The organism is Sphingomonas canadensis, assembly GCF_026013525.1.
Taxonomy (GTDB): Bacteria; Pseudomonadota; Alphaproteobacteria; order Sphingomonadales; family Sphingomonadaceae; genus Sphingomonas; species Sphingomonas canadensis.
The window spans coordinates 165,825-221,484 of the sequence record NZ_JAPDRA010000002.1 but is presented as its reverse complement, the minus strand read 5'-3'; the positions used below and the strand labels follow the sequence as shown (position 1 = coordinate 221,484).

Genomic DNA, 55,660 nt, shown 5'->3' with positions numbered 1-55,660 from the left:
GGCGCCGGAAACATCGGTGGCGATGATCTCCGGCGGCGATTGCCCCTTCGATTCGCGCTCGGTGAACATCATCGCCAGGCTCAGCGGCTCCTGCCCAGTCGAACAGCCGGCCGACCACAGCCGCAGCCTGCGCCCCGGCATCTCCGCCTGCATCTCCCAGGCCGCGTCGCCGATGCTCTCCAGCACCGCGGCGTCGCGGAAGAAGCTGGTTTCCTGGTTGAGCAGCGCGTCCACCACCATCTCGGACAGCTCCGGCGTGCGCGACACGACCAGCGCGGCGACCAGTTCGTCGAGGGTCGCAAGCCCGCGCTCGCGGATCAGCGGCTTCAGCGCCGTCTCGATCCGCCAGGCGCGGTTGGCGGCGATCTGCTGGCCGGTGCGTTGCTCCAGCAGCGCCGCGATCATGTTCATCGCGGCGGCCGAGCCCTGGATCGGTGCGCTGCCGGGCATCAGCCTGCCCTCCGCTGGCGCGCGACCAGCCGGCCGATCTCGTCCGGCGGCAGCACCGCGGTGGCATGGCCGGCGTTGGCCACGGTTCCGGGCATGCCCCACACCACGGAGCTTGCCGCGTCCTGCACCAGGATGCGCGCGCCCGCGGCCGACAGCCGCCGCGCGCCCTCGCCGCCGTCGCGGCCCATGCCCGACAGCACGATCCCCAGCGCGCGGGCGCCGAACACATCGGCCACCGACTCGAACATCGGATCGACCGAGGGCATGCAGCCGCTGGCCACCCGCTCCGAAGTCAGCCGGATCGCGGCGCCGTCGCACATGCGCACGACATGAAGGTGCGCGTTGCCGGGCGCCACGATGATCCGGCCCGGGCGGATGCGCATGCAATCGGTCGCGACCTCCGCCGGGCGCCCGCCGAGCACGGCGAGCTGCGCGGCGAAATAGCTCATGAAGCTGGCCGGCAGATGCTGGGTGACCAGGATCGGCACCTGAAAACTCGCCGGGATCGCGCGCAGGAGCTGGGACAGCGCATGGATGCCCCCGGTCGAGGCGCCGATCGCGACGATGTCGAAGTCATAGTCCAGCGCGCGCAGCTTCGGAGCGGCGGCCACCGCGGCGATGGCGGAGGGCGCGGGCGGCGGCGGGGCCGGCTGCTCGATCACGCGCGACAGCCGCTCTTCCAGTATCTCGGCAAAGCGGCCGCCGAAGGCGTTGATCCCGGGCTTCACCAGCGTGTCGGCGGCGCCCAGCGCCAGCGCCTGGATCGTCGTGGCGGCGCCCTCCTCTGCCGAGGAGGAGACGATCACCACCCGCGCGTCGCCGCCCGCCGCCAGCAGGTCGGGCAGCGCCGTCAGGCCGTCGATCCCCGGCATCTCGATATCGAGCAGGATGATCTCAACCTGATGCGCGCGCAGGAATTCGAGCGCCGCGCGCGCATCGCTCACCGCGCCGGCGACCATGAAGCGGTCGGTTGCGTCGATCATGCGGCCGATCACCGATCGCGCGACGACCGAATCGTCGACGATCAGCACGCGGACCGGCATCGGCGGCATCGCCGCCCGCTTCTCCGGAACCTTTTCTGGGGTGCGCGCCGCGCGTGGCATTGCCGCGTGCCTCAGGCGACGCCGACAATCTGCAGCTTGCTTTCCAGCGTCTCGCGATCGAACGGCTTCATGACATATTCGTCGGCGCCCGCCTCGATCGCGGCGCGGATATAGGCCATGCCGTTCTCGGTGGTGCAGAACACCACCTTGGGCCGCTGCGGCAGCCCGGAATCCTTGAGCGCGCGCAGGAAATCCATCCCGCTCATCACCGGCATGTTCCAGTCGAGCAGGATCACGTCGGGCGGGGTGGCAAGGCACGAATCGAGCGCCTCGCGGCCGTCCCCGGCTTCGCGGACCTGGAAGTCCAGCGTCTCCAGGATATGCCGCGCGACCTTGCGGATGACCTTGGAATCATCGACGACGAGGCAAGTCTTCATAGTCCCAAATTCCCCAAAATCCCGGCAATCCCCGCCTGGTTCATGCCCGAAACCCGTAAGCGCCCGGTTAATCGCCTCACGCCGCCTGCGCGGTATGGCCCGGCACCAGGCTGACCAGATCGATCGCCAGCACCGGCTCTCCGTCGCGCTCCACGATGCCGCGGCCGGTCGCGCGCCATGCGGCGTCGAGCGCCACGCCCGCGGAAAGCGGCAGCAGATCGAACGGCGCGACATCCTCCAGCGCATCGACCAGCAGCGCATAGTGATGGCCCTCGATCTGGGTGATCACGGCGCGGCGCGCCACCTGTCCGGCCTGTTCCAGCCCCAGCGCGGCCTGGGTGTCCACTACGGTCACCACGCGGCTGCGCAGCGCCGCCAGCCCGCGGACATGGCCCGCGGCACGGGGCACGGCGGTCACCTCGCCGATATCCACCACCGATTCGACCTGTTCCGAATCGATCGCCACCGTGCGGCCGGCGATCTGGGCGATCAGATAGAGATGGGTCACCGGCTGCCTCCGTTCGCCACGCGCGATTCGATCGCGGCGAGCAGCCCGTCGCGGTCATAGCGGTAGATGCTTTCGTCTGCCTTGCCGGCGGCCGCCTTTCGGCGGCGCAACCGGACGAGCGGGGCCGGCTGTCCTTCGACTCCCTCCGCCTCGGCCGCCGCGAGAACCACGTTCGGCGTCTCGCCCGCCGCAAGCTCCGAAACCACACGATAGCCCGCGCTTTCCAGCAGCGGGCGGACGAACGCGGCCATCCAGCCGTCGCCGTCGCCGGCCAGCAGGCACAGCGGGGCAGGCCCATCCTCCGCCCCCGCGCCATATTCGGCAAAGATCCAGAATGCGTCGAGCAGCTCCACCTGCTCGCCGTCGAGCAGGACGACCCCGCCAACCGGCCCCGGCGCGCGCGCGGGGATCACCTCTTCGGGCAGCACCACGATGTCGAGCGCGTCCTCGATCGCATAGGCGACCTCGCTCTCGCCGTCCTTCAGCCGGAGCAGGCTCACGCGGCCGTCGGGCAGCCGGTCCTGCGCCAGCATCGGCAGGATGCGCCCGTCGATCGCGACGCGCAGCCGGCCCGCGGCATTGCGGATATGGATCGCGTCGATCTGTTCCACGCGATCGACGATCCCCAGCGGCACGGCGCGGCGCACCCCGTCCAGATCGGCGAAGAGCAGCGCGGGAACCCCGGGCACCTCGGTCTCTCCGGCGGCATCCTCGTCGGCCCCGGCGTCGCCCAGGCCGCGGCTGAAATCGAGCCCCGCCACCGCCGCCATGCCCGCCACGTCGAGCATCAGCATCGGCAGCCCCGAATCGGGCAGCGTCTGTCCGGCATAGAGGCCGGTGGACATCACCGCGGGCGACGCCGGCTTGATCACCAGCTCCTCATTGTCCAGCACGGTATCGACGGCCAGCGCATAGCTGCCCTTGCCGATGTTCACGATCGCCAGCATCTGCCCTTCGTCGCGGGCATCGGCGGAAATGCCGAGCAGGCGGCCCAGGCCGATCAGCGGGATGCGCCGGTCGCGCACGGTGGCGATGCGCGCGCCGCCCACCATGTCGATGCGGATCGCGTCGCCGCGTTCGGTCACGATCTCCTCGATCGCCTGGCGCGGGATCGCGAAACGCTGGCCCCCCGCCCCCACCACGATCGCGGAGATGATCGAAAGCGTCAGCGGCACATGGATGGCGATGCGCAGCCCCTTGCCCGGGGCGTTGTCCAGCTCGACGCGCCCGCCGATCTGCTCGATCGAGGCGCGGACCACGTCCATCCCCACGCCGCGGCCGGAAATCTCGGTAACCTCGTCCTTGCTCGAAAGTCCGGGCAGGAACACCAGCGCAAGCCGCGCCTTTTCCGAAAGCGCGCGCAACTCGTTCTCGCTGCCATGGCCCGCCGCGGCGGCCTTGGCGATCAGCCGCTCCACGTCGATGCCGCGGCCATCGTCGGCGATCTCGACGATGATCTGGTTGCCCGATTGGCGCGCGGCGACCACCAGCCGGCCGTTCTCGCGCTTGCCCGCGGTGCGGCGGGCGCCGGGCGCCTCGATGCCGTGGTCGATCGCGTTGCGCACGATATGCACCAGCGGATCGCGCATCACCTCGATCATCTCGCGATCGAGCTCCACGTCGGCGCCCTCGATATGCAGCGTCACCGATTTGCCGAGCCCGGCGGCGGTATCGCGCACCATGCGCGGTAGCGCGCTGAACAGCGCGTCGATCTTCTGCATGCGGGTGCGCGTCACGGTATCGCGCATCTCGCCCACGGTCAGCGACAGCCGCTCCAGCGCCGCCTCGATAGCGGGGTCGATATCCTCCGCGCGCAGGCGCCGGGCCAGCTCGTTGCGGGCCAGCACCATGTCCGACATGCCCGACATCATCCGGTCAAGCAGGTCCACGTTCAGCCGCACGCTGCGCGCGGGCGCACGCTGGGCGACGGCTCCGCCAAGCTGCACCACCTCCTGCGCGCCCTCGGCCAGCGCGGCGATCAACAGGTCGTCGCCGCTGTCGTCCAGCCCGGTGCCCGCGTCGATCGCCTCGACGATCTCGCCGATCCGGTCCACCACCGCCAGCACGCCGTTGACCAGCGCGCGATCGGGCGTGCGGTTGCCGCTGCGCACCTGCGCCAGCACGTCCTCCGCCGCATGGCTCAGCCGCGCGAGCCGCGGCAGATCCAGGAAGCCGCAGCTTCCCTTGACGGTGTGGACGAACCGGAAAATGGCATCCAGCCGCGCGCGATCGTCGGGCTGGGCCTCCCATGCGACGATCTCGCCCGAGAGCGCCTCCAGCGTCTCGCGCGTCTCTGCGATGAATTCCTGAAGCAGATCGTCCATTCAAGCCCCGCGGGTTGCGCGCGAAGAATGGCGCATCGCAGTTAATAGGCCGTTAGTGGGGGCTCCGGGGATTCGTCCCTCATAACGGCCCGCCTGCAATGATTGGCTGGCCAGACAGCAGACGAGCCCCTGCGAAAATGACTCGACCCGAACGGGAAATGACCTCAGATTTCCCCAGCGAGTAACCGTCGCCTCCGGTGCGTCTTCCCATCAAGCTGGACAAGCATGCCAACGGACAACTGGGAATGGACGATCGGCCCGCTGCTGGTTGCCATCATCGCGGGCGCGATCCTGTGGGATCGCAGGCGCGCGCGCCGCGGCCAGAGGCCCGTTGAGCGCAGCCCCCACAGCGCCCCGTATCGCGCCCCTTCATACTGCCGAGAGCTGGACCTTGCGGAAGAGGAGGTACCGGCGCGGCTGCACACGGCCGACCTCGATTCCGAACGCGAGCCCTACCGTATCTATTCCCGCCGTTGGGACCTGGAGCTTGCAGCGGAGGAGGTTCCGGCACGATTGCGCGGTGCCAGCCTGGACTTCGAACGCGGACACGACGACTATGGCGAGAGCCGGTGGCGCGAGGACCAGGCGCTGGCGCGGGAATGGGGCGAGCGCCAGCCCGCCACGGAACTGCTCATCGCGCCGATCCGCGCCGCGCTAGATTCCGCCGGTGTCGCGCCGCACGAACTTTCGGTGACCCTGCTCGTCGATCAGTCGGGCTCGATGGATGGCGTACCTATCGCGGCCGCGGCTGGCGCGCTGGCGGTGCTATCTTCAGCGCTGGCCGAGATCGGCTTGGCGCACGAGATTCTCGGCCATTCGACCGCCGGCTGGTGGGGCGGCTTCCCCTATGTACATTGGAAGGCGCACGGCCGGCCGCCCCGCCCCGGACGCCTCTGCGCACTGCTGCACATCGTGTACAAGGCGATGGACGATGCCGAATGGAGCGCGGAATCGCAGCGCGTCTTCGTGCATCCGGGAATCCGCCGCGAGAATATCGACGGGGAGGCGCTGCAATGGGCGGCCGCGCGGGCGATCCGATCCGCCGCCCCGCACCGGCTGTTGATCGTGATGTCGGACGGCGCCGCGGTGGACGACGCCACGCTGCTGCAGAACGGGCCAAACTATCTGGAACGACATCTGCTCGAGGTGATCGCGGAGACCGCCGCCAGCGGACTCGCGTTGGGAGCGGTCGGCATCAACCATGCCGTCGGCCGCTATTACGACCGGTCAGGACAGGCTGGACCGGAGGCGATCGCCAGCGTCACCGCCGGCCTGATCGCCGGTCTGGTCACCCCGCCTTGAAGCTGGCTCCGAACAGCAGCACCTCAGCATCCGGGGGGCTGACCTGGAGGCTGCCGCCGCCCTGCTCCACCAGCGCGTGGACCAGGAAGGCGGCCGCGGCGCGCGGGGTGATGGGCAGTTCGTCGCGCCCGCCCGCCAGCGCGCTGCGCAGCTCGGGGTCCAGCACGATGCGCGGGCCATCGGCGCGGACCACGATCTCCACCGTGCCGCCCGCAACCTCCGCGCCGATATCGAGCTGACCGCCGCGGATCAGCGCATCGCCCGCGATCAGCGCCAGGTTCAGCAGCACCTTGATCGCCGCCTTGGCCAGCACCGGCTCTTCCACCATCCAGCCGATCCGGATGCGGTGGTTGTCGCCGAACAGCCCCTCGATCGCGGCCTGCGCCTCGCGCGTGTCCACCGTCTCGCCGAAGCCACCCGCCGCGCCGAACGCCAGCCGGAAGAACTTCAGCTTGTTGGCCGAAGCCTTGGCGCTCTCGTTCAGCAGTTCCAGGCAGCGGGCGCGCATCTCCGGGTCATGCTCGTCGGCGAGCAGCTCCAGCCCGTTGTTGAGCGCGCCCACGGGGCTCAACAGGTCATGGCACAGACGCGAACAGAGAAGACTGGCGAAGTCGGTGGGGCTGATATTCAATTTGTTGCTCCCAGCTTTCCACCTCTTTGGCGCAGCATCGAAAATGCTGCAAGCCGGGGATGACCCGGAAGCGGCCCGGCGCCGCCCGGACGCGCATTCTCAGCGTTTTCCGCCCCCCGCGATCGGGCGCGTGTAGAGCGCGCGCATCGCCGCCTCCATCCGCTCGCGGTCCACCTCCAGCACCACGTCCTGCGCCTGTTCGCCCAGCTTGGGGCGATAGGCCTCGGTCCACGACAGCGTGTCGCCATAGCCCGCGGTCATGCTCGTCTCGAAATCGACGTAGAGCGTGTCGCGCTTCGTCACGATGCCGGGTTCGAGCCACACCATCGCGGCCAGCTCGTCCCACATCGGAAAGCCCACCGCGATCGATCTGGCCAGCGCCCCGGTCAGCGGATTGGGCGCGCTGCCCAGCGAATCGAGGAAGCCCCGCGTCCATTGCGTCCCGGTGGAGGGATCGACCGGGATCATCGTGATCCTGCGCCACGGCGCATGCGCCATGATCCGCGCGGCCTCCGGGTCCCAGCGGATGTTGAACTCGCGCCGCGGCGAATTGACGAACTCGCGCGCGAACTGGTCGGCGGACGGGTTGGACAGGTGCTGGCGCGGGTTCAGCGAACCGCCCATATACACCAGCTCCTTGATGTTGCGGGCGAATTCGGGATCGAGGCTCAGCGCCAGCGCGATGTTGGTCATCGGCCCCGTCGCGAACAGCGTCACCTGCCCCGGATATCTGCGCGCCATGCGGATCAGGAACAGCGCGGCGATCTCGTCCGAAGCCTTGATCGACGGGTTGCCATAGGAAAGGTCCGGCACATCGGCCGGATCGGTGACGCCGGGATGTTCCTGGATCGTGTCGCCCGGCCAGTAATCGGTCCACGGCCCCTTGAACACCAGCCGCCCGTACATCCCCTCCCAGCGGATCACCTGCTCGCGGCTGTTGAGCAGCGGATAGACGGCGCCGGGCACCACCGGCACGTTCGGCTTGCCCGTCAGCTCCAGCGTGCGCAGCGCGTGCGCGGTGGCGGTGTCGCGCCACACCGATCCGCTGGTGGTGGTGATGCCCAGCACCTCCACGTCCGGCACCTGGAGCAGCAGCGCGGGAACCCCGTTCAGCCCGATCACATCGTCGTCGATCAACACCAGCCGCCTGGGCGGATCGGCCGGGCGCGCGGCGGCGGGCAGCGAGAGGAACAGCGAATGGAACAGGGCAAGGAACAGCAGGATGCGCGGCATGCGGTGGCTCCGGATGCGGCATCCCCTCCCGGTTTTCGGCCAGCATGGCGGAAGCCCCGCGCCGCCGTCAATCGCCCGCCAGCGTCACCGTCCGCACGATGCCGATCGCCTCCAGGAACGCCGCGTCATGGCTCACCACGATCAGCGCGCCGTCATATCCCGCCAGCCCCGCCTCCACCGCCGCGATCGAATCCAGGTCGAGGTGGTTGGTCGGCTCGTCCAGGATCAGGAGTTGCGGCGGCGCCACGCCCAGCACACCGGCCAGCGACGCGCGCAGCATCTGCCCGCCGCTCAGCGTGCCCGCCACCTGCAGCGCGGCGTCGGCGCGGAAGCCGAAGCGGGCCAGCGCGGCGCGGCACTGGTTCTCGGTCGCGCCCGGGTTCAGCCGCGCGAAATTGTCGCGGATCGCCGCGGCGGGATCGAGCAGCGCCGCGCGCTGATCCAGCATCGCCATCGGCACGTTCAGCGTCACGCTGCCCCGCCACGGCGCCAGCGTGCCCGCGATCAGCGCCAGCAGCGTCGTCTTTCCCGATCCGTTCGGCCCGGCGATCGCCACCCGTTCCGGCCCTGTGACGTCGAGCGAGAGGTCCCGGATCACCGGCCGGCCGGGGGCATATCCCGCGTCCACCCCGTCGATCCGCAGCACGCGCCGCCCCGGCGCCAGCCCGGAGGGGGGCAGATCCACCGCGATCGCGCGCAGCCGCTCGATCCGCGCACGCGCCGCCGCGGCCTGCTCCGCCGCCTCCTCGCGCTGGCGCCCGGCCAGCCGGGCGTTGGCGCCGCCGGTCTCCTCCGCCCGGCGCTTCATCGCGCCCAGCAGGATCCTGGGCGCCCCGCCCTGCGCCGCCTTGCGCTTGCCCGCGCCGTCCTTGCGCGCCTTGCGCTCGGCGGCCTGCCGGGCGGCGCGCGCGGCATCGGCCGCACGCTTCTCCGCATCGGCCAGGTCATGCTCGGCCGCCGCCAGCTCCACGTCCTTGCGCGCGCGATAGGCGCTCCAGCCGCCGCCGTAGCGCGCCGCGCCCAGCCCGCTCAGCTCGACGATCGCGTCCATCGCCTCCAGCAGCTCGCGGTCGTGGCTCACCACCACCGCCCCCGCGCGCCATCCGGCGATCAGCGCATGCACGGCGTCCCGCCCCGCCCGGTCCAGGTTGTTGGTCGGCTCGTCGAGCAGCAACCATTCGGGCTCCGCGAACGCCGCCCCGGCCAGCGCCGCGCGCGTCCGCTGCCCGCCAGAGAGCGCGGCGAGCGGCGTATCCGGCCCGGCATCCAGCCCCACCCGCCCCAGTGCCGATGCGATGCGCTCCTCCAGCGTCCAGTCCGCCCCGGCCAGCGCCTCGGCGTCCGCCTGCCCCGCCTCCGCGCGCCGCAGCAGCGCCAGCCCTTCGCGCGCGCCGAACAGGTCCGCCACCGTCTCGCCATCGCCTACCCGCAGCGACTGGCGGACCAGCGCGATCCGGCCCGGCGCCGCGATGCCGCCCGCGCGCGGCGCGATCTCGCCCGCGATCAGGCGCAGCAGGCTGGTCTTGCCCGTGCCGTTGCGGCCGATCAGCCCGGTGCGCTCGCGCCCCAGGCTCAGGTCCAGATTTTCGAAAAGGCGGCGCCCGTCAGGCGCGGAATAGCTTAGGCTGGCGATCGTGATGGCGGACATGCGCGGGTTCCCTGGCGGCATAGCGGTTCGGCGATGCGGTCAGCGGGAAATCCATTGCCCTGTCCTTTGCGAAACGGTCCGCGCGATCTAGGCGCGCAGCCCCGGCGCCGCAAGCGCGCGCGTTCCGCCGATCCCCTCTCCCCCGCGATCCGGCGGATATGCTAGGCCCTGCGCGATCCTAAGGGAGAGGAACCCATGCACCGCCGCCTGCTGTCCACCGCCGCCATTCTGCTGCTCGTTCCGACAACGCTGCCATATGCCGCCGCGCAGCAAGCGGCTCCCGCGTCCGCGCCGGTCCGGATCGCCAAGGCGCGCATCGACGCGGCGCTCGCCGCGATGGTGGCGGACGGGCGCGCGGCCGGCGTATCGGCGCTGATCTGGAAGGACGGGCGCGAAGCCTATTTCGGCACCGCCGGCGACGCCGATCGCGAGGCGAAGCGCCCGATGGCGCGCGACACGCTGGTCCAGATCTTCTCGATGACCAAGCCGGTGACCGGCGTCGCGCTGATGCAGCTCTGGGAACAGGGCCGGTTCGGGCTCGACGATCCGCTGTCGGAATATCTCCCCGAATTCGCAACGATGATGGTGCAGGACGGGGTGGACGCATCCGGCAGCCCGCGCTGGCGCCCCGCCAGCCGCCCGATCCTGATCCGCGACGTGATGCGCCATACCGCGGGCTTCGCCTATGGCGCAGGGCCGAGTCTTGCCGAGACCGCCTTCGCCGAGGCCAAGCCGCTCGACCTGGGGCACGACCTTACCGAGTTCGGCCATCGCCTCGCCCGCGTGCCGCTGGTCTACGATCCCGGCACCCGCTGGCATTACAGCGCGGCGGTGGACGTGCAGGCGCTGCTGGTCGAACGGCTTTCGGGAATGCGGTTCGAGGAATATGTCCGCCGGCACATCCTGGATCCGCTCGGCATGCGCGAAACCGGCTGGACCCAGCCCGCCGATCGCCTCCCCCGCCTCGCCGCCGCCTATCGCAAGGAGCCGGGCGGCGCGCTGGTGCGCAAGACCGATGCGGATATCCGCGCCTTCAACTTCGATCCCGCGCGCAAGCTGACGATGGGCGGCGCGGGCCTCGCCTCAACGCTCGACGATTACATGCGCTTCGCCCGCATGCTGCTGGGCGGCGGCAGCCTCGACGGCGTGCGCATCCTCAAACCCTCGACCCTGCGGCTGATGACCACCGGCCAGCTCGATCCGCGCGTCACCGAGCGGCAGTGGCTGCCCGGCAAGGGCAACGGCGGCTTCGGCCTCGACTTCTTCGTGCGCACCGGCCAGCCGAAGGACGCGGAGGAAAACCGCGGCGCGGTGGGCGAGTTCTTCTGGGACGGCGCCTGGTCCACGCTGTTCTGGGTCGATCCGGCGAACCGGCTGGCGGCGGTGTTCTTCGTCCAGTCCGATCCCTTTGACGGCACGATGCACCGCGATTTCCGCAAGGCGATCTATGGCGCGGACTATCTGGGTCCGGAGGGGGATTAGGCGCTCAATCCAACAGCAGCTCCATCGCCACCGGCTCGAACCGGCCGTGCTCGCCGCCGTGCCCCGCGCGCCACAGCGTCGCCTGGCCGCCGCCCGCGATCAGCCACAGCCGCCCGTCGGGCGCGGCCATCTGCGCGTCGGTGGCACTGGGCCAGGGATCGCCGCTGGGGTGCGAATGCCAGAATCCGGCGATGCGCGGCCCGCCGCCGCGCTCCGCACGCAACGCCGTGAACAGCGCGCCGGGATCGATCTCGAAGCGGGTCTCGGGATCGGCAGCGGCGTTGGCGGTCAGGCTCCAGCCGGTGATCGCCTGCGCGTCGCCGAACAGCAGCCCGCATGCTTCCCGCGGCGCGGCCTCCGCCGCGGCGAGCTGGATTGCCTCAGCAACACACCTTGAAATCCTACACCGCATTCCCACCTGTGTACGACAATGAACCGGGGGGTTTCCATCATCGAGGCAAGGATCGCGACGGACGCCGATGGCTGGCGGCTCGATCGCGCGCTTGCCGATGCGGTGCCCACCCTGTCGCGTGAACGGCTGAAGGTGCTGATCGCCTCCGGCCATGTCAGCGGTCCGGAAGGGCCGGTGCGCGACGCCAAGCGCAAGGCCGCGGCCGGCGCGCTGTTCCAGGTCGCGGTGCCCGAGCCGGAGCCCGCGCACAACGAGGCGCAGGAAATCCCGCTCAACGTGGTGTTCGAGGACGAGCATCTGATCGTGATCGACAAACCCGCCGGGCTGGTGGTGCATCCCGCCGCGGGCAACCTGGACGGCACGCTGGTCAACGCGCTGCTCCATCATTGCCGGGGCAGCCTGTCAGGCATCGGCGGGGTGGCGCGGCCGGGGATCGTCCACCGGATCGACAAGGACACCTCCGGCCTGATGGTCGCCGCCAAGACCGATCGGGCGCATGTCGGGCTGGCGAAGCAGTTCAAGGCGCATACGATCGACCGGCGCTACCGGGCGGTGGTGGGCGGCCTGCCGAAGGCCGGCAACGGCACGGTGGAGGCGCCGCTCGCCCGTTCACCGGCCAATCGCAAGAAGATGGCGATCGTGCCGGGGGGCAAGCGCGCATGTACACATTGGCGTCTGCTTGTTCCGCTTCGCGATTCCGCGCTGTTGGAATGCCGGTTGGAAACGGGGCGCACGCATCAGGTGCGCGTCCACATGGCGTCGATCGGCCATTCGCTGCTCGGCGACCCGGTCTACGGCAGCCCGCGCAAGGCGCATCGTGAACTTCTGGAAACCCTGAATTTCCGGCGCCAGGCCTTGCACGCAGCCCATCTGGGGTTCATTCATCCGATCCAAAGCAACGCTTTGGCGTTTGAAAGCGAATTGCCTGCGGACATGCAGGAACTGATCAATAGACTCAACGTATAGATTTGGGCCGCGCCGTTGCTCGCCTATATAGGGGGAGCGGCGCCGCCCGCGTGAAAGGGAGAATAGATCATGGCTAGCGGAAGCAACGTCCCAGCGACGATCCCCGCACTCGGCGGAGAGGCGAGCCTCAACCGCTATCTGGCCGAGATCAAGAAGTTTCCGATCCTGGCGCCCGAGCAGGAATATATGCTCGCCAAGCGTTTCCAGGAGCATGGCGATCCGGAGGCGGCGGCCCAGCTCGTCACCTCGCACCTGCGCCTCGTCGCGAAGATCGCGATGGGCTATCGCGGCTATGGCCTGCCGATCAGCGAGCTGATCAGCGAGGGCAACATCGGCCTGATGCAGGGCGTGAAGAAGTTCGAGCCCGACCGGGGTTTCCGCCTGGCCACCTATGCCATGTGGTGGATCCGCGCGTCGATCCAGGAATTCATCCTGCGTTCGTGGAGCCTGGTGAAGATGGGCACCACCGCTGCGCAGAAGAAGCTGTTCTTCAACCTGCGCCGCATGAAGGCCAAGCTCGATGCGTTCGAGGACGGCGACCTGCGGCCCGAGGACGTGGCCAAGATCGCGACCGACCTGGGCGTCACCGAGGAGGAAGTCACCTCGATGAACCGCCGCATGGCGATGGGGGGCGATACCTCGCTCAACGTGCCGCTGCGCGAGGACGGCGAGGGCCAGTGGCAGGATTGGCTGCAGGACGAAGGCCCGCTGCAGGACGAGGCCGTGGCCGAGGCGCAGGAGGCGGACGTCCGCCACGCGATGCTGGTCGAGGCGATGGACGACCTCAACGAGCGCGAGCGCCACATCCTCACCGAACGGCGCCTGACCGACGATCCCAAGACGCTTGAGGAACTGAGCCAGGTCTATGGCGTCAGCCGCGAGCGCGTCCGCCAGATCGAGGTTCGCGCGTTCGAGAAGCTGCAGAAGGCGATGATGCGCATCGCCGGGGAAAAGCGCCTCCTGTCCCACGCCTGACGGCTGGTTCGTTCGGGGACGCGCGGGACAGCGCGGCGGCGATGCGCGCTTGCCGCGCGCCGCCCGGTGCTGCACTGCACCAGTCGCGATGAACCACGGGCGCGAAGACGAGAATCGGGGTCCGGAAGCGCCGGACGAGACGCCGGAGGCCGCGCTGCCCTCCGCGCCCGCTCCGCTTTCCGCGATACCGGCTCCCGAAGCCGCGGAACACGCGCCCGAAACCGCGGAGCGCCCGCCCGAATCCGCGGAGCGCGCGGACGCCGAGCCGCCCGATATAGCCGACGGGACCGACGCGGCAGCGCCCATCCCGCCCGTCAGCTTCCCGCTGGCCGAGCCGCCCCCCGATGACGATAGCGGCGCGCGCATCGGCCCGCCCCCTTCGCCGCCGGTCCAGCTATCCGCGCCCGAAGGCTGGCCATCCGCAATGGCGCCGATGCCGATCGGCCGCCTGCCCGCCGATCCCCCGGCACCGCCACCGCGCCCGCCACACCGTGCGGCGGAGGTGCCCGCCGCACCGCTCGCGCCTCCCCCGCCCCTGCCGAAGCGCAAGCGCCGCCCGCTGGCGCTGCGCATCCTGTTCTGGATCCTCAAGGCGATCCTGGCCTTCATCGTCGGATCGGTGCTGTGGGTCGCGATCTATCGCTTCGTGCCCCCGCCCTACACGCTGACGATGGCGGGCGACGCCATCCAGGGCCGCAAGGTAGTGCGCGACTGGATGCCGCTGGACCGGATGGACCCCGACATGGCCCGCGCGGCCATCGCGTCCGAAGACGGCAATTTCTGCACGCACCACGGGTTCGATTTCGACGCGATCCGCAAGGCGATCGAGAGCAACCTGAAGGGCAAGCGCCTGCGCGGCGGATCGACGATCAGCCAGCAGACCGCCAAGAACGTGTTCCTGTGGCAGGGCGGCGGCCTGTTCCGGAAGGGGCTGGAGGCCTGGTTCACGGTGCTGATCGAGACGATCTGGGGCAAGCGGCGGATCATGGAAGTCTATCTGAACGTCGCGGAGACGGGGATCGGCACCTATGGCGCCAACGCCGGGGCGATCCGCTATTTCCGGCACGACGCATCGAAGCTGTCGGTGCCGGAGGCCGCGCGGATCGCCGCGGTGCTGCCATCGCCCAAGCGCCGCGCGGGCGTCGAGCCCAAGGGCTTCACCCGCCGTTACGGCAACACGATCGCCGCGCGCATCCCGGTGGTGCAGCAATCGGGCTTCGACGCCTGCGTCCGGTGAGCCGGGGGCTCCGGCCCGCGCCCCGGCGGATGCCGCGGAGATCAATCTTCAGGCGCCGGATACCCTAGCGGGCGGAGTTCGACACCGCGTCGCCAGCCTTCTCCGCGGCTTCGCCCACCTTCTCGGCGCCGCGCTCCACGCTTTTGGCGGCGGCGGTGATCGCGTCGGTGCGAGCGGCCTCGTCGCGCTTGTTCTCGATCAGCAGGAAGGCGGCGACCGCGATGCCGAACAGCACCACAACCGCCGCCAAAAACAGCGTCCCGCCGCCGCCGCGGCGCTCGATAATCGTCGTATGGGTCTCGCCGCCCTCGCGGGGCGCCCGATATGGATCACGCATCGGAATCTCCGTTCGTCACCCCGCAAAAACGGGGAAGCGGCGGGCGAGGTTCCGCCCGCGGCTCAGAACGGCAGCTTGAAGCCCGGCGGCAGGGGAATGCCCGCGGTCATCTTGCTCATCGAATCCTGGGCGGCGGCATCCGCCTTGGCCCGCGCATCGTTGAACGCGGCGGCCAGCAGGTCCTCCAGCATCCCCTTCTCCGCGGGGTTGAGCAGCGAATCATCGATGTTCATGCCGATGATCCGGCCCTTGGCGGTGGCGCGGACCTTCACCAGCCCGCCGCCGGAAACGCCCTCCACCTCGACGCTGTCCAGGTTCGCCTGCGCCTTCTGCAGCTCGGCCTGGACGTTCTGCGCCATGGCCATGATGTCTTCGAGGCTCTTCATGCAACGTTGCTCCGTGTTCTCGTCCAGCCGCTAAGTTCGGCATCGGGAAAGGCTTCCATCGCGGCCGCCACCATCGGCGACCGCAGCACCGCATCGCGCTCCGCCGCCGCCTGCGCCTCGATCGTCTCGCGCACGCTGGGAGCGCCCGCGGCTTCGGAGAGCGCGATCTTCCACGCCCTGCCGGTCAGTTCCTTGAGCGCCGACGCAAGCTCCTGCGCGAACTCGCGCGGCATCGGCCGCACGGTCCCCGCCTCGATCTCCGGCGGAGCGAAGCGGATCGGGCGCAGATAGTCGTGGACCTGCTGCGCGAGCTGGAAACGCCCCTTGTCCTGCAGGAGTTGCGCAAGCTCCGCCATGTCGCGCGGCCCCGCGGGCGCCGGTGCGGGAGCGGGGCCACCCGCGCCGCCGCCGGCCGGCGCCTGGAACGCGCCGCTCGCGATCTGCCGCGCCAGTTCGCCCGGATCGGGAAGCTGCGATGCGTGGATCACGCGCAGCAGCGCCATCTCTGCCGCCTCGATCGGCAGTACGGCGCGCGCCACCTCGTCATGCCCCTTCAGCAGCAACTGCCACAGCCGGTGCAGTGCCGGGAAGGAGAGCGCCGCCGCCCAGCGTTCCAGCGCCTGCACCTCCTCCACCGCCTGCCCGGCCGCGGGGGTTGTGCCCAGCTTGGTCAGCGTCACACCATGCACCGTTTCCAGCAGCGTGCGCAGCACCGCCTGCGGATCGACGCCCAGATCATATTGCCCGCGCAGCGACGCCAGCGCGGCGGGCGCGTCGCCCTCGACGAGCAGGCCGAACAGATCGCGGATCGCACCGCGATCGGAAAGGCCCAGCATCGCGCGGACGGCAGCGGCGGCCACCGCCCCGCCCTCCATCCCGGCATGGGCGATCGCCTGGTCCAGGATCGAAAGCCCGTCGCGCGCCGATCCCTCGGCTGCGCGCGCGATCAGCGCCAGCGCCTCCGGCTCCACCTCCGCCCCTTCCGCCTCGCACACCATGGAGAAATGCTGGGCGAGCAGCTCCGCCGGGATGCGGCGCAGGTCGAACCGCTGGCAGCGCGACAGCACGGTCACCGGCACCTTCGCCACCTCGGTGGTGGCGAACAGGAACTTCACATGCGCAGGCGGCTCCTCCAGCGTCTTCAGAAGGCCGTTGAACGCGGCCTTCGAGAGCATGTGGACCTCGTCGATGATGTAGATCTTGTAGCGCGCCGAGACCGCGGCGTAGCGCGACGCCTCGATGATCTCGCGGATGTCGTCGATGCCGGTATGGCTGGCGGCGTCCATCTCGATCACGTCGATATGGCGCCCCTCGGCGATGGCGCGGCACGGCTCGCACGCGCCGCACGGATCGATCGTCGGCCCGCCCTGCCCGTCCGGACCGATGCAATTCAGCGCCTTGGCGATCAGCCGCGCGGTGGAGGTCTTGCCCACCCCGCGCACCCCGGTGAGCAGGAAGGCATGCGCCAGCCGGTCGCGCTTGATCGCGTTGCCCAGCGTGGTGACCATCGCATCCTGGCCGATCAGCTCGCTGAACGTCTGCGGCCGGTATTTGCGCGCGAGCACGCGATAGGCGCCCTTGGCACCCTGGGGCTGCGGCGGTTCGTCCAGGCCAAGGAGGGAATCGGTCATTGCCCAACCCTTAGAGCGATTCCGGCGCGGGTGGTATCACCCGACAGGCCGGAAATCGCAGCGGCCGATCGGAACGGCGCGAAGCCTGACATGACGGCCGGCGATATGGGGAAGGTGGGAGCCGGAACGACCCGCAACGAAATCGTTGTGGCTGCTTCCTTCCGGATCTGACCAGGTTGGCGACGGCTACGTCCGCCCGACTCCCGCGGCGCATATGGGGGATGGCGGGCGCCCAGACAAGAGCGATCGCGCCGCGCACCGTCCCGCGGGCGGGCGCCGCCGCGGGGCCGGTATCAGTGGACGCCGGCCTGGGCGGAATGCGCGACAATGATCGCGGCGGTGAACATGAAGCTGAGGATGCCGATCGCCAGCGGCGACGATCGCGTGCGAAGCAGCAGGGACATTGCCTTTCTCCCGGCATCGCGGCGGGTCTGCCGCTCGACAAGCGCCCAGATGCCAGCGCCCAGCGCGGCAAGGAATTCGTGGATAGTCACGAGGGGGAACCTCCTGAGGCGCCGCCGGCGGCAAGCGCGATGCGATCGGGGTCAAGGTCCTGCATGCGCCAGGCGAGATCGGCGCCATCGCCGCGGCGGCGCGTGCCCGCCGAGGCGGTGCGGCCGCGCCCAACCTCCGCCTGCATCAGCGTGACGAAGCGGCGCAGCACATCCTCCGCCACCAGCGCCATGCGCAGCCGCGCGTCGGCATGGGCGGTGGGCCAGGCGCAGGCGATCTGGTGCGCCACCACGAGCTGATCCAGGATATCCGGCCGCTTGCCGCGATAGGCGCGCGGCAGGTGGCGCCCGTCGAACGAACGCGCGTTGCGGAAGAACAGCCGCCCGCGCTCCACCAGCACGGACGTGTCGACCATCAGTTGCGCCAGCCGCGCACGCTCCTCGGCGGCGGTCAGGCGCATGCGGGGGCTGCCGCAGATCAGGCGGAGCGTCTGGAGCGCCGAGATGCCCTCGTTCGCCCAGTTGTGGACGTCGTCGCGCCGCAGCTCGGACCGGCGCCAGCTAAGCCAGGTGGCGATCAGCGCGACGGCGGTGACGAGCGCCGAAACGGCGCCCGCTATCGCTTCGATATGATCGACGATCCAGTTGATCATGCCCGTCCCCACGCGAATCGGGCATATCAGCTAGCGGCCCTGCATGTCGCGGTGCTCGGAGGGCATGCGCACGGTCAAACCGTCCAGTTCCGGCACTAGCTGGATCTGGCAGGCCAGCCGGCTGGTGCGCGTGGCACCCATGGCGAGGTCGAGCATGTCTTCCTCCTCCTCGCTCGCGGGGGGCAGCCGCGCGAAATCCTCCGCCGCGACGATGACGTGGCAAGTCGAGCAGGCCATCTGCCCCTCGCACGTGCCCTCCAGCGGCTGGCCGGCGTTCTGCGCCACGTCGAGCAGGTTCGCGCCGGGCGCGGCCTCCACCTCGCGGGTGGTCACGCCGTCGGCGGCGACGAAGCGGACGCGGATCATGCCGCCACCCGCTGCGCGCGCGCCGCGCCGTCGATCCGGTCGAGTGCCGCCATCAATTCCTCCTCGCTGGTGTAGCGGCCGAAGCCGATTCGGATGCTGGCCCGCGCGTCGGCGTCGGTCAGCCCGATAGCCTTCAGCACATGGCTGGGCCGCCCCGAGCCGCTGGCACAGGCCGATCCCGCCGAAAAGGCCAGATCGCGCAGTTCCGACATCAGCCGCGCCGCGTCCAGCCCGGCGGTGCGCAGGTTGAGATTGCCGTGATAGCGTTCCTCGCGCGATCCGTTGAGCGTCCAGCCAGCACTCGCCATCCGCTGGAAGCCCGCGCGGAATAGCTGGGTGACGTGCGCATGATCCGCCCCGAACCGCGCCCGGGCCAGCCGCGCCGCCGCGCCGAACCCCGCGCACAGCGCCGGACTCAACGTGCCCGATCGCCCGCCGGGCTCCTGCCCGCCGCCATGCAGCAGCGGTTCCAGCGTCACCCCGTCGCGAATCCACAGCGCGCCCACGCCCTTCGGCCCGTGGATCTTATGCGCGGAGACGGCGACCAGATCGCATTCCGCCGGAATCCGCTCGCGGCCATACCCTTGCACCGCGTCGCACAGGAACAGCGCCCCCGCCTCATGCGCCAGCGCGGCGAGCTGGGCGACGGGCTGGACGGTGCCGATCTCGTTGTTGACCAGCATCGCCGCCACCAGCCCCGTGCCGGGCCGGATCGCGGCGCGGGCGGCGGGGAAATCGACCAGCCCGTCGGGGTTGACGGGCAGCACCGTCACGTCCCGCCCCTTGCGCGCCTCGGCCGCTACCGTGTCGAGCACCGCGGCATGTTCGGTGGCTAGCGTGACGATGGGGCCGGAGCTGCCCTGGATCGCCCAGTTGAGCGCCTCGGTCGCGCCGCCGGTGAAGCTGAGCGTGCCGCCGCCGGGCATCAACTCCGCCACCGCCTCGCGCGCCGCCTCCACCGCCGCCTTGGCCGCGCGGCCGGGCGCGTGGGCGGAATGCGGGTTTGCGAAACTGTCCCTGAGCCACGGCAGCATCGCCTCCAGCGCCTCGGGCGCGAGCGGGGTGGTGGCCTGATAGTCGAGATAGGTCATGCGGCGCCTTCCATGATCGACGCGCGCGCATCAAGGAAGGCCTCGAGATCGCTCGGCGTGGTCGACCAGCCAATGCTGATGCGGATCGCCTTTGCGGCCTCTCCGGCGGGCACCCCAAAGGCCGCGAGCGCGCGGCTGGGCTTCAGCGTGCCCGAGGAACATGCGCTCCCGGCGGACACCGCGAAGCCCATCGCATCGAACCGGATAAGCTGCGCCGCCGCTGGCATCGGCATCGTCGCCGCGAAGATATGCGAGCACAGCATTCCACCCCCCAGGTGCTCGCCATGCGCAAATAGCGCATTCCTGAAGTCTAGGCGCTGCTCGGCCGATGTTCCCCAGCTCTCCACCCCGCCGGCCTCGAGCGCAGCGGCGAAACCGAGCGCACTGGGCAGGTTTTCCGTTCCGCGCCGGTAACCGAACTCATGCCCGCCGGCCGGCTCCAACGTCGCGAGATCGCGAACCAGCAGCGCTCCGATGCCGGGCGGACCGCCAAGCTTGTGCGCCGATACGACGATCAGGTCCGCATCGGGAAGCGGCATCTTCCCGGCCGACTGCGAGGCATCGCAAAGCATCAGCCCGCCCACTTCGCGCACCGTGCGGGTCTCGTCGAAAAGCAGGATATTGCCCGTTTCGGAGTTGACCGACTGGATCGCGACCAGCGGCACGCCGTCTCCGCGCGCCAGCCAATCGGCCAGAAACCCGGCATCGGGCGCCCAATCGTCGATCGGCAACACATCGGCGCCGGGAGCCGCGGCGAATACCGCGTCATGCTCGACCGCCGAGACTAGCCGCCGCGCGGCCTTGCTGCGGTTGAGCGCGATCCAGATCGCCTCGCTCGCGCCCGAGGTGAAGATCAGCTCGCCGTCCCAGCCCAGCGCGGCCTTTATCCGCGCCCGCGCATCCTCCAGCGCCGCGCGCGCCGCCCGTCCCTCGGCATGCGGCGAGCTGGGGTTCGCCCAGCGGCGCATCCCCTGCTCCACCGCCGCGATCGCCTCGGGCCGCATGGGCGTGGTTGCGGCGTGATCCAGATAGATGCGGCTCAAGTGTCGTTCCAATTGCGCGAAATCGCTCTGTGCCTATATAGCGCCCAACTCCACGTGCTCCACCGCGCGCATCCAAATTGAACAGGTTCCAGATGCCCGAAGTCATCTTTCCCGGTCCCGAAGGCCGCCTCGAAGGCCGTTTCGCCCCCGCTCCGCGCCCCCGGGCGCCCGTGGCGATGATCCTCCATCCGCACCCGAACGCGGGCGGCACGATGAACAACCGCATCGTGCAAGAGCTGTACAAGACCTTCCAGCGCCGCGGATTCGCGACGCTGCGCTTCAACTTCCGCGGCGTGGGCAAGAGCCAGGGCGTGTTCGACAACGGCATCGGCGAACTTTCCGACGCCGCGAGCGCGCTCGATTGGGTGCAGAGCTTCCACCCGGAAGCCTCGACCACCTGGATCGCGGGCTACAGCTTCGGCGCGTGGATCGGCATGCAGCTCCTGATGCGCCGCCCGGAAATCCGCGGCTTCATCTCGGTCGCGCCGCCGGCGAACATGTACGACTTCACCTTCCTGGCGCCCTGCCCCAGCAGCGGCATCATCATCCAGGGCGACAATGACGAGGTCGTGACCCCCGGCGCCACGCAGAAGCTGGTCGACAAGCTGCGCACGCAGAAGCACATCACCATCCACCACGACACCATCCCGGGCGCGAACCACTTCTTCGAGCACGAGATGCCGCAGTTGATGGGCAGCGTGGACAAGTATCTGGACATGCGTCTGGACCCGAACTCGCCGATCCGCTGAGGCGAGGGAGCCGCGCCGCCCGCGCATCGGCGGGCGGCAGCCCCCCGTCAAACCACCCAGATCGCGATGTTGCCCGCCACCACGGCGGAGCAGACCAGCATCAATAGGCCCTTCTGCCGGTCGCCGCGGCGGAGCATGCGATAGCCGCCCCAGGCAAGCAGGATCGCCCCCGCCGTCGCCAGGCTGAGCAGCATCGATGCGGTCTGGCTGATCGGCTGATTCACGGGCACGCTCCCTCGATTGCCCGGTCCGCCTGCCCCATCGGGCGCGGCGCCGTCAATCGATCCGCGACCATGTCTGCGAGCGGCAACCGAGTCCGCCGAGCAGGCACCCCTTGCCCACCAGGGTCCGGTCATCGATCCGCGTCACGGTGCCCGAAAAGGTCTTGCCGATATCGGGCACATAGACGCGGCCGCGCCACACGTCCTTGCCGGCCGGGCGGAAATCCTGGAACAATTGCACGCCGACCAGCGGATCGGTGCCGCCGCGCCGCGCGTCGGCCTTGGCCTTCTCATTAGCCCAGACCACGGTGCCGCAGGTCGCATCGCCGCAGCGATGGACCTTCACATGCACGCTGTTCTGCGGGTTTCGCCAGGTGCCGAGCGACCCCTGGCCGGAGGATTGTCCGCCCGCCGGCCCCGCCGCCAGCAGCGCGGCGATCGCGAGAAGAGCGCCGCGCACCGCGCTCAGCGCTTCAGCTTGCTCGCGCCGCCCGCCAGGATCGCCGCGCTGGCCTCCGCCGCGCCGCGATAGGCTTCCTGGTGCGTTACGCTCCAATAGACCAGCTTTTCCAGCGGGATGGGCTCCCCGGAAACCGCGCAGCGCACATGGCTGCCGCGCCTTAGTACGTCGAATTGCGGGGTGCGGTAGCGAAGCACCGCCAGTCCGGACGAGTCGAGCATGGAAAACCGGTAGCAGATCAGCCCGCGGAATTCAGCACCGCTGCATAGGCTTCCGGATCGACATTCCCGCCGGAGAGAATCACCAGCGTCCCCGGCTTCACCGCCACCTTGCGCGCCAGCAGCGCGGCGAGCGCGGCGGCACCACCCGGCTCCACCACCAGCCGCAGCACGCGCGCGGCCCAGCGTTGCGCCTCGCGCACCTCCGCCTCGCTCACGGCCAGGCCAATCGCGCCGCGCCGCGCGAGCACCTCGAAGGTGAGCGGCGACACCCGCGGCGTCATCAGCGCGTCGCAGGCGGTGGGGGGCGCGTCCTCCGCCACACCCTCGATCCAGCCGGCCTCCAGGCTGCGGCGCATATCGTCCCAGCCCTCCGGCTCGACGACGGTGATCTCCGATTCGGGCAACGCGAGCGCGAGGCCCGCGGCCAGCCCGCCGCCGCCACAGGGCGCGATCACCAGATCGGGATCGGGCAGCTTCATCTCCACCATCTGGCTCATCGCCTCGATGCCGGCGCTGCCCTGGCCCTCGATCACCCAGGCGTCGTCGAAGCTGGGCACCAGGGTGGCGCCGCGGGCATGCGCCAGGTGGGCCGCGATCTTCTCGCGATTCTCGGTCCGGCGGTCATAGGTGACCACCTCCGCGCCCAGCGCCAGCGTGGCGTCGCGCTTCACCCGCGGCGCGTCTTCCGGCATCACGATCACCGCCGGCATGCCCAGCCGCCGCGCCGCCCAGGCCACGCCCTGCGCATGATTCCCGGAGGAAAAGGCGACCACGCCGCGCGCCCGCTGGCCGGGGTCCAGCGCGGTCAGCCGGTGCCATGCGCCGCGCACCTTGAACGCGCCGATCGGCTGCAGCGTCTCCGCCTTGAACGCCACCTGGCGCCCGTGAATTTCCGCTGTCAGCAGAGGGGTTTGCGGCAGAATTGCTGCGATCTTGGCAGCAGCATCGCGGACGCCCGCCCGCGTCGGCTGTCGCACGATAGTCACGATCCACCCCCCACGTGAAATTCCCGATCCATAACCGCTTTACATGCGGACTCACCGCTCTTATGTGCGCCTTCCGCTGCCCCATGGGACTTCCAACCGCAAGGCAGCTTTTGTCACCGTATGCCGAAAGGCAATTGGAGGTCCCTTGAATTGCACAAGCATCATAGCGCGCTGGGGCTAGCTATCGCCCATCGACCGGTCCAGCCGGTCACGCTCATCCGTCCGCACGCCGCATCGCGTGCCGCCCGCTTCTTTGTGGAGAAGTTTCCGGGCCGCTCGATGTATGCCGTGAAGGCGAACCCCTCGCCCGAACTGATTCGGGTGCTGTGGGAAAGCGGCATCACGCATTTCGACGTCGCCTCGATCGCGGAGGTGCGGCTCGTGGCGCGCACGCTGCCCGAAGCGACGCTGTGCTTCATGCATCCGGTGAAGGCCGAAGAGGCGATCGCCGAGGCCTATTTCACCCATGGCGTGCGCGTGTTCAGCCTCGATTCGCTCGAGGAGCTGGACAAGATCATGCGCGCGACCAACGGCGCCGCCGATCTGACGCTGTGCGTGCGCATCCGCGTTTCGTCCGACCTGTCGAAGCTCAGCCTCGCGTCGAAGTTCGGCGCCGGCCCGGGCGAGACCAAGGCACTGTTGATCGCCGCGCGGCAGGCCGCGGACGCGCTCGGCATCTGCTTCCACGTCGGCAGCCAGGCGATGTCGCCGGACGCCTATGCCCAGGCGATGGAGCGCGTGCGCACCGCGATCGTCGAGGCGGGCGTGACCGTGGACGTGGTGGACGTGGGCGGTGGCTTCCCGTCGAGCTATCCCGGCATGGAGCCCCCGCCGCTGGAGCGCTATTTCGCGACCATCCACCGCGCGTTCGAGAGCCTGCCCGTCAGCTACTCGTCGGAACTGTGGTGCGAGCCGGGCCGTGCGCTGTGCGCCGAATACAGCTCGCTGATCGTCCGCGTCGAGCGCCGCCGCGGCGACGAGCTGTACATCAACGACGGCGCCTATGGCGCGCTGTTCGACGCCGCGCACATCGGCTGGCGCTTCCCCGTCCGCCTGCTGCGCGAGCCGGAGAGCCATGCCAAGCCGGTCGAGTACAGCTTCTACGGCCCGACCTGCGATGATCTGGACCATATGGCCGGCCCGTTCGAGCTGCCCGCGGACGTGCGCGCGGGCGACTATATCGAGATCGGCATGCTGGGCGCCTATGGCAGCGCGATGCGGACCGCCTTCAACGGCTTCGGATCGGGCGAAACCATCGAGGTCGCGGACGAGCCGATGACGAGCCTGTACGAATCGGCTCCGGAACGCGAACTGCCGGCGAACGTCGTCACGCTTTGATCTGATGCGCCCTTCCCGCTCCCCTCCCGCCTGCGGGAGGGGTTGGGGGAGGGCGTGTCACACGATATACGCGCCGCCCAGCTAACCCATTACAGCCCCTCCCATCGGGTGGGTTCCCCGGGTCAGCCATGCCCCCGGCATGGCTGAGAAATGTCCGGGGGACATTTCGACCCGAGTTACCCACCCGATCCTCCCCGCAAACGGGAGGGGGACAACGGAGCCGAAGATGACCGACAGCCTGACCAAGACCGCGGCGGCCAATCCGCCGATCAACGACACCCGCAAGGCGGAGCTGCTCTCCACCGAGGTCGAGCATATCGACATCACCAAGTTCGACGCGCGCCCGATCGTCGAGGCGATGCGCAAGATGAGCTTCACCAGCCGCGACCTGGGCCGCGCCACCGACATCTACAACCAGATGCTGGCCGATCCGGAATGCACCATCTTCCTGGTCATCGCGGGCTCGACGTCCGCGGGCGGCTGCATGGACCTCTATGCGGAGCTGCTGCGCAACAACATGATCGACGGCGTGGTCGCCACCGGTGCGACGATCGTCGACATGGATTTCTTCGAAGGGCTTGGCCACAAGCATTATCAGGCGCTTGAGATCCCCGACGACGATACGCTGCGCTCGCTCTACATCGACCGCATCTACGACACCTATATCGACGAGGAGGATCTCCAGAACGTCGATCACACGATCTTCGAGATCGCCGAGACGCTGGAGCCGCGCCCCTATTCGAGCCGCGAGTTCATCCGCGCGATGGGCAAGTATCTGGTCGAGAACGGCAAGAAGGAGAACAGCCTGGTCAAGCTCGCCTATGAGCATGACGTGCCGATCTTCTGCCCCGCCTTTACCGACAGCTCGGCCGGCTTCGGGCTGGTGAAGCATCAGGTGGACGCGATGAAGGCCGGCCGGCCCTACATGACGATCGATTCGGTCGCGGATTTCCGCGAGCTGACCGACATCAAGATCGCGGCGGGCACCACCGGCCTACTGATGATCGGCGGCGGCGTGCCCAAGAACTTCATCCAGGACACGGTCGTCTGCGCCGAGATCCTGGGCCATGAGGACGTCGCCGTTCACAAATATGCGGTGCAGATCACCGTGGCCGACGTGCGCGACGGCGCCTGTTCGTCCTCGACGCTGCAGGAGGCCGCGAGCTGGGGCAAGGTGAACACCGGCATCGAGCAGATGGTGTTCGCCGAGGCGGGCAGCGTGATGCCGCTGCTGGCGTCGGACGCCTATCACCGCGGCCATTGGAAGACCCGCGCCAAGCGCGCCTGGGGCAAGCTGTTCGCCTGATCGCGTCGCGCGGGGCTCCACGCCGGAGCCCCGCGCCTCCGCTCCGGCGCCAATAATAGGTTGCATTAACGAACCCAGTTCGTCAGTTTCGGAACCGGAACGGACGAAGGGGAGAGGATATGCACAGCCCGATACTGGCGCCGGTCGTGGCGCTCGTCGTCTGGTCGCTGGTGATGCTGCTGTGGCTGCTCGCGGTGCGGCTGCCGGCACTGAAGAAGGCCGGAATCGACATCGGCAAGGCGCGCGGCGGCCGCCCCGGCCTGCTCGATACCGTGCTGGACGAGAAGGACCAGTGGCCCGCCCACAACTATATCCACCTGATGGAACAGCCGACGCTGTTCTATGCCATCGCCATCACGCTGGCCGTGCTGGGCCAGGGCGGCGGGTATAGCCTGTGGCTCGCCTGGGCCTATGTCGGCCTTCGCGTGCTGCACAGCATCGTGCAGGCGACCTTCAACAAGATATCGATCCGCTTCCTGCTGTTCGTGCTCTCCACCGGAGCGCTGATCGGGCTGGCCGCGCAAGGCGTCCGCGCGCTGATGGTGGCCGGGCTGCTCTGGTAGCGGGCTGCGGAGGGGCGAACGGTGGAAGCTTGCGGCGAGCGGAGCCGCCGGGCGCGGCGCCGCAGTCAGCCGAACAGCCGCGCCAGGCTGCGTTCGAGCATCAGCAACTGCCATAGCGTGCGGCCGTGCTCGGCGCGGCCGGCGCGATGGTCTTCCGCCAGCTTCGCGATCGCCGCGGTGTCGAACCAGCCCGTGCCCGTCAGCACCGGCGACCGGCCCAGCGCCTCCGCCTCGCCCGCCAGCGCCTTGCGGAACCAGGCGCTCACGGGCGTCACGAACCCCATCTTGGGCCGGTACAGCACCTCGCGCGGCAGATAGGGCTCCATCGCCTTCTTAAGGATCCACTTGCCCTGCCCGCCGCGGATGCGCAGCGAGGGCGGCAGCGTGGCGGCGAACTCGACCAGCTTATAGTCGAGCAGCGGCTCGCGCGCTTCCAGGCTGACCGCCATGCTGGTGCGATCGACCTTGTTGAGGATGTCGCCGGGCAGCCAGTGCTGCAGATCGGCATATTGCGCGCGGTCCAGCGCGTCGCGCGCCGGGGCCTGGCGCATCGTATCGGTATAGCGCCGCTCCGCGCGATGGCCGTCGAGCGCGCGGACGGCATCGGCGCTGTAGAGCCGCATCCGCTGCTCCGGCGTGGTGACGCCCACCGCCTTGGGATAGGCGAACTCGCCGCCCTCCGCGAGCGCGAGCAGCGTCGTCTTCGCGCGGAACGGGCGCGGCGCCCAGTCCGCCTTTGGATAGAGCCGCCCCAGCGTGCCGAACACCGCGCCGCGCAGCCCCTGGGGCAGCAGCCCGCGCACCCGCTCCTCGGCGGCGAAGAACTTGTAGCGGCGGTATCCCGCGAACGCCTCGTCCGCGCCGTCTCCGGAGAGCGCGACGGTCACATGCTCGCGCGCCAGCTCGCACACGCGATAGGTGGCCAGCGCCGAGGCATCGGCGAAGGGCTCGTCAAAGGCGCCCACCAGCGTGTCGATCAGCGCGAAATCGTCCGGCGCCACGGTGCGTTCGCGATGTTCGGTGGCGAAGCGCTGGGCGATCAGCCGCGCATAGCTGGTCTCGTCATGGTCCGCCTCGTCGAAGCCGATCGAGCAGGTCTTGACGGCGTTCTTGCTCGTCTCCGCCATCATCGCGACCACCGCGGAACTGTCCACCCCGCCTGACAGGAAGGCGCCGAGCGGCACGTCCGCGATCATTCGCGACGCGACGGCAGCGCGCATCCGCGCGACCAGCTCCGCCTCCAGGTCGCGCAGCTTGCCCGTGGCGCGGCGGGAGAAGTCCGCATCCCACCAGCGCACCGGCTGCGGCACCGGCTTGCCGCGCTCGATCAGCAGGAAATGGGCGGCGGGAAGCTTCTTCACGCCCGCCACCAGCGATGCGTCGTCGGGGACATAGCCCAGGCCCAGGAAATCCTCGACCGCGCGGAAATCGGCCGCGCGGCGGAACAGCGGATGCGCGAGCAACCCCTTCAGCTCCGACGCGAAGGTTACCGCGCCGTCCGACAGCTCCGCATAATGGAGCGGCTTCACCCCGAAGCGGTCGCGCGCCAGGAACAGGCTGCGCCGCTCCGCGTCATACAGCGCGAAGGCGAACATGCCGTTCAGCCGCGACAGCATCGACGGCCCCCAGGCGCGCCAGCCGTGGAGCAGCACCTCGGTATCGCTGTTCGAGCGGAACTGCGCGCCCATCGCCTCCAGCTCGGCGCGGACTTCCTGGAAATTGTAGATCTCGCCGTTGTAGCTGACCGCGAGCTGCTCGTCGGGCGTCAGCATCGGCTGGGCGCCGGCTTCGGTCAGGTCGATGATCGCCAGACGGCGGTGGCCCAGCCCCACGCCCTGCGCGGTCCACACGCCCGCCGCGTCCGGCCCGCGATGCGCCTGCGCGTCCGCCATCGCGGCGACGCGCGCCGGATCGACGGGCTTTGGCGAGCGGGGATAGTAGATTCCGGCGATGCCGCACATGCTTCGGCGTTACCCTTCACCCGTCGCTTCGTCATCCCCGCGCGGCGGGGTTTCCGCTCATAATTCTCGCGCGAAGACGTCCGGCTGCCGGCGCAGGAGCGCCGCGCCCTTCAGCGCGTCCCCGCCATCCGGTCGGCCAGCGCATCCGCGGGGCCGGCGGCGCGCAGGAAATCCGCGATCGCCGCGCGGCCGCCCGCATCGCTCTCCGCCGACAGCAGCAGCGCCACGGCGCGCTGGTCGCCGCCCAGCAGGCGCGCCTTCAGCGTCTCCAGCTTCACGCGCCGCTCGCTCGCGGTGGTGACGCCGCCGATGCGGTACCAGGTCGCCACCTCGCGCTCGACGCGGCCGGGGCCGATCATGCGCAGCGCGCCGCCGCCGTCCAGCGCGGGAAGATCCTCGATCCGCACCCAGCGATCATTCTCACGGATCGCGCCGATGCCGAAGCCCACCAGCTCCTTGCCCTCATGCTGATTGGCATAGATCGCCACCGCGACATCCACCGCCCTGCCCTGCGCATCGGCATAGCGGCCGATCAGGAAATGGTCGGCGCCAGGATAGTTGGGGGTCCAGGGCGCACGGACGCTGAGCGCCACGCGGCTCCAGCCCGGCACCTGCGGCAGCTCCACCTGCCGCGGAACCGGTGCGGCGCGCGCGGACACCAGGCTGCTCCAGCCCAGGAACAGGCTGGCCACCGTCAGCACCAGCAGCGCCGCGACCGGCGCTTCCAGCCGCCGCCCGGCGTCGCGCTGGAGCGCGGCGGGATCGAACCAGGCCGCGTCCGGATCGCGATCGAACCAGCGCCAGCCGATCGCCAGCACCGCCGCCATCACCAGCGCGAAGAACAGCCAGCCATAGACGATATGGTCCATGCCGGTGGCCTGCTCCACCGATGTCCACCAGGCCGCATAGATCGTCCCGAAGGCGCGCAGCCCGTTGGCGATAACCGGCACCACCAGCGCCACGCCCATGAAAGCCGCGCGGCGCCGCCAGGAGACGAAGCAGACGTTCGCCGCCAGCGTGCCGAACGCCAGCATCGCGATGAAGAACTTGGCGCCCGAACAGGCCTCGGCGATCTCGAAAAAGCCGTTGGGCGTGGTGATCAGCACCCCGTCCACGCTCGCGGGCACGCCGAACAGGTGGAGCAGCGGCATCGTCATCGCGACGGTGATCTGCTGCAACGGCCCTTCGAACCCGTCGCCGAAGGGCACCAGGAACAGCATATAGGCGAGCGGAAACAGCAGCGCCTGCGCCACGTTGCGGCCCAGCAGCGTCACCACAGCGCCCTGAAGCATCACGATCAGCCCGGCATGGCGCAGCAGCGCGACGCCGCCCGCATCGCCCAGCAGCCACGAAAGTCCGCCCGCGCCGGCGATCGCCAGGCCAGGCCACCAGCCCGCCGGAGCCACCTGCGCCAGCTCGTGCCGGCGCTGCCACACCAGCCAGCCGATCACCGGCGCGATGAACAGGCAATGGCCGAAGGTAGTGTTGGTCCAATAGATGCGGGCAAGGTCGATCGCGTCGCCGCGGAACATCAGCAGCAGCACCGCCCAGGCGCCTGCCAGCAACGCCGCATGCCGCCGCCAGCGCGCGTCGAACGCAGGCGCCGGGCGCGCGAAGGCGCCGGGCGGGATCGCGATCGTCACGCGGCCGACCGGCGGGGCGGCTTCAGCCCCAGCAGCCCGTCGAGCGGCGCGAGCCGCGCCTCCCAGCTATAGCGTTGCTGCACCTGCCGGCGCGCCGCTGCGCCCAGCTCCGCCGCCTTCACACGATCGGACAACAGCTCGTTCACCGCCTCCGCGATCTCGCCCACCGTCGATCCGACGCGGATCGTTCCGCCATGGTCGATGCCGGTCGCGGCGGCCTCGGATGCGACCACCGGCCGCGCCATCGCCATGCCCTCCAGCACCTTGTTCTGGATGCCGCGCGCCAGCTTGAGCGGCGCGACCACCACCGCGGCGGCGGCCAGCCAGCCGCGCACGTCGGCCACCTCGCCGGTGACCGTCACGCCCGGATGCTTGCCCAGCGCCTTCACCGCATCGGTCGGATTGCGGCCCACGATGGCGAAGCGGGCGTCGGGGTGGGCCAGGCGGATATGCGGCAGGATCGTCTCGACGAACCAGGTCACGCCCTCGATGTTCGGGCGATAGTCCATCTGGCCGGTGAAGACGATCAGCGATCCCATTACATCGACCCGCTTGAAGCTCGCCTGCGGATCGAACTGCTCGGTATCGATGCCGTTTTCCACCACATGGACGCGCTCCGATCCGGTGCGCTCGCGGAAGAGCTGGGCCTCCGCCTCGCTGACGAACAGGCTGGCGTCGGCGCGGGCCGCAACGGCGCGCTCATGCTGCTGGAGCAGCCGCGCCTCGCGGCCGAGCATCCAGCCCACCGGCCCGCGCGCGCTGCGCGCATAGGCGGCGAACTTGGCCGAATCCATGTCGACGAAGTCCATGATCACCTTCTGGCGCGTGCGCTGCGGCACATATTGCGCCATCTGGCTGGAGAAGACGAAGATCGTGTCGATCGCATGCCGCGCCAGCAGATTGTCCACCTCGGCGCGGAGCTGCGAATTGTCGAACGCGGTCAGCGACACCGGCTTGTGCAGCATCAGCGCCTGCATCCCCGCCACCGCCTGCCCCTTGGAGCGCCAGACGATCGCGCGGTTGCCGGTGTATCGCGCCAGCCCGCCCTTGCGCTTCAGGTCCTTCTCGTCGTCGGCGAAGGCGATCAGATGCACGCGCTTGCGCTGCGAGAGATACTTCAGGATGTGGAAGCCGCGGATCTTGTCCCCCCGATCGGGCGGATAGGGGATGCGATGCGCCAGGAACAGGATGTCGCCCATCAGCCCAGGCCCTTCGCGATCCAGGGGCCGGCGCGGTTGGCGAGCCACAGCGGCATCCGCTTCCACAGCGCGACCTGCAGCCGGTATTTGGGGTTGAGCGGATTCGCGTCGCGCGGGCTGGCGCCCTCCTGCGTGCGATCGAAATAGGTCAGCGGCTTCGGCTCGAAGCCCCAGTTCTTCTTGAACGCCGCGGGGCCGGTGCCGACCTTCGAGCGGCCGAAATCGAAACGCGAGCAGCCGCGTTCGCGGGCATGGTGCATCAGCTCAAAATACATCCGGTCGTTGGCGCGTAGCGCCCGCGCCGCGGCCGTTCCGCCACCCCAATAGGGATAGACGGTCCCGTTCCAGTAAAGGCTGAGTACGCTCGACACCGCAACTCCACGATGGCGCACTATAAGCACGTCCGCGGATTTGCCAAACTCCCGCAAAACCTCGGAAAACAGCGTGCGCGGGAACACCGGCGTGCCCAGGTTGCGGACCGATTCAGCATAGACGGCATAATGGGCCGCAACATCCTCCGGCGCGCAGCCGGTGGCGATGTCCAGATCGAAGGTCAGCGATCGCCGCACCTCGGCGCGCTGCTTGCGCGGGATCGCCAGCAGCTCGGCCTCGTCGTCCACCGCGATCGGGCGGACGAAGCTCAGGTAGCGGCTCGAATCGCTGGTCCATTCCGGCCCCGGTAGCGGCCCGCCACGCAGCTCCAGCGCGGGCACGCCCAGCCGCCCGGCAAGCTCCCATGCGGCCTGCGCCAGCGGCGCCACCGCCGCCGTTCCTTCGGCCAGGATGCCGCCGCCCACGCCGAAACCGGCGGAAACCAGCGCCTTGCCGAACAGCGGCGAACGGCATTCGGTGAGCGGCAGCACGCCGGCGATCTCGCCATTGGCGCGCTCGGCGACCAGATAGTGGCTGCGCTGGCCGCAGCCGCGCGCCACGGCCGCGCTCCAGGCGGGCAGGTGGAAGGGGGTGCCGCCCGGGCAATCGTGGACGAACGCGCCGATGCGTGCGCGATCGATCGCCTCCTCAAGCACGGCGACGCGGATCGCGAGCGGCTGGCGGAGCAGCGGGGCGTTCATGCGGCGATCCTTCCCTCGGGCCGTTCGGCGGCGGCGCGCGCGATCGCGTCCATCCGTCCCCAGCGATGCGCGGCGAGCAGCGTGCGCAGCTTGCCCGCCATCGCGCCCAGCCGCGCATAATGGCGCAGGCGCGACTTGAGCGGGGCATTATGGACCCGCGGCTGCCCCGGGTCGATTTCCCAGGGGTGGAAATAGAAGACCGCCGGCTCGCCAATCCGGTTCTCGGCCTCGATCGCCGCACTGGTCACCGATCCGGGCAGCAGGCGGAAGAAGCCGCCCCCGGCGGTAACCTTCTTGCCCAGCACATGCGCCAGCGTCACCGGAATCTCCACGAAGGGCGAACCGGGCACGGGGCGGAAGGCGTGGCGGGGCGCCTCCGCCCAGCCGTAATGATCATGGTGCAGCGGCGCGACGCTCGACGAATAGGCGTATCCCGCCTCGGCCAGCACCGGATGCGCCCAGGGCGTGCGCCGGTCGATCGAGAAGCTCGGCGCGCGATATCCCGCGACCTTCGTGCCCGATGCGTCCTCCAGCGCCGCGCGTGCGCGGGCGATGTCGGCGCGGAACTGCTCCGGCCCCATGGTGAAGACGCGCTGATGGTCCCAGCCGTGGCTCGCGACCTCATGCCCGGCCTCTGCGATGCGGCGGATCAGCGCCGGATAGCGTTCCGCCACCCAGCCGAGCGCGAAGAAGGTCGCCTGGACCCCCGCCTCGTCGAGCAGCGCGAGCACGGCATCGGTGTTGCGTTCCACGCGATGTTCGAGCGAATCCCATTCCTCGCGCGCGATCACCGTTTCGAACGCGCCGACCTGGAACCAGTCCTCGACATCGACGGTGAAGGCGTTGACGACCATCGGCGCGCGGCTCAGGCGGCGTTGCCGCGGAGCGCCGCGATATCCGGCCGCTTGCCGGATTCGCCCGCCTCGACCCAATCGACCAGCAGCGTCAGCACGCGGCGCAGCGCCTCGTCCTGGGTCTTCAGATGCGTCTCCAGCTCGGCGATCCGCCGGTTGAGCGCCACCTCGTCCACCGTGGCGGCAGGCGCGGGCGCAGGCGACGGCGCGGGCGTACCCAGCGGGCGGGGCTCTCCGGCATGTACCGGCGCGGGCGAACCGATCGCGCGCGGCAGCACGTCGTTCAGCTCCAGCGGCTCCTCCGCCGGGGCGGGCGCGACCGGCTGGGGCGCGGCGCGCGGGCGCAGCGTGCTTTCGGGCGTGTCGCCGTCCAGATCGGCGATCACGTTCGCCACCTCTTCACCGCCGAAGGTCTCGATACCCTCCACCGCGCCGAACAGCAGCACGCGGCTGGCGAGCTGGTTCAGCCGCCGCGGCGACCCGCCCGACCAGCGATACATCATCGCCACCGCGTCGTTGGTGAAGCGCGGCTTGCCCCGCCAGCCCACGCAGGAGAGGCGATGGATCAGATAGGGTTCCACCTCGTCGGCATCCATCGGCGCCAGATGGTGCATGGCGATCACGCGCTGGCGCAACTGCTCCAGCCGCGGGTCCTGCAGCGTCAGCCGGAACTCGGGCTGGCCGAGCAGGAAGATCTGGAGCAGCGGATAGCCGCCGGCCTGGAAGTTGGAGAGCATGCGCAGCTCTTCCAGCGTCTCGAACGGCAGCGCCTGCGCCTCGTCCACCACCAGCAGCGTGCGCCGCCCGCTACGCGCGACGGCGTGGAGCCCGCGCTCGATCGCGGCGAGCATGCTCGCCTTGGATGCGTTGCCCGCGTCGATATCCAGCCCCGCCGCCACCAGCCGCAACAGATCCTGCGGGCTGAGCTGGGTGGAGACGATCTTGATGACGTTGAGCTGCTCGGGGTCGATCTGGCTGAGCAGGTGACCCATCAGCGTGGTCTTGCCCGCGCCCGGATCGCCGGTGATCACGACGAAGCCCTCGCCCTGGCTCAGGCCATAGCCGAGGTACGCCATCGCCTTGCGGTGCGTGGCGGTATCGAACCAGAACCTGGGGTCGGGGGTCAGTTGGAACGGCCGGCCCTGCAACCCATAATGGTCGTCGTACATCACTCGGCCCCCTAGAAGCCGTACCTGAGGCCCAGCAACGCCTGGGCGGCGGTGATCGAATTCCCGGTCTCGTCTTCCGAGCCGTAAACCCCCACCGCCGCGGTGCCGCTGAGCTTGCCGAAGCGGTGCGAGTACATCGCATTCGCACCCCAACCGTAAAGGCCGCGTGCACCCGGCAGGTCCGAATTCGAATAATTTCCGAAAACGCTGCCGCTGATCGCCGCATTCCGCCCCAGCTCGCGCGAGGCGAAGGCCTGGATGTAATAGCTTTCGTCGAACGATCCGTTGACGTTGACCCCGGTGCCGAAGCCCGTGGCGGGCGCGATATAGTTGCGGCGCTGATATCCGCCGCCCAGGCCCATGCGGATCGGCCCGCGCGCCAGCACCACCACGCCCGTCGCGCCGCGCGCACGATAGTTGGCGGTGGCGGTGGAGGCCAGGATGCCGTTCATGCAGCTTCCCGCCGCGCCGCCCGTGGTGCCGAAGATGCAGCCGCTATACTGATTGCCGAACGGATCGACGGTGGTCACGAAATCGGTCGGCAGCGCCGCCAGCCCGCCGTTGATCTGGCGGCCGAAGCTCTCGACCGAGTCATAGACGCCGATCTGGATGCCGCTCTGCGGGCCGATCTGATAGCTGAACGAGCCGGTATAGCTCATCGAGTCATAGCGCTGGCCGACCCGCGCCTCCAGGAAGGTGCGGCGGCTGGGGCGCCAGATCACGCCCGCATCCCAGAAGATGCCGTCGAAATCATAGGCGATGCGCGGCGCCGATGCGGGATCGGTCACCATCCGTCCGGCCGCGTCGCGCACCGGGGCGCCCGTGCCGTCGAGCAGCGGATCGCGCTGGGTGATCTCGATCTTCTCATATCCCACGCCGCCCGCGAGCGCGAACCCGCGGCCGACCGGCAGCACCACGTCGCCGCGCGCGTATTTGCCGTCGTATTTCTGGTCGAGCTGCCCCGCGTCCTCGCGCGTCCAGCTCGCGCTGGCGGTGATGCCGACGGGCAGCACCGTGCCCGATTTCACGCCGGTGCTCAGCGTCGCGACATGCACCTTCGAATCGTCATAGACGTCGAGCGGCGGCTGCCCCGGCACCGTGCTGGGGATGTCGGGCGCCTCCGCCTTGGTATAGCCGAAGCGATAGGCGCCGTTGACGAAGACCGGGCCGACGTTGGTCGCCAGGTTCGGGCCGATATAGGCCGAATAGACCTGGCTGGTGTTCGATACGTTGCCCGCCCCGGTGGCCGGAACGGGGCCGCGCGAATCGGAACGCGCGCGCGCCGCCATGCCCCCCGCCTCGATGCTCAGGTCCGGGGTCACCCGGCCGCGCACGCGGGCGATGCCGCTGTGGATATCCTGGTCCGCGACGTTCTTCTGATAGTCGAAGCGATGCTCGTACTTGTACGAGACCTGCACCTCCACGCGCCGCGTCTGGATCGATGCGTCGATCCCCGCCGCGACCGTGGTATAGGTCAGCACGTCGCCCCCGTTCAGGTCCGCGGTGGCCACCTGGCCGACCTCGATATAGGGCGTGATGTCGTTGCGGCGCTCCTGCGCCTGGGCCGGGGCGGCGATGCCGCAGCCCAGGACCAGCGCAGCCGCCGATGTGGTGACGAACAGCCGGGTCACTTCCCCGCCTCCCCATAATAGCTTCCGAAGCGCCGGCCCCCCGGCTGGAACGAAACCCCGTTGAGCAGAAGCTGGATATGCTCGCAGGCATCCAGCATCGCGGTCGCCTCGCGCAGGTCGCTCTCGGTGGTCTTGTCGGCGCGGACGACGAGCATCACCTGCCCGGCGTGCAGCGCCAGCACCGAAGCCGGCGAGGCGGCCAGCGCGGGCGGCGAATCGAAGATCACGATGCGGCGCGGATTGGCCGCCGCCAGCCCGTCCAGGATCGCGCGCGCGCGGTCGCTGGCCAGCAGTTCGGTGTCGCTCGCGGTGCGCGTGCCCGCGGGCAGCAGCGATAGCTGCGGGATATCGGTGTCGATGATGCAATCCTCGACATGCGCCACCGCGCCGGAGAGCGCATCGAGCAGCCCCGGCCCGGCCGGAATGCCCAGCCGCTGGAGCACGTCGGGCTTGGCGAAATCGGCGTCGACCAGCAGGATTTCGACGTCCTTCTCGGCCGCCATCGAAAGCGCGAGGTTGATCGCGCAGAAGGTCTTGCCCTCGTCCGGCTGCGCCGAGCAGACCAGGATCATGCGCGAACGCATCGCATCCTCGCCCGCCACCGCGCGCGCGGTGAGCAGCAACTGGCGCTTCACCAGCCGGAATTCCTCGGCCAGCGTGGTCACATGGCTGCCGGGGACGATCATCCCCTGTTGCGCCAGCAACGTGCGGTCCACCGGGGCAATGCGGCGGCCGGGGCGCGGCGCGGGCGCCTCGGGCACCGGCGGAACCTCGGGCACCGCCAGCACCTCGGGCGCCACCGGAGCGGCGGGCGCGAAGGCGGGGCCGTCCAGCGGATGGCCGCGGCGCAGGCGCGGAAGCTCCAGCCCGTCGAGCGGATAGGCGGGCGCGGCGGGCGCCATGCGCGGCTGCGCGGGCTCCGCCGGGATCTGCTGCTGAGGCTGCTGCGGGACCTGGGGCGCGCCGTAATGGAACTGCGCGGCTGCGCGCTCCAGCAGCGTGCCCTTGTACCGGCGCGGGGTCTGGTCGTTCATCGGATCAGGCCCCCAATCCGCGCTGGATGAAATCGACGCCCACCAGCCCCACCCAGGCAAAGCCGAGCGCGGCGACGCCGCCCGCGAACAGCACGAGCCGCCTGCGCCGCATCGCGCGCTGGGCGGAGGAGATCACCTCGCCGATCGATCCGATCACGGGCATGCCGCTGGCGCGCTCAAGCCGCCGCGCGGTGGAGAAGGTCGTCTGGAGCCGGCCGAGCATGAACGCGGCGCCCAGCCCGGCGAACAGGCCGGCCATCAGCACGCCGGTGAGCAGCAGCGGCCGGTTCGGCGCGGCCGGCGCGCGCGGCTGGGTCGGCGGATCGATAACGCTGAACTTCGCCCCCTCGGTGCTCGACTGCACCTGGCTCTTCAGCTTCACCTGCTCGCGATCGGCGAGCAGCTTGTCATACTGGTCCTTCAGCACCTGATAATCGCGGTCGATCGTCGCCATCTCGGCCGCCTGGGCCGGATTGTCGGTCATCGCCGCCTGGATCTTGGCCAGATCGGCGTCGATCGCGGACTTGCGCTGGATCAGCGCCGCGACCTGCGCCTGCTTGTCCGCGCGCATCGACTGGAGGCTGAGGTACAGCGGGTTGCTGGCGCTGCCGCCGCCGGAGATCGGCTCGTTGCGCGCCGCAGCCTGGGCGGCGGCAAGCTGGCCCTTCAGCGCCACCATGTCGGGGTGGCTGTCGGTCCAGCCGCGTGCCCGCGCCTCGGCGATCTGGCCCTGGATCGCGCCCAGACGGGCGCGCGCCGGGCCGGCGGTTCCGGCCGCTCCGGCCACGTTCGCGGGGGTTCCCGCCATCTGGGCGTTGACGGTGCTGAGCGCGCTCTGCGCGGCGGCGAGATCGGATTCGACCTGGGCGAGCTGGGTGCGCGCCGCGCTCATCCGGTCGGCAAGCGATCCGGTGCCGGGCAGGTTGCCCAGGTAGCGCGTCTGGAAATCGGCCTTCTTGGCCTCCGCCTCCTGCAACTCCTTCTGCCGCGCGGCGATCTGATCGTCCAGGAAGCGCAGCGACTGGCCGGTCTCGTCGCGCGTCTCGGCCAGGTTGCCCTCGACGAACACGTCGATCAGCTTCTGGTTGATCTGCTTGGCCAGCTTGCCGTTGCCGGCGGTGACCGCAATCTCGAACAGATTGTCCTGCTGGGCCGTGAGCTTGATCATGCCCTGGAGCGAGGCGATCCGGTCCGCGACGTCGCGATCGGTGGCGACGGTGCGGGCGATGTCGGTGCCGCGCACCACCTTTTCCAGGTTCACCGCGGAGGTGAAGGTCTGGCGGACGCGATCGATCTCCTTCTGCTGATCGGCCGCCGCGGCGCCATTCTGCATCGGCAGCAGCTCGCGGAACTGGATCGAGACGCGCGAGCGCGACTCATATTTGTTCGGCATCTGCGACACGACGAGCCAGCCCGCGAGGCACACCGCCCAGGCGACGGCCAGCGCTATCCAGCGCCGCATCCATACGGCGTGGATCGCTGCCCGGATTTCGTCGTAGAGGCTCCCCATCCCGCGCGGCCCCTTTAGAACATGCTCTCGGGGATGATGATCACATCGCCCGGCTCCAGCTTCACGTTCGCGCTGGTATCGCCCTTCTTGAGCAGGTCGGAGAGGCGCAGCTTATATTCGCGCTGGCGGCCGGTCTGCTTGTCGACACGCACCAGCCGCGATCCGTTGCCCGAGGCGAACTCGGAAAGCCCGCCCACCGCGATCATCGCGTCCAGCACGGTCATGTTGGCGCGATAGGGGATCGAGGCCGGCTTCTCGGTCGCGCCGACGACGCGGATCTGCTGGCTGTAGGTGCCGGAGAAATTCTTGACGATCACCGAGACGATCGGGTCCTTGATATACTCGCTCAGCGCGTATTTCAGGTCGTCCGCGAGCATCGCCGGGGTCTTGCCGACGGCGGGCATGTCGTTGATCAGCGGGGTGGTGATGCGGCCGTCCGGGCGCACCTGCACCTCGGCCGAAAGCTCGGGGTTGCGCCATACGAAGACCTGGAGCTGGTCCATCGGGCCGATGACATATTCCTCGCCCGGCCCTTCGCGGCTGGCGACGAAGGTGGCGGGGGGCAGTTGCTGCCCGCTTCCGCCGCCCATGCAGCCGGAAAGCAGCAGCGCCGCCGCAACCGGCGCCCAAATCCCCAAGCGAATACCCTGAAAACGCATGCTCGAGCCTCCCTCCTGGCGCGGGTGGAGGCGCAGCCGACGTCTCGGATGCATGCCCGCGCAGGATCGGGGACCAGCTATGGGGTGAAGAGGTTAAGATGGAGTTAGGAGTTTATGGCGCCCGCCAGAAGTTCCATTGCGGGACCATGTCCCAGAAACGCGGAGGGGCTCGCGCTGGGGCCATAGGCGCCGGAAGCGAAGATCGCGATAACGTCACCCGCCTCCGCGCGCGGCAGCGCGACGCGGTCCGCCAGCCGGTCCAGCGGGGTGCAGAGCGGGCCGACCACCGTCACCACCTCCTCGGCCGCATCGGCCATGCGGCCGGCCACCGCCACCGGATAGTTGCGCCGCACGACCATCCCGAAATTGCCCGTCGCCGCCAGGTGATGGTGCAGCCCGCCGTCGGTGACCAGGAAGACCTCGCCCGCGCTCTCCTTGCGGTCCACCACGCGCACCAGATAGACGCCCGCCTCGCCCACGATCCAGCGGCCCAGCTCGATCGCGAAGCGGCTGCCCGCCAGCTCGGGCGGAAGCGCCGCCAGCCGCTGGCCCAGCGCCATGCCCACGCCCTCCACATTCACGGGCAGGTCGCCGGCGAAATAGGGGATGCCGAAGCCGCCGCCCAGGTTGACGAGCGGCGGCACCGCCCCCGCCTCCCCCGCCAGCCGTGCGGCGAGCGTCACCGTCGCCGCCTGCGTCTCGGTGATCGCGCCCGAATCGAGCGCCTGCGATCCCGCGAAGATGTGGAAGCCGCGCCAGTCCGCCCCCGCCGCGACGATCTGACGCACCAGCGCGGGCACGCGCGCGGCGTCGATGCCGAAGGGGGACGCGCGCCCGCCCATCTTCATCCCCGATCCCCGCAGCTCGAAATCCGGGTTCACCCGCACCGCCAGCCGCGGGCGGATGCCGGTGCGATCGCCGATCGCCAGCGCGCGCCGGGCCTCGCCCTCCGATTCCAGGTTGACGGTCGCGCCCGCGCGGATCGCCGCCTCCAGCTCGCCGTCGCGCTTGCCGGGGCCTGCGAAGCTGATGCGGTCCGCGGGCATCGCCGCCAGCGCCTTCTCCAGCTCGCCGCCCGACGCGACGTCGAACCCGCCGACCAGCGGCGCCACCGCCGCCAGCAGCGCGGGCAGCGGATTGGCCTTGATCGCGTAATGGATGTCCACGATCTCCGGCATCGCCGCGCGCAGCCGCGCCAGCCGCGCCGCGATCATCCCGAAATCATAGAGATACAGCGGCGTCCCGCCCGCCTGCGCGATCCATGCGCCGAACGGGCGGCCCGCCACGGTCAGCTCCGGCGCCCCGGCGAATTCGGGCGGGATCGGGCCGGATGCCTTTGCGCCGTTCACTGTCCTTCTCCCACACTGTTCAGGCCGGCGCGCAGCGCGGTGCGGTCCAGCTTGCCGTTCGCATTGTGCGGCATCGCCGCGCGCCACTCGTAACGGGCGGGCTGCATGAAGCTGGGCAGGTCGCGCCGCAGCCGGTCGCGCAGCGCGGCCTCGGCCGCCGCCGCATCGCCCTTGGCGCGTGCGATGACCACGATCGCCTGCCCCAGCCGCGCGTCGGGCACGCCGAACGCCGCCGCCTCCGCCACCACGCCGCAGGCCAGCACCGCCTCCTCGATCTCGGTCGGGCTGATGCGGTTGCCGGCCGACTTGATCATCTCGTCGTCGCGGCCGACGAAGCGCAGCAGCCCATCGGCATCCGCCACCACCGTATCGCCGGACCACACCGCCATGCCCCCGCTTTCGGCGAAGTCTGGCGCGGGGCGGAACCGCTGCGCCGTCCGCTCCGGATCGCGCCAATAGCCCTGCGCCACCAGCGGCCCGGCATGGACCAGCTCGCCCGGCTCGCCCGGCGCGGCGGGGCCGCCGCCGGGGCGCACCACCATCACCTCGGCAAAGGGGATCGCGCGGCCGATCGAATCCGGGTGCGCGTCGACCAGCGCGGGATCGAGATAGGTCGATCGGAACGCCTCCGTCAGCCCGTACATCGGATAGAGGTCCGCCGCCGGGAACCGTTCGCGCAGGCCCGTCACCATGCGCGGGGTGAGCGCGCCGCCCGAATTGGTCAGCCGCCGCAGCCGGGCCGCCGTCTCCGCCGGCCACTCCGCCTCCAGCAGTTGCACCCACAGCGGCGGCACCCCCGCCAGGCTGGTCGCGCCGAACCGCTCGACCGCCTTCACCACGTCGCGCGCGGTCAGATAGTCGAGCGGGACCACGCATCCGCCCGCGTGCCAGGTGGATAGGAGCTGGTTCTGCCCATAATCGAAGCTGAGCGGCAGCACGCCCAGCACGCGATCCGCGGGCGTCAGCTTCAGATAATGCGCCACGCTGGCGGCGCCCAGCCACAGGTTGGCGTGGCTCAGCATCACGCCCTTGGGCCGCCCGGTGGAGCCGGAGGTATAGAGGATCGCCGCCAGCGCCGCCGGATCGGCCGAGGACGGCGGCAGCGCATCCGCCCCGCGCGCCTCCTCCTCGGTCGCCACGCGGCAATCTGCGGGGACGTCTCCGGGCTGGAGCGCGGCGATGCGCGCCGCCTGGGTGAGCAGCAGCCGCGCGCCGCTGTCGGCCAGGATATGCGCCACCTGCGCATGCTTCAGCACCGGGTTCACCGGTACATGCACCAACCCCGCGCGCGGCGCCGCCAGCGGCATCAGGCAGGCGGTGCGCGTCTTGGGCAGCCAGCTCGCCACCCGATCGCCCGGCGCGAACCCCTGGCCCGCCAGCCAGTGCGCCAGCGTGCCCACCGCCGCCTCCAGCCCCGCATAGTCCAGCGTGCCCGCGCGATCCTCCAGCGCGGGCGCCGCCGCGCCGCCGCGCAGGGGCAGCGTGTCGATGGGATAGGGTCTCGGATCGGGGGGCACGGCGCCAGCATAGTCTTGGCAGCGCCCCCGCCAAGTCTTACGGGAACCAAAAAACGGTTCAGGGGGCCTCAATTGCAGTCCAAGGGAACAGCCGGGATCGACAAGGCGGTACGCGCGGTGATGGCCGACGTGCTGGGCCTGGATGCGGCGCGCGTCGCCGCCTTCACCGATGATACGCCGCTGTTCGGCGCGCTGCCCGAGCTCGATTCGCTCGCGGTCGCCGGGCTGCTGACCGAGCTTGAGGACCGGCTGGGCATCCTGATCGAGGATGACGAGGTGGACGGCGAGATGCTGGAGACCTTCGGTTCGCTGAAGCGCTTCGCCGCGGAAAAGGCGGGCACGTGATATCGGGCTACGACTGGCCCGGCGGGCGCGAGGCGATGCTTCGCTTCGGTCCGTCCGAAGGTCCGGTCGTGGTGGCCGCGCTGCCGCTGTTCGAGGAAGCGAACCGTACCCGCGCCTTCGCCGTCACGCTGCTGCGCCTGCTGGCCGGGCACGGCATCGGCGGCGCGCTGCCCGATCTTCCCGGCACAAACGAGAGCCTGGTGCCGACCGAAGAGGCGACGCTCGGCCGGATGCGCGAGGCCTTTGCCTCCGCCACCCTCGCCTTCGAATGGGAAGGCCGGAGCTGCTATGTCGCAGCGATCCGCAGCGGCGCGCTGATCGACGCCCGCGCGGAGCCCGACGGCCGCTGGTATCTGTCGCCCCAGCCCGGGCCGGACCTGCTGCGCGAGCTGACGCGCATCGCCCAGGCCGGCGCGCGCGAGGGCGGCACGGCCTTCGATCCCGCCGCGCTGACCGACGCCGCCGGTCCGGTCGAGATCGCGGGCAACCGCATCGCCCCCGCGCTACTGCGCGAGCTGGCCGCCGCCCAGCCCGCCGATGGCCCCCGCGTGCGCACCGTGCGGCTGGAGACCGACGCACGGCCCGCCGACCGGAAGATCGACGCCAGCCCGCTGTGGCGCCGTGCGGAGCCGGACAATGATCCCGCGCTTGCCGCGCTGCTCGCCGCCGACATCGCCGATTGGGTGCGCGCATGCGAAGGATGATCGCTTTCGCCTGCGCCGGCGAGACGCTGTTCGGCACGCTCGACGAAGGCGCGGGCCAATCCGGGCTGCTGATCATATCCGGCGGCAACGAGATTCGCAGCGGATCGCATCGCGGCATGGCGCGGCTCGCGCAACAGACCGCGGCTGAGCTGGGCGTACCCGTGTTCCGCTATGACCGGCGCGGCGTGGGCGATTCGACCGGCGCCAACCAGGGGTTCGAACACAGCGCGCAGGATATCGCCGCCGCCGCTGCCACCTTCGCGGCGGAGGTGCCTGGCATGCGCCGCATCGTCGCCTTCGGAAACTGCGACGCCGCCACCGCGCTGGCGCTGTTCCATGGCGCGGCTGGCATCGACGCGCTGCTGATCGCCAATCCCTGGACGATCGAGCAATCCGCCGCGAGCGACCTGCCCCACGCCGCCGCCATCCGCGCGCGCTATGCCGAGCGGCTGAAGGACCCCCGCGAATGGCTGCGGCTGCTGCGCGGCGGCGTGAACATCGGCAAGGTGCTGAAGGGCATCGGCAAGGTGATCGGCAGCCGCACGGGTCCTGCCGCCGCCGCATCGCCCGATAGCCTGGCCGCGCGGCTGGGCGCGGCGCTGGGATCGGCGCAGGTGCCGGTGACGCTGCTGATCGCGCGGCGCGACAATACCGCCATCGCCTTCATGGACGCATGGAAGGGCGAGGCCTTCGCCGCCGCCCGCACCGCGATCACCCCCGTCGAGCGCGACACCGCCAGCCACAGCTTCGCCGGTCCGGGCGACGAGGCGTGGCTGTTCGATCGGGTGAAGGACGCGCTGGGCGGATAGGACGACTCAGGCGTGGTTGCGCATCGCGCGGCAAAGCTGAATGGCGATCCTCGCCAGATTGAGCGCCGTGTTCCGTAGATGCGTGACGGGGGCGTTGGCCCCCCTCCCCCCTGGCGCGGGAGTACAGGGGGTTTACTCCGCCGCTTCGTGCGCCTTCGTCTCGAAATCCGCTTCGGCCAGGAAGCGCTCGGCGTCGAGCGCGGCCATGCAGCCGGTGCCTGCCGCGGTCACCGCCTGGCGATAGGTCTTGTCCATCACGTCGCCGCAGGCGAACACGCCCGGCACGCTGGTGCGCGTGCTGCCCGGCTCGACCTTGATATAGCTGTCGTCGTCGAGCGAGACATGGCCGCGGAACAGCTCGGTCGCCGGATGGTGGCCGATCGCCACGAAGCCGCCGTCGACCTCGATCGTCGAAAGTTCGCCCGTCTGGGTATCCTCCAGTTCGATGCCGACCAGCCCCGCGGTGCCGCCGCCGTCGATGAAGCGGTTGACCTGCTTGTTCCACAGCACCTTGATCCGTTCGTTGGCGAACAGGCGCTGCTGCAGGATCTTCTCCGCGCGGAAGCTGTCGCGGCGGTGGATCAGCGTCACGTCATGGCTGTGGTTGGTGAGGTACAGCGCCTCTTCCACCGCGGTGTTGCCGCCGCCGATCACCGCCACCTTCTTGCCGCGATAGAAGAAGCCGTCGCAGGTGGCGCAGGCGCTCACGCCCTTGCCCTTCAGCAGATCTTCGGAATCAAGGCCCAGCCACTTGGCCTGCGCGCCCGTGGCGATCACCAGCACGTCGCCCAGATACACGGTGCCGCTGTCGCCGGTCAGGCGGAACGGGCGCTGGGTCAGGTCCACCTGGGTGATCGTGTCCCACATCATCTGCGCGCCGACATGCTCGGCCTGGGCCTGCATCTCCTCCATCAGCCACGGACCCTGGATCACCTCGCGGAAGCCGGGGTAGTTCTCCACATCGGTGGTGGTGGTGAGCTGGCCGCCCGGCTGGATGCCCTGGACGACGATCGGCGCCAGCCCGGCGCGCGCGCCATAGATGGCGGCGGTGAGGCCCGCGGGGCCGGAGCCCAGGATCAGCATGCGCGTGGAGTGGGTGGCGGTCATTCTCGTCCGTTTCCGAAGTTGCGTCGGGCGCTTCTAGGGGGAGCGCCCCGTTCGGCGCAACATAGGTTGCGCGCGCAATCGGACAACGGCGAAAGCCAGACAGCTTTACTGGCGGGCGCGATAGCCCCGCTTGCGATCAGCGCGCGGCGAACACCGCCACGGCAAGGATGCCCCAGAACGCGATCGACACCGCCAGCGCGATCAACAGCCCGCTGCCGGGCGGCAGGCGACCCTCGCGGTCATGCGAGGCCAATCCAGAAGGCAGGTGGTTGAGCGACTTCATACTCCCCTCCCCAACAGACTCGTTCTCTACGCCCAGCTTCTAAAACAACTGCTGAACGCGCGTCTGTTCGGGAAACCCTCGCTCCGGGTTATCCCGTAGGTTCGGTCAGCACCCCCTCGATCGAATAGCGGCCGATCGCGATCACCTGGCCGCCCGGCGCATCCTCCGCATCGACGCGGACGAAGGCCAGGTCGAGCGCGGTGGAGCCGATGCAGTTCTCGTCGCGCAGCCGCCGCACGACATCGGTGACCGGCAGCTCCAGCCGCACCTTGCCGTCCACCGCATTGTGCATGGCGGCGGCGATCTGGAACGGGCCGATCGTGCCGATCAGGCGGCTGTCGTCCTGCACCGGCCCCATGCCGGGCAGGTTGGCATAGATGCGGAAGAAATAGCCGCCCTCTGCGCCCGCGGCTGTCAGCGAGACGTCGTTCAGCACCAGCACGAGCTGGTCGGGGCCGGGAGGACCGTCCTGCGCGCCATGGCCGCTGTGGCCGGGCCGCATGCCGGATCCGCCCTCCATATTGTCGCCCATCGCCTCTGGAGGGGGCGGCGGCGGAGCGGCGGCGGGCGGCGGAGGCGCCGCCGCGGCAGGCGCGCGCGGGGCGCCGCGCCGCGTCCGCTTGCGTGGAGCCGGAGCGGGTGCGCCGACGATCGGCGCCTCCTCCACCACCGGCATCTCCACCGCGAAGGTGGCGCTGGCCAGCACCGGATCGGACCCCAGCGCGATGCTGCCGTCGGGCATCACCTGCGGCGGCGGCGGAGCGGCCGCTACCGGAGCGGGCGGCGCGGCGGCGGGACGCGGCGCCCTGCTGCGGGTCGCCTTGCGCGGCGGGCGCCTTCCGCTGCCGCCCTCGGCGTCGCCCGCGGTCACGGGCGGCGGAGCGCCCACCACAGGCGCCTCGTCCGCCGGGGCCGCCATCTCGACCGGCGGCGCCTGGGAAGGCAGCACCAGATCCTCGTAGCGATAGCCCAGCCGTTCGCACGCGATCGTATCCGCCTTGGCCAGGTCCATCGTCCCGGTATAGGCGAAGCGCCCCGCCCAATAGGACGCGCTCTCGGGCGGCATCGCCCCCGCATGGCCCGATGCCAGCCACGCCGCCCACAGCCGGTCCACATTGGCGTGGTGCAGCCAGAACACGATGTCCTGCGGCGATTGCATCGTCGCCATCCGGCCGCCAACCAGATTGTGGATGTTGTTATGGGGCGAAGCCTCGATCCGCGATTCGAAGCTGTTGCCCACACCGCGCTCGAACTTGCCCAGGCCCGGATCATAGGCGGTGAAGCCCAGCGCGGGGGCGATGGTGCTGCCCTTGCGCGGCTCCCACAGCGGATTGGTCGCCGCGTCGCCGCGGGTCACCTCCTCGGGCACGCGCGGATCGCGGTAATAGTCCCAATAGGGCAGCCGGAAATTGCCGTTGCCGGTCAGTTCGGCCAGCTTGCGCTCGAACAGCGCCAGATAGCCGCGGTGCCAGGCGAGGAAATAGGGCTTGCCGTGCGGGCAGTGGGTGGCGTGGATATTGGCCCAGAACAGCCAGGAATCGGCGCTCTCGATATTGGGCTCGCGCTTCAGCCGGGCGATGGCTTTCACGAAAGGGGCGAACATCGGCCCCTTGGCGAAGCGATTCCACGGCTCGCGCGGGCGCACGCCCGGCAATTCGGGCACCGCCCGTGCAAAGGCCGCGCCGCTGCCCATCAGCGCCAGCACCGCGAGCACGCCCCGCCGGTCGATCATCCTTCCCCCCAATCCCGATTCGCCCCGCGCGATCATAACGCGCCCGTGCCCGCGTGAAATCCGTTCCACGCGCCGGATGGCGGGCTATAGTCCCGCAATGGCAATAGGGGGGACTGAGAGGATGATCCGGTATCTGCTGGCGATGCTGATGGCGCTGGCCTGCGCGATCCCCGCGGCGGCGCAGCCTCCGGCGCCCTCCCCGCCCCCAGCCCCGGTGCGCGTCGCGATCGAGACCGACGCGGGCACCATCGTCGCGGAAATCTTCGTCGCCCAGGCGCCGGTCTCCGCTGGCAACTTCCTGCGCTATGTCGATTCGGGGCGGCTCAACGGGATGAGCTTCTATCGCGCCGTGCAGGTCGAGCATCGCTGGGGCTTCGTCCAGTTCGGCGTGCGCGCCAATCCGAAGAAGGTGTTTCCCCCGATCCGCCACGAACCCACCAGCGAGACCGGCCTTTCGCACCTGAACGGCACGCTATCCACCGCGCGGCTGGCCCCCGGCACCGCGCAGGGCGATTTCACCATCATGGTCGGCGACCAGCTCTATATGGACGCCGATCCCGCGCGCGCCGAGGAGAAGGAGGGCTATGCCGCCTTCGGCCGCGTCGTGGAGGGGATGGAGGTGGTCCACGCGATCCTGGACGGCCCGAAGAGCCCCACCGGCTATTTCAAGAACGAGGAACTGATCACGCCGGTGAAGATCATCCGCGCGCGGCGCCTGCCCTGACGGGCGAGGCCCGTTTCCGGGCGATGAGGTGGTAGCGGAGGAGGGACTTGAACCCCCGACACGCGGATTATGATTCCGCTGCTCTAACCAGCTGAGCTACTCCGCCCCGGCACCCGGCCTTACGGCGAGCGCGCGACATAGGTAAGTGCCGCGCACCGGTCAAGCCAATTGGATCAGCCGAACATGTGGCGCGACAGCGGCTCCCAAGGCCCGCCGCGATACCACCATGCCGCCAGCCCCGCGATCGCCAGCGGGCGCGGCTCGAAGGTCGCCGCAAGCTCGGTCCGGGTCGCGATCGCCGTCATGCGCGGCACGTTGTTCTGGATGGTGACGTGCGGCGCCCATCCGGCGCTGTCGGTAGGGCCCAACAGCCCGGCCAGCGCCTCCGCCAGCCGCGCGCGGATCGCCAGCAGGCCCGGCGATTCGATGCGGATGGCGACGCCGTCGTTCAGGTCCATCAGCCCGCTCAGCCGCGCCTGCGGCGGCTTCACCCCCCGCGTCTCGCCCGCCAGCCGGCGCTTGACCTCGGCGGCGGCGGAGGGCGGCAGGTGGCTGAACATCGTGCAATGCGCGGGCACCACATTGTGCGCGGCCGGATAATAGCGGCGGCGCAGCGCATCCAGCCGGGCGAAATCCTCGCTGCCGAACAGCGCGGTGACGATCAGCGGGGCGGGCCGTTCCGGCTCCACCCGCGTCAGATCTCCACCTGGCTGCCCAGCTCCACGACGCGGTTGGTGGGCAGCTTGAAGAACTCCATCGCGCTTTCCGCGTTGCGCAGCATCCAGGCGAACAGCTTCTCGCGCCAGATCATCATCCCCGGCCGCGACGAGGGCAGCAGCGTCTGCCGCGCCAGGAAGAAGCTGGTGTCCATCATCCGGAACTCGGCGCCGCAATCGTTCACCTGCTTCAGCGCGGCGGGCACGTCGGCTTCCTGCATGAAGCCGTATTTCAGCACCATGCGGTGGAAGCCCTTGCCCAGATCCTCGATCTGCATCCGCTTCTCGTCGGGCACGAAGGGCGAATCGCTGATCTTCACGGTCAGCAGGATCACGCGCTCGTGCAGCACCTTGTTGTGCTTCAGATTGTGGAGCAGCGCGTGCGGCACGCCTTCGGGCGTGGAGGTCATGAACACCGCGGTGCCGGGCACGCGCGTCGCCGAATTGGCGGCCGAATCGATGAAGATCTTGATCGGCATCGCGCTCTCGCGCAGCCGCTGGAGCATCAGCTTGCGGCCCTTCGACCAGGTGGTCAGCAGGGTGAAGACGATGAAGCCCACCAGCAGCGGGAACCAGCCGCCGTCCGGAACCTTGGTCAGGTTCGCGGCGAAATAGGCCAGGTCCACGGTGAAGAACAGCGCCAGCAGCGGCAGCGCGTACCGCTTCTGCCACTTCCACAACGAGAACAGCACCACCGCGAGCAGGCAGTTGTCGATGAACATCGCGCCGGTGACGGCGATGCCATAGGCCGCGGTCAGGTTCGAGCTGGTCTGGAAGGTCAGCACGAGCAGGATCACCATGACCATCAGCGCCCAGTTGACGATCGGGATATAGATCTGCCCCGCCGTCGCCGCGCTGGTATGCTCGATGCGCAGGCGCGGGATGAAGCCGAGCTGGATCGCCTGCTGCGTCACCGAGAATGCGCCGGAGATCACCGCCTGGCTGGCGATGATCGCCGCCATCGTCGCCACGCCCACCAGCGGAAGCTGAAGCGCCTCGGGCGCCAGATTGTAGAAGGGGCTCTTCAGCGCCGCCGCGTCGCGCATCAGCAGCGCGCCTTGCCCCATATAGTTGCACATCAGCGCCGGCAGGACGAACCACAGCCACGACACGCGGATCGGCTTGCGGCCGAAATGCCCCATGTCGGCATAGAGCGCCTCAGCACCCGTAACCGCCAGAACGACCGAGCCGAGCGCCAGGAAGGCAGCCAGCGGATCGTCTGCGAAGAAGGCCACGGCATAGAGCGGATCGAGCGCCCACAGCACCTCGGGCGTCTTGATGAAGCTCAGCACCCCCAGCGTCGCGATGACGAGGAAGTAGAGCATCATGATCGGGCCGAACAGCGCGCCCACGCGCGACGTGCCGGTCCGCTGGATCGAGAACAGCAGCACAAGGATCGCCACAGCGAACGGTACGATCAGCCCCGACAGGTTCGGTGCCGCCACCGCGATGCCTTCCACCGCCGACAGCACGGACACCGCCGGTGTGATCATCGAATCGCCATAGAAGAGCGCGGTGGCGAACACGCCCAGCAGCACGATGCCCGCCGTCCAGCGCTTCTCCGATCCGCTGCCGGAGATCAGCGCGAGCAGCGCCAGGCTGCCGCCCTCGCCCTTGTTGTCGGCGCGCATGATGACGACGACATATTTCAGCGTCACCACCGCCATCATCGACCAGAACATCAGGCTGATCACGCCCATGATGTGGAGCTGGTCCAGCGTCAGCGGGTGATGACCGGCGAAGGTCTCGCGGAACGCATAGAGCGGGCTGGTGCCGATATCGCCGAAGACGATGCCGATCGCGCCGAGCGCGAGCTTCCAGGTCGCGTCCTGCGCATGGCCGTGGCCGGCGTGCGAATCGTCCTGCGCGTGGTCCTGCGCCACGCCCTGCGGGCTATCTGTCACGGGAGAGGCTGTCGTGCCGGGAGTTCAAGAGGATGGGTCATGCGAGACCAGCTTAGCCCTCGTAAATGTGGCGCGCCGTTAGCACGTGCAACATGCCGCCGCAATGGGCGCTCTTCCTATGGCGCGGCACCGCGCAGCCCAGCGCGTCAGCGCAGCCCGGCGAAGATCGCATCGCCCTCGCTGCGGGTCGGCACGGATCGCAGGACGAAGCTGGAGTTGATCGTCACCACCCCCGGCAGCCGCCCGAGCTGCTCGCGGTGCAGCCGCTCGTAATCGTCCAGATCCCGGCACAGGATCTTCAGCCGGTAATCCTGCCCGCCCGAAACCAGCGCGCATTCCACCACCCCGTCGATCTGCTCCACCGCGCGCTCGAACAGCGCCAGATCCTCCTCGGCCTGGGTGCCCAGCGTGATATCGACAAGCGCCGTCACCCGGTATCCCAGCCGCCGCAGCCCCAGCCGCGCCGAATAGCCGCGGATATGCCCGCTCGCCTCCAGCGCCTGGATGCGCCGCGTGCAGGCCGATTGCGAAAGCCCCACCTCGCCCGCGATCTGGCTTACCGGCGCGCGCGCATCGGCCACCAGCCGCCGGAGGATCGCTGCGTCAATTCTGTCCATTGCGCATGAATATCTCATAATTCCTAGATATGATATGGATATATGCGCGATTGCCCCGGTCTGCGCGGCAACTTGCAGAGACTCGCACCCCAGCCCCAGTGTATGGCCACTGCCACGAAGCATTTGGGGAGACAGGCAATGCGCGTCGGCGTTCCGAAGGAGATCAAGAACCACGAATATCGCGTCGGGCTCACTCCGGCGTCGGTGGCGGAGCTGACCGCCGCGGGCCATTCGGTACTGATCGAGACCAACGCCGGCATCGGCATCGACTTCACCGATGCGGATTATGTCGCGGCCGGCGCCACCATCGCCCCAAGCGCGGCGGCGGTGTTCGCGGGCGCCGACATGATCGTGAAGGTGAAGGAGCCCCAGCCGCAGGAGATCGCTCTGCTGGAGCCGCGCCACACGCTGTTCACCTATCTCCACCTGGCGGCCGACAAGGCGCAGGCCGAGGGGCTGATGAAGTCCGGCGCGACCTGCATCGCCTATGAAACCGTCACCTCCGACGCGCGCAGCCTGCCGCTGCTTAAGCCGATGAGCGAGGTCGCGGGCCGCATGTCGATCCAGGTCGGCGCGCACTATCTTGAGAAGGAACAGGGTGGCCGCGGCGTGCTGCTGGGCGGCGTGCCCGGCGTGGCTCCGGCGCGAGTCGCGATCCTGGGCGGCGGCGTGGCGGGCATCAACGCCGCGCAGATCGCGGTCGGCCAGCGCGCCGACGTGACCATCTATGACATCAACAACGATCGCCTGGCCGAGCTGGATCTCCATTTCGGCAGCCAGATCAAGACCGCCTATGCCAGCAAGGCCGCCGTCGCGGCCGCCGTGGCGCGTGCGCATCTGGTGATCGGCGCGGTGCTGGTGCCCGGCGCGGCCGCGCCCAAGCTGGTCACGCGCGAGATGCTGAAGACGATGAAGCGCGGATCGGTGCTGGTCGATATCGCGATCGATCAGGGCGGCTGCTTCGAGACGAGCCACGCCACCACCCATGCCGATCCGGTCTATGAGGTGGATGGCATCATCCATTATTGCGTGGCGAACATGCCCGGCGCGGTGGCGCGCACCTCGGCCTTCGCGCTCAACAATGCCACCCTGCCCTTCGTGCTGAAGCTGGCGAACAAGGGCGCCGAAGCCGCGATGCGCGCCGATCGCCACCTGGCGGCGGGGCTGAACGTCTCGGCCGGCAAGATCCGCCACGCCGCGGTGGCCGAGGCGCTGGAACTGCCGTTCGAGGCCTGGAACTGATCGATTCCCCCGGCGCGGGCCGGGGGAAACCCCTTCAGGGCGCGGCCTGGCCGTTCGCGGGTTCGGGAGCGGCCGGCTCGGGCGGCCCGGCCGGGGCACCCTGCCCCGCGCCGGCCGCCAGCACCTCGTCCAGCCGCGCGAGCTGGGCTTCCAGCAGCGAACGGTAGCTCGCGTCGGCGGGCGACAGCGCCACCGCGCGTTCCCACAACGGGCGCGCGGCGGCGAACTGCCCCGATTTCACCTGAGCCAGCCCCATGAAGAAGGGCGGCCCGGGGTGATCCGGCGCCAGTTCCATCGCCCGGCGGAAGGCATAGGCCGAGGCGGGCGACACCATTCCGCCGTCATGCTCGGCCAGCGTCACGCCCAGCCAGGTCCACAGCCCGGCGTTCTTGGGCTCTTTCTGCACCGCGCCCAGCATCGCCCGCACGGCCGAATCGCGCGCGCCGATCCGCGTCATCGCATCCGCCATGCCGAAATAGCTGTAGGCGGTGTTGTAGCGGCCGAACATCGTCTCGCGGATCTCGATCAGCCCGGGGTCGATCTCGCCCTTGCGCTCGACCGCCGCCACCGGATGCCCCGGCTGATCCGGGCTCCCCTGCCAGGCATAGCCGGCCGCGCCCAGCGTCAGCGCGGTGGCCGGGATCGTCCACAACCGCCGCGGAAAGCCGCCGAACCACAGCCCGGCGAACGCCAGCACCGCCAGCCCCAACAGCATCGCCCAGCCCATCAGGCCTCCTCCCCCTCGATCGTGGGGTCGCTCTTGCCGAAGCTGCGCCGCGCGATCAGCAGCCCGGCGGCGATCAGCAGCAGCGGCAGCAGCCACAAGGGCGCCGTCAGCCAACTGAACGGCGGATCATAGGTCACATAGTCGCCATAGCGTTCGACCAGCCATTTGCGCACCTCGGCGGGCTGCTGGCCCTCTGCGATCTTCTCGCGCACCAGCGCGCGCATGTCGCCGGCCATCTCCGCGTCCGAATCGGCGATCGACTGGCCCTGGCACACCAGGCAGCGCAGCGTCTCCATCAGCTTGCGCGCCTCGGCCTCCTTCGCCGGGTCCTTGAGCTGGGAATAGGCCAGCTCCGCCGGGGGCAGCGCCGAATCGGCGAGCACCGGCACCGCGATCATCGCCAGCAGCGCGGCGATCAGGTGGCGCAGCCTCATCGCGCCGCCTCCGCCAGCGCGGCGAGGATCTCCGGCACATCTTCCTCGCGGATATCGCCGATGTGCTGCTTCACGATCCGGCCCTTGCCGTCGATCACGAAGGTTTCGGGCACGCCCGACGATCCGAGCGCGAGCTGCGCGGCGCTGCGCGGATCGTCGCCGATACGGGCATAGGGGTCGCCATAGCGGCTCAGGAACGCCTCCACCGCCTCCGGCTTGTCGCGCACCGCCACCGCGTCGATCTCGACGCCAGCCGCCTTCAGCTTCATCAGTTGCGGCGCCTCGGCGATGCAGGGGATGCACCAGCTCGCGAAGACGTTGAGCAGCCGCGGCTTGCCCGTCGCCAGCTCGGCGGTGGTGAAGCCCGGCCGGTCGAGCAATAGCGGCTTCAGCGCCATCTGCGGCAGCGGCTTGCCGACCATGCCCGAAGCGATCGTGCGATCGGACGGCTTCCACAGCTCGCGCGCGGCGAAGCCGAAGACCACCGCGAACGCCAGTAGCGGCGCCCAGATCAGCAGCCCGCGCTTCATTCGCCGTCCTCCGCCCCGGCTGCCGGACGCCGCTCGCGCCGCAACCGCCCGATCATCGCCATCAGCCCGCCCAGCGCGATCAGGGCGCCGCCGAACCAGATCAGCGTGATCCATGGCTTCCACCACAGCCGCACCTGCCAGCGCCCATCGCCGGTGCCTTCACCCAGCACGGTGTAGAGCTGGCCGTCCGCCATGGTCTTGATCGCGGCCTCGCTGGTGGTGGTCACCGGCGAGCTGAAATAATGCTGGCCGGGGAACAGCACGAAGGGCGCACCGCCGCTGCGGGTGACATCCAGATGCGCCTGCATCGCGGAATAATTAGGCCCGATCGCGGGGCGCACATCGGCCAGCTTCACCTGGAACGGGCCTACCGTGGTGGCCTCGCCGGTACGCAGCGCCACAAGCCGTTCCTGCTTGAACGCCGCATCGCTCGCCATGCCGGCGATGCTCACCGCGATGCCGACATGCGCGATCACCATGCCCCAGATGTGCAGCGGAGTGCGGCGCAGGTTGCGCTTCCACAGCGGCAGCACGCTGGCCACCGCCAGCCCCGCCGCCAGCGCGAGCCCGATCAGCGCCACCCAGTCGCTGCTGCCGCTCAGCGCCGCCAGCGCAGCGAACGCCAGCACGGAAACCACCCCCGGCAGCGCCATCTGCCGCCCCAGCGCGCCCCAGCGGTCGCGCCGCCACTTCAGCAGCGGCCCGGCCATCGTCGCTACCACCAGCACCAGCGCCACCGGCACGCTCGCCTTGTTGAAGAAGGGCGCGCCGATCGAAAGCTGCTGCCCCATCGCCTGCGCCAGCAACGGATAGAGCGTGCCGATGAACACGATGCCCAGGATCACGCTGAGCAGCAGGTTGTTGAGCACCAGCGCGCCCTCGCGGCTGACGAGCTGGAAGGTCGATCCCTGCGTCACCGTGCTCACCCGCGCGCCGAACAGCGCCAGCGCCCCGCCGATATAGATGCCCAGCAGCGCCAGGATGAAGCTGCCCCGCGTCGGGTCCACCGCAAAGGCGTGGACGCTCACCAGGATGCCCGATCGCACCAGGAAGGTGCCGATCATCGACATCGAGAAGGCGACCACCGCCAGCATCAGCGTCCAGGCGCGCAGCCCGTCGCGCGTCGCCAGCACCGTCACCGAATGGAGCAGCGCCGTCGCCGCCAGCCACGGCATCAGCGATGCGTTCTCCACCGGGTCCCAGAACCACCAGCCGCCCCAGCCGAGCTCATAATAGGCCCAATAGCTGCCCGCGGTGATGCCGATCGTCAGGAACACCCAGGCGATCAGCACCCAGGGCCGCATCGCCCGCGCGAACGCCGGCCCCACCTCGCGCGTCAGCAGCGCGCCCACCGCGAAGCTGAACGCCACCGAAAGCCCGACATAGCCGAAGTAGAGCGTCGGCGGGTGGAAGGCGAGGCCGGGGTCCTGCAACAGCGGGTTCAGCCCCATCCCCTCCGGCGCGGGCGGGTTCAGCCGCAGGAAGGGGTTGGAGGCGATCAGGATGAAGGCATAGAAGCCGATCGCGATCGCCGCCTGCGCGCCCAGCGTCGCGGCCAGCGTCTTGCCGTCGATCCGCCGCTCCACCAGCGCCACGCCGCCTCCGGCCATGGCCAGCACGGTGACCCACAGCAGCATCGAGCCTTCATGGTTTCCCCATGCGCCCGCGAACTTGTACAGCCACGGCTTCTCGGAATGGCTGTTCTGCGCGACGAGCTGCACCGACATGTCCGATTG

General features: G+C 69.7%; 56 protein-coding genes, 1 tRNA gene and 1 other RNA gene (2 of these 58 only partly in view). 14 read left to right on the top strand and 44 right to left on the bottom strand.

Annotation, left to right across the window (positions count from 1 at the left end; translation table 11 throughout):
• The 5 genes from OM513_RS06075 to OM513_RS06055 form a co-directional block, all read right to left on the bottom strand.
• Positions 1-450, bottom strand: partial view of a CheR family methyltransferase gene (locus OM513_RS06075; protein WP_264943256.1) — the 5' portion only. The gene continues 417 nt to the left of window position 1, outside the view; only the first 450 of its 867 coding nucleotides appear in the window; the start codon lies at positions 448-450; its stop codon lies beyond the left edge, outside the window.
• Positions 450-1,502 carry a chemotaxis-specific protein-glutamate methyltransferase CheB gene (gene cheB / locus OM513_RS06070; RefSeq protein WP_264943536.1) on the bottom strand — a complete coding sequence of 351 codons (1,053 nt, stop codon included), beginning with the start codon at positions 1,500-1,502 and terminating at the stop codon, positions 450-452. The genes OM513_RS06075 and cheB overlap by 1 nt, the downstream gene beginning before the upstream one ends.
• A gap of 62 nt (positions 1,503-1,564) precedes the next feature.
• Entirely contained in the window at positions 1,565-1,930 is a 366-nt protein-coding gene (locus OM513_RS06065; RefSeq protein WP_264943255.1) for a response regulator, read from the bottom strand.
• A gap of 76 nt (positions 1,931-2,006) precedes the next feature.
• On the bottom strand, positions 2,007-2,438 hold the full coding sequence (locus OM513_RS06060; RefSeq protein ID WP_264943254.1) for a chemotaxis protein CheW: 432 nt from the start codon (positions 2,436-2,438) through the stop codon (positions 2,007-2,009).
• Positions 2,435-4,762 carry a chemotaxis protein CheA gene (locus tag OM513_RS06055; protein ID WP_264943253.1) on the bottom strand — a complete coding sequence of 776 codons (2,328 nt, stop codon included), beginning with the start codon at positions 4,760-4,762 and terminating at the stop codon, positions 2,435-2,437. The genes OM513_RS06060 and OM513_RS06055 overlap by 4 nt, the downstream gene beginning before the upstream one ends.
• A 225-nt stretch (positions 4,763-4,987) precedes the next feature.
• Between OM513_RS06055 and OM513_RS06050 the strand changes: the two genes are divergently transcribed.
• Positions 4,988-6,064 (top strand): cobaltochelatase CobT-related protein, encoded by a 1,077-nt coding sequence (locus OM513_RS06050; protein ID WP_264943252.1) that lies wholly within the window; start codon positions 4,988-4,990, stop codon positions 6,062-6,064.
• On the opposite strand, the gene OM513_RS06045 is transcribed toward OM513_RS06050, so the two are convergent.
• The 3 genes from OM513_RS06045 to OM513_RS06035 form a co-directional block, all read right to left on the bottom strand.
• Positions 6,051-6,695 carry a histidine phosphotransferase family protein gene (locus OM513_RS06045; RefSeq protein WP_264943251.1) on the bottom strand — a complete coding sequence of 215 codons (645 nt, stop codon included), beginning with the start codon at positions 6,693-6,695 and terminating at the stop codon, positions 6,051-6,053. The genes OM513_RS06050 and OM513_RS06045 overlap by 14 nt on opposite strands.
• A gap of 99 nt (positions 6,696-6,794) precedes the next feature.
• On the bottom strand, positions 6,795-7,928 hold the full coding sequence (locus OM513_RS06040; protein ID WP_264943250.1) for a nucleoside hydrolase: 1,134 nt from the start codon (positions 7,926-7,928) through the stop codon (positions 6,795-6,797).
• 67 nt (positions 7,929-7,995) lie between these two features.
• Entirely contained in the window at positions 7,996-9,576 is a 1,581-nt protein-coding gene (locus OM513_RS06035; RefSeq protein WP_264943249.1) for an ABC-F family ATP-binding cassette domain-containing protein, read from the bottom strand.
• 195 nt (positions 9,577-9,771) lie between these two features.
• On the opposite strand from OM513_RS06035, the gene OM513_RS06030 reads away from it, so the two are divergent.
• A complete protein-coding gene (locus OM513_RS06030; protein ID WP_264943248.1) occupies positions 9,772-11,058 on the top strand; it encodes a serine hydrolase domain-containing protein in 1,287 nt (428 codons plus the stop codon).
• 4 nt (positions 11,059-11,062) lie between these two features.
• On the opposite strand, the gene OM513_RS06025 is transcribed toward OM513_RS06030, so the two are convergent.
• Positions 11,063-11,470 (bottom strand): M67 family metallopeptidase, encoded by a 408-nt coding sequence (locus OM513_RS06025; protein ID WP_264943247.1) that lies wholly within the window; start codon positions 11,468-11,470, stop codon positions 11,063-11,065.
• Between the two features lie 18 nt (positions 11,471-11,488).
• Between OM513_RS06025 and OM513_RS06020 the strand changes: the two genes are divergently transcribed.
• The 3 genes from OM513_RS06020 (at position 11,489) to mtgA (ending at position 14,648) form a co-directional block, all read left to right on the top strand.
• A complete protein-coding gene (locus OM513_RS06020; RefSeq protein ID WP_264943246.1) occupies positions 11,489-12,436 on the top strand; it encodes an RluA family pseudouridine synthase in 948 nt (315 codons plus the stop codon).
• A gap of 69 nt (positions 12,437-12,505) precedes the next feature.
• Positions 12,506-13,411: an RNA polymerase sigma factor RpoH gene (gene rpoH, locus OM513_RS06015; protein ID WP_264943245.1), complete on the top strand. Its 906-nt coding sequence runs from the start codon at positions 12,506-12,508 to the stop codon at positions 13,409-13,411.
• A 535-nt stretch (positions 13,412-13,946) separates the two neighbouring features.
• Positions 13,947-14,648, top strand: a complete 702-nt coding sequence (mtgA, locus tag OM513_RS06010) for a monofunctional biosynthetic peptidoglycan transglycosylase (RefSeq protein WP_264943535.1) — start codon at positions 13,947-13,949, stop codon at positions 14,646-14,648.
• Between the two features lie 64 nt (positions 14,649-14,712).
• Here mtgA and OM513_RS06005 read toward each other — a convergent pair whose 3' ends face one another.
• The 8 genes from OM513_RS06005 to OM513_RS05970 all read right to left on the bottom strand — a co-directional run bounded on the left by OM513_RS06005 (position 14,713) and on the right by OM513_RS05970 (position 20,607).
• A complete protein-coding gene (locus tag OM513_RS06005; protein WP_264943244.1) occupies positions 14,713-14,985 on the bottom strand; it encodes a hypothetical protein in 273 nt (90 codons plus the stop codon).
• Between the two features lie 62 nt (positions 14,986-15,047).
• Complete coding sequence (locus tag OM513_RS06000; RefSeq protein ID WP_264943243.1) at positions 15,048-15,371, bottom strand: YbaB/EbfC family nucleoid-associated protein; 324 nt, start codon at positions 15,369-15,371, stop codon at positions 15,048-15,050.
• The gene (locus OM513_RS05995) at positions 15,368-17,002 is read right to left on the bottom strand and encodes a DNA polymerase III subunit gamma/tau (protein ID WP_264943242.1); all 1,635 of its coding nucleotides are present in this window, start codon (positions 17,000-17,002) and stop codon (positions 15,368-15,370) included. Before OM513_RS05995 ends, OM513_RS06000 begins: the two co-directional genes overlap by 4 nt.
• 110 nt (positions 17,003-17,112) lie before the next feature.
• An RNA gene (gene ffs / locus OM513_RS05990) (signal recognition particle sRNA small type) lies at positions 17,113-17,210 on the bottom strand.
• A 282-nt stretch (positions 17,211-17,492) separates the two neighbouring features.
• A complete protein-coding gene (locus OM513_RS05985) occupies positions 17,493-18,107 on the bottom strand; it encodes a hypothetical protein (protein WP_264943241.1) in 615 nt (204 codons plus the stop codon).
• A 30-nt stretch (positions 18,108-18,137) separates the two neighbouring features.
• Positions 18,138-18,473 (bottom strand): 2Fe-2S iron-sulfur cluster-binding protein, encoded by a 336-nt coding sequence (locus tag OM513_RS05980; protein WP_264943240.1) that lies wholly within the window; start codon positions 18,471-18,473, stop codon positions 18,138-18,140.
• Complete coding sequence (locus tag OM513_RS05975) at positions 18,470-19,564, bottom strand: cysteine desulfurase family protein (RefSeq protein WP_264943239.1); 1,095 nt, start codon at positions 19,562-19,564, stop codon at positions 18,470-18,472. The genes OM513_RS05980 and OM513_RS05975 overlap by 4 nt, the downstream gene beginning before the upstream one ends.
• Positions 19,561-20,607, bottom strand: coding sequence for a cysteine desulfurase family protein (locus OM513_RS05970; RefSeq protein ID WP_264943238.1), 1,047 nt, complete (start codon positions 20,605-20,607; stop codon positions 19,561-19,563). The genes OM513_RS05975 and OM513_RS05970 overlap by 4 nt, the downstream gene beginning before the upstream one ends.
• A 92-nt stretch (positions 20,608-20,699) precedes the next feature.
• Here OM513_RS05970 and OM513_RS05965 point away from each other — a divergent pair, with 92 nt between their 5' ends.
• On the top strand, positions 20,700-21,356 hold the full coding sequence (locus OM513_RS05965; RefSeq protein WP_264943237.1) for an alpha/beta hydrolase: 657 nt from the start codon (positions 20,700-20,702) through the stop codon (positions 21,354-21,356).
• Between the two features lie 47 nt (positions 21,357-21,403).
• On the opposite strand, the gene OM513_RS05960 is transcribed toward OM513_RS05965, so the two are convergent.
• Genes OM513_RS05960 through OM513_RS05945 form a run of 4 tightly spaced genes read right to left on the bottom strand, consistent with a single transcriptional unit; the run spans position 21,404 to position 23,244 of the window.
• Positions 21,404-21,580, bottom strand: a complete 177-nt coding sequence (locus OM513_RS05960) for a hypothetical protein (protein ID WP_264943236.1) — start codon at positions 21,578-21,580, stop codon at positions 21,404-21,406.
• A gap of 52 nt (positions 21,581-21,632) precedes the next feature.
• Positions 21,633-22,037, bottom strand: coding sequence for a DUF2147 domain-containing protein (locus OM513_RS05955; RefSeq protein ID WP_319951603.1), 405 nt, complete (start codon positions 22,035-22,037; stop codon positions 21,633-21,635).
• Between the two features lie 5 nt (positions 22,038-22,042).
• Positions 22,043-22,258, bottom strand: a complete 216-nt coding sequence (locus tag OM513_RS05950; RefSeq protein WP_264943235.1) for a DUF2093 domain-containing protein — start codon at positions 22,256-22,258, stop codon at positions 22,043-22,045.
• Positions 22,259-22,275: 17 nt separating this feature from the next.
• The gene (locus tag OM513_RS05945; protein WP_264943234.1) at positions 22,276-23,244 is read right to left on the bottom strand and encodes a threonine ammonia-lyase; all 969 of its coding nucleotides are present in this window, start codon (positions 23,242-23,244) and stop codon (positions 22,276-22,278) included.
• 150 nt (positions 23,245-23,394) lie between these two features.
• Between OM513_RS05945 and OM513_RS05940 the strand changes: the two genes are divergently transcribed.
• From OM513_RS05940 to OM513_RS05930, 3 genes are all read left to right on the top strand, one after another.
• Positions 23,395-24,582 (top strand): type III PLP-dependent enzyme, encoded by a 1,188-nt coding sequence (locus OM513_RS05940; protein WP_264943233.1) that lies wholly within the window; start codon positions 23,395-23,397, stop codon positions 24,580-24,582.
• A gap of 226 nt (positions 24,583-24,808) precedes the next feature.
• Positions 24,809-25,888, top strand: coding sequence for a 1,9-bis(guanidino)-5-aza-nonane synthase (locus OM513_RS05935; protein ID WP_264943232.1), 1,080 nt, complete (start codon positions 24,809-24,811; stop codon positions 25,886-25,888).
• 119 nt (positions 25,889-26,007) lie between these two features.
• Positions 26,008-26,451, top strand: a complete 444-nt coding sequence (locus OM513_RS05930; protein WP_264943231.1) for an MAPEG family protein — start codon at positions 26,008-26,010, stop codon at positions 26,449-26,451.
• A gap of 65 nt (positions 26,452-26,516) precedes the next feature.
• Here OM513_RS05930 and OM513_RS05925 read toward each other — a convergent pair whose 3' ends face one another.
• The 12 genes from OM513_RS05925 to OM513_RS05870 all read right to left on the bottom strand — a co-directional run bounded on the left by OM513_RS05925 (position 26,517) and on the right by OM513_RS05870 (position 42,050).
• Positions 26,517-28,412 carry an XrtA/PEP-CTERM system amidotransferase gene (locus OM513_RS05925; RefSeq protein WP_264943230.1) on the bottom strand — a complete coding sequence of 632 codons (1,896 nt, stop codon included), beginning with the start codon at positions 28,410-28,412 and terminating at the stop codon, positions 26,517-26,519.
• A gap of 110 nt (positions 28,413-28,522) precedes the next feature.
• Positions 28,523-30,055: an exosortase A gene (gene xrtA / locus OM513_RS05920; protein ID WP_264943229.1), complete on the bottom strand. Its 1,533-nt coding sequence runs from the start codon at positions 30,053-30,055 to the stop codon at positions 28,523-28,525.
• A complete protein-coding gene (locus OM513_RS05915; RefSeq protein ID WP_264943228.1) occupies positions 30,052-31,254 on the bottom strand; it encodes a TIGR03087 family PEP-CTERM/XrtA system glycosyltransferase in 1,203 nt (400 codons plus the stop codon). Before OM513_RS05915 ends, xrtA begins: the two co-directional genes overlap by 4 nt.
• Positions 31,254-32,327 (bottom strand): FemAB family XrtA/PEP-CTERM system-associated protein, encoded by a 1,074-nt coding sequence (locus OM513_RS05910; protein WP_264943227.1) that lies wholly within the window; start codon positions 32,325-32,327, stop codon positions 31,254-31,256. Before OM513_RS05910 ends, OM513_RS05915 begins: the two co-directional genes overlap by 1 nt.
• Positions 32,324-33,181, bottom strand: a complete 858-nt coding sequence (locus OM513_RS05905) for an XrtA system polysaccharide deacetylase (protein WP_264943226.1) — start codon at positions 33,179-33,181, stop codon at positions 32,324-32,326. Before OM513_RS05905 ends, OM513_RS05910 begins: the two co-directional genes overlap by 4 nt.
• Positions 33,182-33,192: 11 nt before the next feature.
• The gene (locus tag OM513_RS05900; protein WP_264943225.1) at positions 33,193-34,350 is read right to left on the bottom strand and encodes an AAA family ATPase; all 1,158 of its coding nucleotides are present in this window, start codon (positions 34,348-34,350) and stop codon (positions 33,193-33,195) included.
• Between the two features lie 11 nt (positions 34,351-34,361).
• On the bottom strand, positions 34,362-35,981 hold the full coding sequence (locus OM513_RS05895) for a hypothetical protein (protein WP_264943224.1): 1,620 nt from the start codon (positions 35,979-35,981) through the stop codon (positions 34,362-34,364).
• Positions 35,978-37,015 (bottom strand): AAA family ATPase, encoded by a 1,038-nt coding sequence (locus OM513_RS05890; protein WP_264943223.1) that lies wholly within the window; start codon positions 37,013-37,015, stop codon positions 35,978-35,980. Before OM513_RS05890 ends, OM513_RS05895 begins: the two co-directional genes overlap by 4 nt.
• A 4-nt stretch (positions 37,016-37,019) precedes the next feature.
• Complete coding sequence (locus OM513_RS05885; RefSeq protein WP_264943222.1) at positions 37,020-38,525, bottom strand: XrtA system polysaccharide chain length determinant; 1,506 nt, start codon at positions 38,523-38,525, stop codon at positions 37,020-37,022.
• A gap of 14 nt (positions 38,526-38,539) precedes the next feature.
• A complete protein-coding gene (locus OM513_RS05880) occupies positions 38,540-39,184 on the bottom strand; it encodes an XrtA/PEP-CTERM system exopolysaccharide export protein (protein ID WP_264943221.1) in 645 nt (214 codons plus the stop codon).
• Positions 39,185-39,288: 104 nt separating this feature from the next.
• Positions 39,289-40,533 (bottom strand): pyridoxal-dependent decarboxylase, exosortase A system-associated, encoded by a 1,245-nt coding sequence (locus OM513_RS05875; protein ID WP_264943220.1) that lies wholly within the window; start codon positions 40,531-40,533, stop codon positions 39,289-39,291.
• Positions 40,530-42,050, bottom strand: coding sequence for an acyl-CoA ligase (AMP-forming), exosortase A system-associated (locus OM513_RS05870; RefSeq protein WP_264943219.1), 1,521 nt, complete (start codon positions 42,048-42,050; stop codon positions 40,530-40,532). The genes OM513_RS05875 and OM513_RS05870 overlap by 4 nt, the downstream gene beginning before the upstream one ends.
• A gap of 72 nt (positions 42,051-42,122) precedes the next feature.
• Between OM513_RS05870 and OM513_RS05865 the strand changes: the two genes are divergently transcribed.
• The 3 genes from OM513_RS05865 to OM513_RS05855 are packed head-to-tail and all read left to right on the top strand — an operon-like array spanning position 42,123 to position 43,908.
• Complete coding sequence (locus OM513_RS05865; RefSeq protein ID WP_264943218.1) at positions 42,123-42,395, top strand: acyl carrier protein; 273 nt, start codon at positions 42,123-42,125, stop codon at positions 42,393-42,395.
• A complete protein-coding gene (locus tag OM513_RS05860) occupies positions 42,392-43,099 on the top strand; it encodes an alpha/beta hydrolase family protein (protein ID WP_264943217.1) in 708 nt (235 codons plus the stop codon). The genes OM513_RS05865 and OM513_RS05860 overlap by 4 nt, the downstream gene beginning before the upstream one ends.
• On the top strand, positions 43,087-43,908 hold the full coding sequence (locus OM513_RS05855) for a hydrolase 1, exosortase A system-associated (RefSeq protein WP_264943216.1): 822 nt from the start codon (positions 43,087-43,089) through the stop codon (positions 43,906-43,908). The genes OM513_RS05860 and OM513_RS05855 overlap by 13 nt, the downstream gene beginning before the upstream one ends.
• A 132-nt stretch (positions 43,909-44,040) precedes the next feature.
• Here OM513_RS05855 and trxB read toward each other — a convergent pair whose 3' ends face one another.
• The 3 genes from trxB to OM513_RS05840 all read right to left on the bottom strand — a co-directional run bounded on the left by trxB (position 44,041) and on the right by OM513_RS05840 (position 47,030).
• Positions 44,041-45,015 (bottom strand): thioredoxin-disulfide reductase, encoded by a 975-nt coding sequence (gene trxB / locus OM513_RS05850; RefSeq protein ID WP_264943215.1) that lies wholly within the window; start codon positions 45,013-45,015, stop codon positions 44,041-44,043.
• A gap of 136 nt (positions 45,016-45,151) precedes the next feature.
• Positions 45,152-45,298, bottom strand: coding sequence for a hypothetical protein (locus OM513_RS05845; RefSeq protein ID WP_264943214.1), 147 nt, complete (start codon positions 45,296-45,298; stop codon positions 45,152-45,154).
• An 88-nt stretch (positions 45,299-45,386) separates the two neighbouring features.
• Positions 45,387-47,030 carry a tyrosinase family protein gene (locus OM513_RS05840; RefSeq protein ID WP_264943213.1) on the bottom strand — a complete coding sequence of 548 codons (1,644 nt, stop codon included), beginning with the start codon at positions 47,028-47,030 and terminating at the stop codon, positions 45,387-45,389.
• Between the two features lie 121 nt (positions 47,031-47,151).
• On the opposite strand from OM513_RS05840, the gene OM513_RS05835 reads away from it, so the two are divergent.
• Positions 47,152-47,754, top strand: coding sequence for a peptidylprolyl isomerase (locus tag OM513_RS05835; RefSeq protein WP_264943212.1), 603 nt, complete (start codon positions 47,152-47,154; stop codon positions 47,752-47,754).
• A gap of 29 nt (positions 47,755-47,783) precedes the next feature.
• Here the strand turns inward: OM513_RS05835 and OM513_RS05830 are convergent.
• From OM513_RS05830 to OM513_RS05815, 4 genes are all read right to left on the bottom strand, one after another.
• Positions 47,784-47,860 (bottom strand) — tRNA-Met (locus tag OM513_RS05830).
• 67 nt (positions 47,861-47,927) lie between these two features.
• Positions 47,928-48,443, bottom strand: coding sequence for a 2'-5' RNA ligase family protein (locus tag OM513_RS05825; protein ID WP_264943211.1), 516 nt, complete (start codon positions 48,441-48,443; stop codon positions 47,928-47,930).
• A 5-nt stretch (positions 48,444-48,448) separates the two neighbouring features.
• Positions 48,449-50,374 (bottom strand): potassium transporter Kup, encoded by a 1,926-nt coding sequence (locus OM513_RS05820; protein WP_264943210.1) that lies wholly within the window; start codon positions 50,372-50,374, stop codon positions 48,449-48,451.
• A 146-nt stretch (positions 50,375-50,520) separates the two neighbouring features.
• On the bottom strand, positions 50,521-50,991 hold the full coding sequence (locus OM513_RS05815) for an Lrp/AsnC family transcriptional regulator (protein ID WP_264943209.1): 471 nt from the start codon (positions 50,989-50,991) through the stop codon (positions 50,521-50,523).
• 138 nt (positions 50,992-51,129) lie between these two features.
• Between OM513_RS05815 and ald the strand changes: the two genes are divergently transcribed.
• Entirely contained in the window at positions 51,130-52,233 is a 1,104-nt protein-coding gene (gene ald / locus OM513_RS05810; RefSeq protein WP_264943208.1) for an alanine dehydrogenase, read from the top strand.
• A 34-nt stretch (positions 52,234-52,267) separates the two neighbouring features.
• On the opposite strand, the gene OM513_RS05805 is transcribed toward ald, so the two are convergent.
• The 4 genes in view from OM513_RS05805 to OM513_RS05790 are tightly spaced (each overlapping or abutting the next) and all read right to left on the bottom strand, a layout consistent with a single transcriptional unit that may run on beyond the window.
• Positions 52,268-52,960, bottom strand: coding sequence for a tetratricopeptide repeat protein (locus tag OM513_RS05805; RefSeq protein WP_264943207.1), 693 nt, complete (start codon positions 52,958-52,960; stop codon positions 52,268-52,270).
• A complete protein-coding gene (locus OM513_RS05800; RefSeq protein WP_264943206.1) occupies positions 52,960-53,394 on the bottom strand; it encodes a cytochrome c-type biogenesis protein in 435 nt (144 codons plus the stop codon). Before OM513_RS05800 ends, OM513_RS05805 begins: the two co-directional genes overlap by 1 nt.
• Positions 53,391-53,924, bottom strand: a complete 534-nt coding sequence (locus tag OM513_RS05795; RefSeq protein ID WP_264943205.1) for a DsbE family thiol:disulfide interchange protein — start codon at positions 53,922-53,924, stop codon at positions 53,391-53,393. The genes OM513_RS05800 and OM513_RS05795 overlap by 4 nt, the downstream gene beginning before the upstream one ends.
• Positions 53,921-55,660, bottom strand: the 3' portion of a protein-coding gene (locus OM513_RS05790) for a heme lyase CcmF/NrfE family subunit (RefSeq protein ID WP_264943204.1). It continues 186 nt past the right edge of the window; only the last 1,740 of its 1,926 coding nucleotides appear in the window; its start codon lies beyond the right edge, outside the window; it ends in the stop codon at positions 53,921-53,923. Before OM513_RS05790 ends, OM513_RS05795 begins: the two co-directional genes overlap by 4 nt.

Coding starts and splice junctions, on each gene's coding strand:
- cheB (WP_264943536.1), bottom strand. CDS start 1,502: ATGCCGCCGATGCCGGTCCGCGTGCTGATCGTCGACGATTCGGTCGTC.
- OM513_RS06065 (WP_264943255.1), bottom strand. CDS start 1,930: ATGAAGACTTGCCTCGTCGTCGATGATTCCAAGGTCATCCGCAAGGTC.
- OM513_RS06055 (WP_264943253.1), bottom strand. CDS start 4,762: ATGGACGATCTGCTTCAGGAATTCATCGCAGAGACGCGCGAGACGCTG.
- OM513_RS06050 (WP_264943252.1), top strand. CDS start 4,988: ATGCCAACGGACAACTGGGAATGGACGATCGGCCCGCTGCTGGTTGCC.
- OM513_RS06040 (WP_264943250.1), bottom strand. CDS start 7,928: ATGCCGCGCATCCTGCTGTTCCTTGCCCTGTTCCATTCGCTGTTCCTC.
- OM513_RS06035 (WP_264943249.1), bottom strand. CDS start 9,576: ATGTCCGCCATCACGATCGCCAGCCTAAGCTATTCCGCGCCTGACGGG.
- OM513_RS06030 (WP_264943248.1), top strand. CDS start 9,772: ATGCACCGCCGCCTGCTGTCCACCGCCGCCATTCTGCTGCTCGTTCCG.
- OM513_RS06025 (WP_264943247.1), bottom strand. CDS start 11,470: ATGCGGTGTAGGATTTCAAGGTGTGTTGCTGAGGCAATCCAGCTCGCC.
- OM513_RS06020 (WP_264943246.1), top strand. CDS start 11,489: ATGAACCGGGGGGTTTCCATCATCGAGGCAAGGATCGCGACGGACGCC.
- rpoH (WP_264943245.1), top strand. CDS start 12,506: ATGGCTAGCGGAAGCAACGTCCCAGCGACGATCCCCGCACTCGGCGGA.
- OM513_RS06005 (WP_264943244.1), bottom strand. CDS start 14,985: ATGCGTGATCCATATCGGGCGCCCCGCGAGGGCGGCGAGACCCATACG.
- OM513_RS06000 (WP_264943243.1), bottom strand. CDS start 15,371: ATGAAGAGCCTCGAAGACATCATGGCCATGGCGCAGAACGTCCAGGCC.
- OM513_RS05995 (WP_264943242.1), bottom strand. CDS start 17,002: ATGACCGATTCCCTCCTTGGCCTGGACGAACCGCCGCAGCCCCAGGGT.
- OM513_RS05985 (WP_264943241.1), bottom strand. CDS start 18,107: ATGATCAACTGGATCGTCGATCATATCGAAGCGATAGCGGGCGCCGTT.
- OM513_RS05980 (WP_264943240.1), bottom strand. CDS start 18,473: ATGATCCGCGTCCGCTTCGTCGCCGCCGACGGCGTGACCACCCGCGAG.
- OM513_RS05975 (WP_264943239.1), bottom strand. CDS start 19,564: ATGACCTATCTCGACTATCAGGCCACCACCCCGCTCGCGCCCGAGGCG.
- OM513_RS05965 (WP_264943237.1), top strand. CDS start 20,700: ATGCCCGAAGTCATCTTTCCCGGTCCCGAAGGCCGCCTCGAAGGCCGT.
- OM513_RS05950 (WP_264943235.1), bottom strand. CDS start 22,258: ATGCTCGACTCGTCCGGACTGGCGGTGCTTCGCTACCGCACCCCGCAA.
- OM513_RS05935 (WP_264943232.1), top strand. CDS start 24,809: ATGACCGACAGCCTGACCAAGACCGCGGCGGCCAATCCGCCGATCAAC.
- OM513_RS05930 (WP_264943231.1), top strand. CDS start 26,008: ATGCACAGCCCGATACTGGCGCCGGTCGTGGCGCTCGTCGTCTGGTCG.
- OM513_RS05925 (WP_264943230.1), bottom strand. CDS start 28,412: ATGTGCGGCATCGCCGGAATCTACTATCCCCGCTCGCCAAAGCCCGTC.
- OM513_RS05915 (WP_264943228.1), bottom strand. CDS start 31,254: ATGGGCGACATCCTGTTCCTGGCGCATCGCATCCCCTATCCGCCCGAT.
- OM513_RS05910 (WP_264943227.1), bottom strand. CDS start 32,327: ATGAACGCCCCGCTGCTCCGCCAGCCGCTCGCGATCCGCGTCGCCGTG.
- OM513_RS05905 (WP_264943226.1), bottom strand. CDS start 33,181: ATGGTCGTCAACGCCTTCACCGTCGATGTCGAGGACTGGTTCCAGGTC.
- OM513_RS05900 (WP_264943225.1), bottom strand. CDS start 34,350: ATGTACGACGACCATTATGGGTTGCAGGGCCGGCCGTTCCAACTGACC.
- OM513_RS05890 (WP_264943223.1), bottom strand. CDS start 37,015: ATGAACGACCAGACCCCGCGCCGGTACAAGGGCACGCTGCTGGAGCGC.
- OM513_RS05885 (WP_264943222.1), bottom strand. CDS start 38,525: ATGGGGAGCCTCTACGACGAAATCCGGGCAGCGATCCACGCCGTATGG.
- OM513_RS05880 (WP_264943221.1), bottom strand. CDS start 39,184: ATGCGTTTTCAGGGTATTCGCTTGGGGATTTGGGCGCCGGTTGCGGCG.
- OM513_RS05855 (WP_264943216.1), top strand. CDS start 43,087: ATGCGAAGGATGATCGCTTTCGCCTGCGCCGGCGAGACGCTGTTCGGC.
- trxB (WP_264943215.1), bottom strand. CDS start 45,015: ATGACCGCCACCCACTCCACGCGCATGCTGATCCTGGGCTCCGGCCCC.
- OM513_RS05845 (WP_264943214.1), bottom strand. CDS start 45,298: ATGAAGTCGCTCAACCACCTGCCTTCTGGATTGGCCTCGCATGACCGC.
- OM513_RS05840 (WP_264943213.1), bottom strand. CDS start 47,030: ATGATCGACCGGCGGGGCGTGCTCGCGGTGCTGGCGCTGATGGGCAGC.
- OM513_RS05835 (WP_264943212.1), top strand. CDS start 47,152: ATGATCCGGTATCTGCTGGCGATGCTGATGGCGCTGGCCTGCGCGATC.
- OM513_RS05815 (WP_264943209.1), bottom strand. CDS start 50,991: ATGGACAGAATTGACGCAGCGATCCTCCGGCGGCTGGTGGCCGATGCG.
- ald (WP_264943208.1), top strand. CDS start 51,130: ATGCGCGTCGGCGTTCCGAAGGAGATCAAGAACCACGAATATCGCGTC.
- OM513_RS05805 (WP_264943207.1), bottom strand. CDS start 52,960: ATGGGCTGGGCGATGCTGTTGGGGCTGGCGGTGCTGGCGTTCGCCGGG.
- OM513_RS05800 (WP_264943206.1), bottom strand. CDS start 53,394: ATGAGGCTGCGCCACCTGATCGCCGCGCTGCTGGCGATGATCGCGGTG.
- OM513_RS05795 (WP_264943205.1), bottom strand. CDS start 53,924: ATGAAGCGCGGGCTGCTGATCTGGGCGCCGCTACTGGCGTTCGCGGTG.